Source organism: Sphingobium sp. SJ10-10 (assembly GCF_036038995.2).
Taxonomy (GTDB): domain Bacteria; phylum Pseudomonadota; class Alphaproteobacteria; order Sphingomonadales; family Sphingomonadaceae; genus Sphingobium.
In genome coordinates, this window is the sequence record NZ_CP158133.1 from 440001 (window position 1) to 497671 (window position 57671).

Genomic DNA, 57671 nt, shown 5'->3' on the forward strand with positions numbered 1-57671 from the left:
CGCCCTACCCTGATATTTGACCTCGACCCTGATGTCGCCGGGCTTGCTATCGGCCAGCGGCAGGGAGAGCGTCAGCGCGTCGGTGCCCTGCACTTTCCACGGCAAAGATTGCGGCGCCCCGTCGCCCTGTCGCAGCATCACGCCTTCGACGCAGGCGGGTGCTTCCCCGGTCAGGGTCAGCGCATTGTCGCGCCCGACGACCAGCGTCGGCGCTTCACCAGCGACTTTCCAAGACGCATCGCCGGGCAATTGCAGCGCGAAATCGGGCCCATCGAACCGCTCGAAGCCCCAATAGCCGGAGAGATGCCCCTTCACCGTGCCCTGGAAGGCGGCGGGTAGCGGGTCATTGCTCCTGACGACATAGCCGCCGCGATCCGCCCGCGCCTCGACGGGCAAGTCGATCGTCTCGCCGCTTGCCGCCGTCAGCTTCACCGTCATATTGCGTGCATAGGCGGTCGAATAGATAAGCGGCGCGCCCTCGACCGGCAACACCACGCCCGGCCGCGCCGCGCAGATCGGGCCATTGGCGGCGCTGCGCAGGCGCGGCGGGCTGTCCGCCTCGATCGCGGGCATGCCGACGACCAGCACTGATTTGGGCTTCTGGAAGGAGGGCGCCTTGTTGAGCAGCAGGGAGGCGCTTGCGTCACGCCGGATGCTGAGCGTCGGCAGATAGTCGAATTCCGGATTGCTGAACGCGCCGAATATCTTCGCCACGTCGCGCACCACGCCGATATAGGGGCTGTAGAAGCCATAGCCCGCCTCCCGGGTGGAACTGAGTTGCAGCGCCAGGTCGGTCGGCGTGCCGGTCAGCGTCTCCGCGATCGAGCTGCTGTGGACGTCCGCCAGCACCAGATGCTCGCGGTTTTCGAGCAGACAGCTCGCCTGAAGCTCGACCACCTTGGACAGGCATTCGTCATTGAGCTTCATCGACAGGCTGCGCGCCAAGGCCGGGGCGACCGAGCGCAGATATTCGGGATGGCTGTTTTCCTGCGCCCGGATCGCCGTCATGAAGGCGTCCAGCCGCGAGCGGTCGAGCGAGGCCTGGTTCAATTCCTGCGTCGCCCGAATGAACTCGCCCGGCTTGCCGCGTACGGCGTCGACGATCGCGCCTTCCGCCCCGCCCGTGTCAGGCACCATGAACAGCGTCATCTGCCGCGCGCCCTTGGGCACGGTCAGCGTCAGGCTGTTGTCCTTGTCTTTCTTCTTCCAGGTTTCGGCGGCCCTGATCCAGTCCTTGGGCGGCGGATTGGTCGCGCCGCGCAGGAACGTCGACAGCAGCAGGAAGCGCGCGCCCTGATCCTCCGGCAAGTCGGCCTTGATCGACAGCTTGTCGCCTTCGGCCAGGCTGGGCACCTGCGCGATCGGCAGCACGTCCCTGTCCCGCGTGACCGTGATGCGCAGCCCCGGCCCGCCAAGCTCGAACGGAGCGGGATCGGCGGCCAGCGCCGATGCGCCCGGCAAGGCGATGCTTGCCACGCCGCAAGCCCAAGGCAAGATCCTCAATCGGCTCGGCAGCGGCATAACGTCCCGGTATCTTCCTGTCAGCGATCCAGATCCCGCTGTCCCACATCGGCTCCCCAATTCCAAGAGCAGGGCAGACGCAACAGGCTTTGCGACGAAGGGCGGATGCGGCGGGACGAACGGCCCGGATCAGGGCAGGATCAGGGCGGCAAAGTCATGCAGGCTGGGCAGCACCGCCGCGACCAATGCCCGTTCCGCCTCGGTCGGCGGCAGCAGGTCGGGCACCATCACCGTCGCCATGCCCGCTCCTGCGGCGGAACGGACGCCGGCATAGCTGTCCTCCACCGCGACCGCTTCGGTCACGGCGACGCCCAAGCGCTTTGCCGCGAGCAGATAGGGTTCGGGATGCGGCTTGGGACGCTCGACATCATCGCGGGTCACGACCACATCGAAATAATCCGACAATCCCGCCTTTTCGAGCCGCCGACAGGCATAGGACGCCTCAGTCGAGGTCGCCACCGCCATGGGGATGCCCGCAGAAGCGAGCCGCGCCAGCAGCGCTTCGACGCCGGGCCGCATCGGAATGGCCGCTTCCAGCGCCGCCTCGAACAGCAGATCGCTGTCGGCATAGAATTGCTCCATCGGAAAGGCCGCGCCGAAACGCTCCGCCAGCATCACCCGGTTCGCGTCCCGGTGAATGCCGACCATGGCGAGCTGCAACTCCTCCGAAAAGGGCCAGCCCAGGGCGGCGGCGGCCTCGGCCATGGTGCGGCGATGCTCCGCTTCGGTATCGAGCAGCGTGCCGTCCATGTCGAATATGACGGCCCGCACCGGATCGGGGAGGCGACGGTTCAGGATTTCGGGTTCGGCGCTGGCGAAGGTCGAGACTTTCATGCCCCCCAATGTGGAGCTTTGCGGCGCGTTTGACGAGTGCATAGAGCGCATGGGCGGATGCAGCCGCTGCGTCCCCGATCTTCTGAATATAGTTGATGCCGGTCAGGCCACCCGGACCGCCCGCTCGGCTTCGTCCTGACGCCCGCCAAGGCTCTGGCCCTTTGTCCACGAAACCTAAAATATCGCCGGCTCAGGGCTCGATCATTATGTGAATGGCCGTTTCTCCGGGAATCTTGCCTGCCAGCAATTGGAGCGCATATTCGGTGCGTTCCAGCGGGATGGTGTGCGTGTGCATCTTCTCCAGCGGAAACCGACGGGATTCGATCAGTTGTACAGCGATTTCGGTGGTCCGGAATGGCACGGCCGCCATGCCGATGATCTTCAGATTGTTCCGAACGATGAGATCGGATTTGAGGCCCGAGACCAGATCCGATCCGTGCGTGCCCGCCAAGCCGATGGTTCCGTTGGGAGCGACCATCGCCACTGCATGATTGATCGACTTCGAAAAATTCGGGGTCGTGTCCAGAACGACGTCCGCTCCTTTGGGGAGAATCTTGCGGACCTCCTCGACCGGATCGGTTTCATCAGCGATGATGATATGATCCGCGCCAAATTCCTTGGCGAGCGCGAGCTTGGCGGCGTCCCGCTTCAGCCCGGTGATGATAATGCACGAAACGCCGACAGTTTTTGCCGCGATGACGGAGCATAATCCCCTTTGGCCGCAACCGAGAATGACGATCGTGTCGCCCATCGATGTGCCGGGGCGTTGAACAGCCCAGGAAATTCCCGAACCCAAAGGATTGTACAGGGACGCGAGTTCGGCCGGTATCGAAGAGCTTATCTTGTGAACGAGGCTATGAGGGTCGAGATACATATAGTCCGCATAGCCCCCCCACAGCTCGGTGTTCGCGACCCCGACCGGTACATGCCCCAGATATGGGATGTGATCGCGACCGTCGCACACATTATAATCGCCATGAAGGCAATTTCTGCAATATCCGCAGGGAACCGCCGGATCGACGACGACCCGGTCGCCTTCCTTGACACCCCACCGCTTCGACGCTTTGCTTCCGATTTCCGCGATGATCCCCACGGGTTCATGACCGGGGACAACGGGATAGCGAATATATCCCTCCGATTCACCGACATATTGCGACCAGTCGCTCCCGCAGATTCCGCAACCTTCCAACTTCAGCAGCGCGTCGTCATCACCGATCTGGGGCAACGGATATTCGCGCATCTCGATCGCCCGCGGACCCGTTTGGACAATTGCCCGGCTCGTTTTCGCTGACTGCACTGTAAGCATCCCTTCCAATCATATCCAAGAAAATAACCGCGCTGGTACCATGCTACAAGGGTTCAGTATCGCGCCTGCCTGGCGATTTCCGCCGCCCGTTCGATCGCCTGGATCGTCGCAGCGGAAATCGTCAGGAGATATAAATGCCCGGTCCCGCTATGGGACCGGGACGTCATCAGAACTTATACCCGGCCTCGATACGGACTTCGCGTGTCCGAAGCGGAATGGCCTGATATTCACCGATACCGCCGGCGGACTTATCCAGCGAATAGCTTGACACGTGCCTGTTGGTCAGGTTGCGGCCTTGCAGCGAGAGCGACCAGCCACTTTGGTCCTGGTACAGGCGAACGCCCGCGTTGAACAACCAGTAGGCCTTTTGCCGCGCGTTGGGATCCAGCGTTTCCTGCTGAATCGACGAGCTCGTATATTTGAAGTCGGCATTGAAACCGAGCATCAAACCATCCGACAACGCCAGATCATAGTCGGCTCCGCCGGTAGCCGAAACCTTCGGCGCTCTCGGCAATTGGCGACCACTCAAATCCTGAACGCATCCCACTGGCGTGACGGCGCTCTGAGCGCGCGTGCAGGGAGCATTGGCGTAAGTGATATATTTTGCATCGATATAGCCAAATGCCCCGCGCAAAGTCAGTTCCTGAGTGGCGCGCCACTCTGCCGACGCTTCAAACCCCTGCGTACGCGCTTTGCCGGCATTGTTAATGGAATATGCAAAATCGCGCGGGTCGAAGGACGTGATCTGCAGACCCGTGACATTGTAGCGGAAGGCAGCCAGTTCGATCCTCAGCGATCGATCGATCAGCGAACCCTTATAGCCGATCTCGCCACCCTTGGTTTTTTCCGGTCCGTATTGCAGCGTGCCTGCCGATCCGATCGGCCCCATGTTGTTGAGCACGGACAATGTGGTCGGAGCGGCAAAACCGCCGGAGTGATAGCCATGCTTGTAGCTGGCATAGATTAGCTGCCGTTCTTCGGGTTTCCAGCTCAACGTCACTTCAGGCGAAAGATCATCGTCCTTGTACTTGCCCTTGAGCGCCGTTCCAGAAGGCGCGAAGCGGCCGGCAAATGCGGCATGAAGATAGGGTGCGTTCCGCTCCGAATCCTTGACCTCCTTGGTATAGCGCGCGCCCGCCGACAGTTCCAACTGTTCTGCAAAGGCCCATTTGAGCAGCCCAAATCCGGAATAGGCGTCGGTTCGGTCGAAGGATAGATTGGCGAGCGAATAATGAAGCCCCGTGACCGGATCAAGCCCGACGGAACGGAGAATGGCGATGCTGTCCTGCGAACGCTTCCCATATTCATAGAATGCGCCGACAACGAAGTTCAAAGGGCTGGAGAAGTCGCTGCTCAGGCGCAGTTCCTGGGTAACGCTCGTGTTGCTGGCATTGTTTCGCCCGCTTACGACCGGCACGGAAGTGAGATTGGCGTTATCGATGCCCCGGTACTTGTAATGATAATAGCCCGTCGTCGAAGTCAGCGTCACATTGCCGAAGGAATAATTGCTGATAAGCGTGGCCAGCGTATTCGTGCCCGCACCGAAGGCTCTCCTGTGCTTGCCGTCGGTCATCTCCAGGGCGATATCGCGATTTAGCCCCCCCACAGAAACGCGGCCGTCCAGTTTGCAATCGCTGGTCGGATCGACAACGCCATAATCGGTGATGCGCGTCACGCCCGGAGCGCAAAAAAGCTCGCGCGAGCCCGCATCGCCATCATTATGGCTATCCGCGACTAGCACCTTGAGGGTCGTGTTGAAGGCGGATGACGGAGTCCATGTCGCCGTCAGACGCGCGGCCACGTTCCGGCTGCCAGGGCGCCTATTCATGTAACGGCCCGGAACGTCCGGAAAGAAACGGTCGAGCGGATTGACGAGCGGTCCTTCCGGAGCCACGTTTTTCAGCCAGCCGTCCGTTCTGTCGGCCCGAACCGCCAGACGAAGGCCGAACGTGTCGGACAATGGGCCGCCCAAGGCGCCTTCGACATAGCGTTCCCGCGCGTTGAACTCATATCCTGCGCGAATATAGCCGTTGAATTCTTCACCGGGACCGCGCGATTTGATGGAAATGACGCCTTGCGGGCTGTTCTTGCCAAAAAAGAGCGATTGCGGCCCCTTCATGACTTCGACCTGCTGAAGATCGAACATGGCCAATCCGGTCACGCGGCCGCGGCCCAATTGCATTCCGTCAATGTCCATCAGCACGCTCTGCTCAATGAACTGGTCATTGGAGGCTGCTCCAATGCCACGGATCGAAACGAAGGAAGCGACCGCGGTCGAGCTGTTCACGACCTGGATCTGCGGCGAGATCTGCGCGATGCGCGTGAGGTCGGACGCGTTCGTGCGCTCAATCGTCGCGGGTCCGATGGCGGTGACGGCGACCGGCACCTTGAGCGACGATTCTTCCTTGCGGCGAGCCGTCACGACGATTTCTTCCAGCGCCCGCCCTTCGTTCGCCTGAGGGGAATTGCCGGTCGCATCTTGCGCAAATGCGGGACTATCGCCCAACACCATGGCCAAGACAAGAATAGACCCACCCCACGAAAATCTAGTCATTAATTCCTCCCCTTATCCTTTAATACTGTTATGTCGATAGACAGTTTGGATGCAGGCGCCGTCAATCCTTCGCCTGCACGCTCTCCTGCTCATGATCGCGGAATTCAGTTTCCGGTCACGACTGGAGTGATAACTTCATAAAGGTTAGCCACAGCATCGGTCACTTCTACGGCATCGGTGACGTACATTTCGCCTGAAGCCACCAATTGATGCATATGCTCCAGCGCGGCCTGCGGGTCGTCAGTGCGCATCGTATAAGTAGACAGATAGATTCTTTCCGGGGATTTCGGATCGGCGGGATCGGCTATGCGAAAACGCTGCGCCGCCACGAAGCCCGGAAGGGCAACGACATCTGCGAGATGCTGATCGGAATACCATTTATTGAAATCATCCTCTCGTCCCGGCAGGGGTCTTGTGTGGACGACGTACACATATTCTTTCATAATCATCTCCGAAGGTCGTTTTATTCTCGCTATCCTTGAATGCTTCATTCGCCTGGCCACGGAAGCTATCATGCGCGCATAGCTCAAGCAGAGCTTGCATGATGTCGATCGAATGGCTGCTAGAGCATCGAACGCCTTCATCCCTTCCAGTCAGCAACCGATATTCCTGTCCGCTGACAGTGAGCGGTCAAGCAGGTTATAAATATGTTAGTCGATCAATTAAGTAAGTCAAGCGAGAAGTTGATGGTTGCCCTTCTCGGTTTGGGTAATCCGCCCCACTCAGCCTCGACTGATCGTGCTGATGCTCACGAAATTAACGGAGTTGGATGGCCTTGTCGTTCCAGTCAGTCGAACATGCCAGTTCACGTTGCGCTTCAAGCTGGCCAAGGCGGGTAGCGAGCATCTGGGCCATGTGCGAATAAGTGTCGCTTCCCAAGGCAAGGCGCAGGGGCGCCGGATTCTGCTCCACGCTGTCGATCATGGCGTCGACCATTTTGGCCGGGTCGCCCGGCGAAAGGACCGACCCGTCCTCGATGAGGCGATTGACCTTGCGGGAAGGCGAGGCGTCATAGGCCTGGATGCGGGGTCCGCTGATCGCGCCCTGACCGCGGAAACTCGTGCGCGCGCTACCTGGTTCGACGATCGTGCAGCCGATCCCGAACACCGCCACCTCCTGCGCGACGGCCTCCATAAAGCCTTCGATCCCCCATTTGGTTGCGTGATAAAGCGATCCCCCGGCGATCGCCACCTGCCCGCCGAGACTGGATATCTGGAGGATGCGACCGCCGCCCTGAGCGCGCATATGCGGGAGGGCGGCGCGCACAAGCTGAATCGATCCGAGGAGATTGGTATCAATCTGGTGATGAATTTGAGCGTCAGTCACCTCTTCGGCGGCACCAAACAGCCCATAGGCCGCATTGCTGACGACCACATCGATGCGGCCCAAATCCTGCCACGCGGCGTTTACCGTCGTTCTGATCGCGCTTCCGTCCGTCAAGTCGAGCGGAGCGAGCCAAAGGCGATCACTGAACTGCGCCTTCAGGTCATCGACTGCATGAAGGTTGCGGACTGTAGCGGCGACGAGATTGCCTGTGGAAAGCAGCTTTTCGGCCATTAAGCGGCCAAACCCCCGGCTTATGCCGGTAATGAACCATGTTCTCATCAACGAACCTCTTCTTGCGGGCTCAATGCACCGGGAGCCGGCGGCTGAGGTGAGGTGGCAGCGCCACCTTTGATCACCCCCTGCTACGCAGCCGTGCTGCCTCCATCGACAGGTAAATTCGCCCCGGTGATGTAGCTCGCTTCATCGGAAGCCAGAAACAAGGCGGCGGCAGCGATTTCATCGACTGTGCCCATGCGCCGCATCGGAAAGCGGTGGTCCAGCAAGGTGTCGATCGCCTCTTCCAGCCTTTGCCGTTGCCCGAGCGCAGCGCGCACCATCGGCGTATCAATCAATCCAGGCAATACCGAATTGCAGCGAATGGGGTAGCGCTTCTCCGCACAATGCAGGGCCACCACTCGCGTGATGTTGAGCCCAGCCCCCTTGGAGGCGCTATATGCGGCCGTCTGAGGATTGGGTCGGACGGAGGAAGCCGACAGGATATTCACGATGGCGGCCGATTTGCTCGTCTCCTTCATGATTGCCACGGCGAATTTGCATGCCAGAAAGACAGACCCCGCATTTACCGACTGAAGATATTCGAAATCCTCTATACTATTGTCTTCGATCGTGCCCATTCTTATGGCGCCCGCCGAATTCACCAGAATATCAAGCCGCCCTTCGGCTTCCCTGATGTCCTTATCAACATTCGCCCAACCATCAGGATCGGAAACATCCAAAGGGACGAAGCGAGCCGCGGAACCGATATCGGCGGCCACCGCCGCGCCGCGCCGCTCATCCAGGTCCGCGACAAGAACGCGTGCGCCTTCCAGCGCGAATCTTTTGGCGATGGCTGCCCCCATTCCCGAAGCGCCGCCAGTAACAAGCGCGACCTTTTCGACGAGCCTTTCCATGAGCGCTCCTGCAAACAAGGCATGACGGAAGGAACCTAGCGGGGCTCCGGGCGGCTAGAGCAGAATCCGATCCGATTCAATCAGATCGAAAGCCGCTCTAGCCCAGAGACGCCTATCGAAGCTCAGTGATCTTCGACAAGATCGTTGCGGGCGCCGATCATGACCGACGACATTTGGCATTCGGTATCGAAGGGGTTGCTCCAGGCGTGGATCGTTCCATTCTGGATGAGCGTGTCCCCTTCATTGAGCTGAACCTTGACCCCGTCATCAAGCTCGCAGATGCAACTCCCCTTCACGATGCTGATGACATCGATGGTCGCAGACCGATGGAAGCCCCGATCGGACATGGAGCCTTGCATATCCTCCGCCGCAGACTCCGCGGAAGCCCGTTCGAATCCCGATTCGGTCTTTGGCGCAATGGTCGCATGACCAAAACGCATAGCGCCGAGAGGCGGGAACATCCATGAAACCGGCTTACGCGCGCCATCATCCGGAAAATGCGGATTGTCCGCCGCCCAGACATCAAGCCAGCCCCAACCCGCCATGCCGGGCATTTGAACGAAGGTCAGCTCATCATCGCTCGCGACGATGGCACGGCCATTTTCGTTGTGCGCGGTTACGATACGCCTGACCTTTGTCATCACAATTGACCTCTCTAATATGATTTGTCTTTGCCGATTTCACCCGGCGCGGTCAGATGATCGCCCGCGCATCCCGTTCCAGTTCGCGCAGGGCCGCGCCAAGGATCATGACGTCGAGCCCCACCATCATGAAGCTCATGCCGCGCGCCTTCCATTTGGCGAAGATCGCCAGATCGGTGGCCATCATGCCCACCGTGCGGCCGACCCCCTGGCAGGCATCGACCACGCGTCCGATGGCCCCGTCCACGTCGAAATCGGCATCTGCGCTATGCGCGATGGACAGGCCCAGATCGCCGGTTCCGATGAAGAGAACATCGACCCCCGGCACCGACGCGATCTCTTCCGCGTTCCGCACGCCTTCCACGGACTCGATCATCAGCACCACGAGGATGCCGTCATTGGCTCCCTGGAGATAGGGGCCGATATTCATGCCATAGCGGCTTGCGCGCCCCGCGCCGACGCCGCGATCACCGATCGGCGGGAAACGGGCAGCCTGCACGATCGCGCGGGCCTGGTCGGCATTCTCCACATGGGGAATCATGATTCCGCCCGCGCCGGCATCCAGGGCGGTGCTGATCCAGTTTCCTTCCATCGGCACTCTTACGATCGCGGGAATCCCCGCCGCATCCGCTGCTCGAACCAAGTCCTCGATCTGGCTTCGTCCGAAGGCGGCATGCTCGCCCTCTATCGTGATGAAGTCGTATCCGGCATCACCCACAAGCTCCACGATCGCCGGCGCCGGCAAACTCACCCAGGTTCCGATCAGCAGCTCGCCGTCGATAGCAGGCTGACGAATATATGCCGGTCTCTCCATGAACTTATCCTTTTGGTTCAATCGCTCCGCCGACAAAGAACGCGGCATGGATCATACCATATGCCTGGCCATAGCTCGCCTGGTCGAAATGTCGCCCGGAAAAGAAGGAAATCAGATCCACCTCCGCACCCACGGCCAGCCCGACGATCAAAGCCCCGGCAAGGGCAACGCTTGCTCCTCCGATCGCCATCATGGCGATCCCGGCGGTCCCCGCCAGAGCATCGAGTGGGGCCACCGCTGCACGAACTCACCCCTGTTCGCTTCATCCAACCCAGTTCGGCAAATGGAGGGGATATTCAAGGGACTTAACCGCCGTAAGCGCTGCGCCGACCGTCTCATCTCCCCTCCCGCATTATCGAGGTACAAGGCCTCTGCCGTTAAGCCGGATCGAAAACCACCTGCATGGAATCAAGACCGTGCACGAAAGCATGGGACATGTACTTGGGAGCAGGGTGGTGCGGTGACAGCCGCATGCTCGGCAACCGCTCGATGATCTGCTCAAGGGCGATCCGCATCTCGGCTTTCGCCAGCAACGCGCCCGGACAGAAATGAAGGCCGCGTCCGAACGTCAGGTGATTGCGGCCGCCCTTGCGGCCCATCTCGAATTCCTCGGGTTCCTGCCATCTGAGTGGATCGTGATTGGCCGCGATGTTGGAGATCATAACCAGGCTGCCCTTCGGAATCTCCACGTCACCCATCACCGTATCACGCGTGGTCCGACGGTACATCAGCGGCACCGGCGAATGCGAGCGCATGGTCTCTTCGACAAATGCGGTCACGGCATCCGGATTGTTCCGCAGATGCTCCATCATCCCGTCGTGGGTCAGCAGGATATTGACGGCCGACAATATCGCATTGGTCGAGGTTTCATTGCCGCCCACCATCGTCAGATAAGCAAGAGACACGGCTTCCTCATCCCGAAGGGGGGCTCCGTCGACCTCGATCGTGGCGTATTTCGTAAGCAGGTTGTTCTGGGGTTCGGCACGATATTTCTGCAGGAAACCAAAGCAATAGTTCTGCATTTCGATGATCTCGTCGACAAGCTGCAATTCTCTCTCCGGTTCGATAACCGGATCGATGCGCTCGACCATGACGTCAGACCACCGCTTGATGCGCCGCCAGTCCTCCCGCGGTACGCCCAACTGATCGCAGATCACATACATCGGGAACAGGACGGCAAATTCCTGGAAGAAATCCGCCTGTCCCCTGGCGATGAAATTATCGATCAATCCATTGGCGATCGCGCGAATTTCCGGCTCGATCTCCTTGACATAGCTTGGCGAGAAAACCTTATCGACAAGCCCACGATACCGGCTGTGTACCGGCGGATCGGACGTCGCGACGGTGTGAACCTCGGGAAAGCCGCGCTGGGCAAAGCGACAGCGCGCCTCTTCGGCGACCGGGGATTTTGCACGGCCCGTCAACACATCGGCCTGATTGCTGAAAATCTCCCAATTATCATAAACATATGCGCAATCCGCATAGCGCGTGACGACGTAACCGCCGGCCACTGCATCGTAATAGACGGGCTGCTCCGCAAGTAGTTTCTTGAAAAAAGGAAGCGGGCAAGCCCTGGCTTCGGGCGAAGTCAGCGTCCCAAGATCCTTTTGTTGCACCGCTTCCATATAAACTCCGATATAAATTCAAATCGATGCTCGTGGCGAGCAGAGAAAACTTAATTTAGCAAGGCTGCAACTGATCGCCCGGCGGCGATCAGTCGGGAAGCAGCCACTTTCCATTGTCGACGAAGAACTTCTTGACGACCCGTTCCCCGAGGGGAGCGATCTCCTCGTACATTTTTACCAGAGGCTTTTCGCCACCTTCGACATGCGGATAATCCGATGCGAAACACAGCACATCTTCAAGGTCGTAATTTTTGAGGTAGCGCCCGAACGGCTCGAAATCGAACCCGGTCACGCGGACATTCCGCTTCACATAGAAGGACGGCGGATGCGGCAATCCGGCGCCATTCTTATTCACGCGCGCAATATCCAGTCCGTACCACATGTCGAGCCGCTCGCAGAGCGGTCCGATCCAGCCGGCGCCCAGTTCGATGCATCCGAAACGCAACATCGGATGGCGCTCGAAGACGCCGCCCAGAACCATCGTCAGCAGGAAATTTTCGGACAAGGTGTGGAAATGCGCCGTGGACCACGGATCGACGTCGAACTCGCCAAGGAAGGTGAAGCCCTTGAATGCCGGAGCATCGGCCCAGTCTTCGACAAATACGCGCCCACGAGACGAGACATGCAGGCAGACCGCGACATTATTGTCTTCCATCAGCGACCAGAATGGGTCGAGGTCGGGATGGGCAGGCGATTTTCCACCCGGCATTTCGCCGCTCAACAACCAGATCGCACGGATGCCGTTATCGATCAGCCGGCGCGCTTCAGCCATCATGCCTTCGATGGAATCGCTGTAGACCGGAAGCACGGGCCGAACACGGTCGCTGAACTTCGCGACACGAATTCCCCAGTCATTATAAGCCTTGAGCAGTTCACGGCCATAGGCGCGGCGTTCCTCATAGCTGTTCCGGATCTTCTTGCCGAAGCGGTGCTCAGGCGGAAGATAGACCATCGCCGCGCACTGAATCCCCATCGTCGGAAACAATAATTGCCGCTTGATGCCCATAAGGTCCATCACTTCGGGCCGTCGTGAGATATCAGCAGCAGCAGGAGCCGGCGGCCCTTTGAGTTTCCAGATCGTTTCGGGGCTGATCGGAACCTCGTCCTTGACATATCCTGGGACGTTCGGATGATGACGATCGCGCCCGTCATCCTCCATGCCAAGCCAGTAATTTGCCAGGTCCTTCATTGCCGGGCCCATTTCCTGCTCCCATAGTTGGGCCGGCAGTTGCTCATGAGCGTCGATATCCATCAACTCGCCCCAATATGGCTTCAGTGCATCCGGGTAGGCATTCAGATCTGCCATAACATCATCTCCTGCAATAATTCGATGCGCATATCCCAAGCCCGTCCATGGATCGGGCCGAACACGCGTCGCAAACTTACCTGTTCAACCAACCATATTCTTTACCGCCCCAAGGCCCGCCTCGCCGGAATGCGAGGCAAGCTCGGCGTCAAGCAGCGCGTCGCTCAGGACGCCTTTCTCCACGAACGGAGTTCAGGCATGACCTTGTCAGCGAACAGCCGTACGCTTCGCTCGGCATTAGCCCGCGAGAGTCCACCGAAACTCGGCTGGATCAAATAATCATAATCCCCGATCAACGCCCGGCGCGCTTCCAAGCGCTCGAGCACCTGCTGCGGCGTCCCGAAGGTGTTGATATCCGCAAAGGCGCGCGCCGTCTCCTCCAGCGCCACGGACTTGAGTTGCTCTGCAGCCTCTTCGGCGGCTTCCGCATAAGCGCCATAGCCCTTCATCGTCTTGAAGTGGCTGCCCATTATCTCATAATGCTCCATGACGGAGTGATATGTATTTGCCATGTGGGTACGAGCCAAATCCTCGGCTTCATCCGCACTTTCGCCGCAGAGCATGAAGTCGGCGATCATCGGGCGAGGAGCCGGTTGCCCGTGATGCTCTTGGTAAAGCGTCCTGTAGGTATCGAAATGCGGCACCATTTCAGCCCACGGCTTTTGCGAGAAGCAGACCATCTGCGCACCCAACTCCGCACAGGACGGAATGGAATCGGACGACATCGCCACGGCCGATAGCCGATCCCGGAAGCCCGCCCGCGGCTGGGGGCGAACTTCGGTACGGGGGATCTTATAGAAGTTGCCGTCCGCTTCCATATATCCTGAGTCGAGAGCGTCCAGGATGACCCGAGCCGACTCATCGAACCGCTCCCTCGATTCACCCATGTCGATACCGAAGACATCATATTCGCGACGGGCAAGTCCCCGGCCAATTCCGAACAAGGCACGCCCACCACTCAGATGATCCAGAACCGACATCTGCTCGATAACGCGCCTGGGATCATTCCACGGCAGGATGACAACGCCTGTAAGCAGCTTGATCTGCTTCGTTCGAGCAGCCCAATAAGTCAGGAGCTGGATGTTGGAACTCGACGTGGAATAGTCGAAAAAGTGATGTTCAACGCAACTCAGAATCTCATAACCAAGGGGTTCAGCAAGATCGGCAAGCGCCAAATCACGACGCCATGCCTCCGCGTCCGATAGCTGTTTTCCATAATTTTGGAAAATCAAGAGCATACCTATCTGCATTACCTGTCCTCGATTCGGTCACTGATATTATTTACTCAACTAACTAGCACGCAAGGCCTGGGTTCGCAATAGGCCAGCTCATCCCGGAAAGCTTGGATATCTCTCGTCTTCTGAGCCGTTTTCGCCTTCATTCCAGGAATTTGGTCTTCTCCCAAACCACCGGAAGCGTCATGGCAACTGCATGTTCGGCACGGCGTGAAGTGGCGATTTCCCGTCGAATCAAGCGCGAACCGAATGGCCCCGCCCTTCTCACGCCGCAGTACTGCCTCCGTCCACCGGCAGACTCGCCCCGGTAATGTAACTCGCTTCGTCCGAAGCCAGGAAGAGCGCCGCCGACGCCACCTCTTCGGCTGTTCCTGCGCGCCGCATCGGGAAACGGCGATCCAGCAATTCCCGAAGAACCGCTTCCGGATCGGGAACCTGCGCAAACGCCTGGCGTGACATCGGCGTATCGATCAATCCGGGCAGTATCGAATTGCAGCGAATAGGATAGCGTTTCTCCGCGCAATGCAAGGCCACCACACGCGTGATGTTGAGCGCGGACCCCTTGGATATGCCATAGGCGGCGGCGTGATGGTTGGGACGAACCGCCGAGTCCGAAAGGATATTGACGATAGCGGCGGCTTTACTCGTCTCCTTCATGATCCTGACGGCAAATTGGCATGCCATGAACACAGCGTTGGAATTCACGGATTGCGCGAATTTCAGATCTTCCAGGGAACTGTCTTCGATGGAAGCCAGTTTCACGACCCCTGCGGAGTTCACCAGAATGTCGAGACGTCCGTAAATGCCTCTGATATTGGCGTCGAGGTTCAACCAACCCGCAGGATCGGTGACGTCCACGCAAAGGAAGCGCGCTGCGGAACCAATCTCGCGCGCAACCGCCTGTCCGCGCTCATCATTCCGGTCTACTATGATCACATGAGCGCCCTCCGCCGCAAATCGCCGGACGGTAGCCTCGCCAATGCCAGATGCGCCACCAGTGACGAGCGCTATTTTTCCGGAAACCCTTCCCGTCATCGAGCCTTCCCTCCTACAGTGCGCGTCATCGCTGCCGCCCCATCCCGGATAGTGGATAAAGGGCCGCTCACCCGTGGCGGCCGCTCGGATCAACTCCGTGGCTATCCAGAGTTTGGCGACCCAAGTCGTTCAATTCCAGCCCACCGCTGCCATACTCAGCGATCTTTGAAGCGATATCCGGATCAGCGGCGACAAGCTCACGCATGAAGAGTTCCGCCGTGGACGTGACCGGGCGAACGTCCGCCCCGGCGAACAGGGCTTGCGATTGCCCCGCCCAGGCTTCAGGCGTGCTTTCTTCGACCTTCACCGTCGGGTGCACCGCCATCGTCAGACGGGCGGCCCGTCCGCCACTGACCTGAAACGCTTCATTGGTCACAAGGGTGTTCTGATGCGCCAGCCACGCCACGAGCGCAGAGACATGTTCCGGCTGAAAATATGTCTGCACCGCCGCGAGAATGACGGGATCCTTGACGATATCGGCCATCCGCGTCCATGCGCTGGGCAAAATCGCATTGGCGGTGATCCCCACCCTTTCGCCTTCCATCGCGAGACAGCGGGTCAACCCGAATATGGCAGCCTTGGCGGAGCCATAGGCACTGAAACCTTCGTTGCCGAGCATGCCGCTGGACGAGGTGTTGATGATTCGACCGGCGCCAGATCTTGCAAGATACGGCCATGCCGCCCGGCAGACGGAGACGGTGCCGCCAAAGTGCACGTCAAAAACCCTGTTCCAATCCGTCCGATCCGCTTCCGCAAAGTTCACGCTGCTCACAACGCCGGCATTGTTGATGATTATGTCGAGCTGTCCAAAGCTATCGATCGCCGTTGCCACCAGCGCCTCGGCATTTTCGATGACGCTATGGTGGTCGGCAATCGCGATCCCGCCCCGATCCCGAATATATCCGACAACCTCGGCAGCCGCGCTTTCGGCGCCTTCTTCGGGCGCCAGGTCGTTGACCACGACACGGGCGCCCCGCTCAGCCAACATGAGGGCGTGGGACCGTCCCAGGCCTCGTCCGGAACCGGTCACAATTGCCACCCTACCGGCAAAATCCATTAGGGCCATCTCTATCTCCTCAATCCCCTGAAAGGCCGCCGGCGAAGCGCGATGTCACATTCGAACGAGAGCCGCTATCCCACCGCCATGGACCTGCAATCTGCTCCCTCGTACCGATATTAAAGGCAGGTCGAGAGCCGGAGTCTGGCAAGGAAATGCCACTAATTGACTGAACAACTAATTACAAGTAGAACTGGATTGTTCACTGCGCAAATCGCCGGCTATTTGCGCCAGCCAATCACATATCGGGAAGATCATGCCACAACTCATCATCACAAGACGAAATGGGGAGACCCTTCGTATCAACACCGAAACCGATGGATCGCTTATGGAAATGATTCGTGGCGGCGGGCTGGATGATCTCCCCGCAATTTGCGGAGGGAACTGCGCTTGCGCCACTTGCCATGTCCATATCGATCCCGCGTTCGCCCACCTGTTCGATCCCATGAGCAGTGACGAGAGGGAACTCCTTGAAACCTCAGCTCACCGTACGGATCATTCGCGACTGTCATGCCAATTATGGTTCAGGCCCGATGTCGCAGAGGTCGCACTCGAAATAGCCGAGGAAGATTAGAAGTTCGCCGCCGGGCCGATATTGCATTTGCGGTGTAGGTCCGGCGCATCGGTGTGAGCTCTTGCAGATAATCCTCATCGGCGGTCCGGCACGCCCGGAGAGGGACAAAGGCCTTCTTCGGCTAAGTGTTTGCGAGCATCCATCCATGCCCCCCCGATCGACCGGCGAGGGCATTCATCTCAGCCTCCGACGAGAATAGCTTCGATATTGCGGCGTGCCCAACCATCCAGCGTCAGAGGTTCAATACCAAAAGCCTTCAGCATCTCAGGTCGCGCAGGATAGCCGACATCGGTCAGCCATAAATGAGAATGGGCCACCCTTGGCAACAGGCCAAGCTTTATTGCCTCATCAACGTCCACCGAGGTGACAGTGACGGCCTTGCCGCTGACGCTTTCGAGGGCAGCCCCGAGTTGAGCGTAGGAGGCATAGGCGTCTGCAAGCTCAATCTCCGCCCCGTCGAAACGATCTGGATCTGCCAGCGCCTCCGCCGCGACGCGACCGATCGTATCGTAGGAAATGAACGAAACGGGTTGATCTGGCGGCATGGCGATCAACAGGTCGCCCTCCGTTGCCAGGCGCGGATACATGAAGGGGGCGCGCAACACCAGATTATCCAAAACAAGGGATGGTCGCAGGATGGTGCGATGGCGAAAAACAGCCTCACGAACCATATGTTCCTGCGCTATTTTAGTCGGCCAATATTCCCCCTTGATCGCATCGACGGCATTGCCGGAGACAGCCTCTTGCTCGCGTACACCTGATACAGTGGAATGGACATACTGCTCCACGCCAGCCGCCACCGCCGCATCGAGCAGCTTCCGGAATTCCGCCAACGGTGCGCCATCCTGCTGCATCGAAAAAACGCCGCGTACACCTTTCATAGCTGCGGCCAACGCCGTCTCATCGTCGAACGCGCCCTGAGCGATTTCGGCGCCTGCCTTCACCAAGGCAAGAGCCGCCTCACTGGCTGGATCGCGAACCAAGGCACGCACAGGCAGACCCTTCTGCAGCGCATGACGCGCGACACTGCCGCCCTGTCCCCCAGTAGCGCCGGTAACAAGAATGGGCCTTGGATCAACTTGCGGCATATTTCGTCTTTCATCTGATATCGACGCCATCCGCAGATGACATCAAGCCAGGTCGAGGGAAAAGAATTCTCTCTAATGGCGTGCCCTGCCAATGGATAGGACCGGATAACGCCCGTCAAGCAGGGCGACGCGGTTGGACTTCAGGATTCCAAGCCCAAATCAACCAAGTCGAAATGCTGGCTGAGCACGTGCCTGGCCAACTCGCCTATGTGCGCGAGAACCCGCGAGGCATTGGCGGCTTCGAACCGCCGATGATGTTCGAGGCTGTCCCATTCGATCAACACGTAGTAAATATCGGGATTTTCGATGGATCTAAGCAGTTTCACATCTCGACAACCCTCGCCGGCTCGCACCAGGGCAAAGGCGGGTTTCGATGCTTCCTCGAACTCGGCCGCACGCCCTGCAATCAACTCCAGTTGCGAAATTTGTCTTAGCATTCGACTTCCTCGATTTCCCAGACGCCCGCTGGCTCTTTATCGGTGAGCATCCCTAGCCGACCATGCGAACTCGCGTCAATGTCAATTTAATCGATCAACTACATCTTCCGGCACTTGGACCTTGCAGACGGGCTGGGCTGCGGATCAACAGTCGCTGGAATATCCTCCCTACCGACCCCTTGCGCGTGCGATCCTATTGGCGAGGCGGGGAAACCCGCCGATGCCCGTTTATCCCGTACGTTCTTAGTTGATCGAACGACAATTGAGTGTCACTTGAGGGTTGTGTATAGAGACGATACCAGGCAGGTGAAGACCCGAGATGCAGAGGAGTTTCCCAATAGTGCTGTCAGATGTCGAGGCGCCGAAGAATCTTCGGGGAGATACGCGCCTGAAATTTATAGAGAGCACGAGCGCGCTCATGGTGGAGATGGGTTCCACCGACGTCACGTTGCTGCAAATTGCGGCACGTTCCGGCCTGAACAGCGCGCTGATCAAATATCATTTCGGCAACAAGGATGGTCTGCTGACGGCTGTCGCTCTGCATGCCTCAGAGAAAAACATGGAAGCCCTGAGCGAACTGGTCGAGGCAAAGATTTCGCCAAGCAAAAAAATGGAGATTCATCTTACAGGTCTTATGCACCTATACTGGCGCCATCCGTATATAAACGTTCTTTGCCAATATATTCTGCGTCGCGGTGAGGAAAAATATAGGCAAGAGATCGAAAAAAAGATCATGCAGCCGTTCATTCAGTTTCAGAATGTGATAATCCGGCAAGGCATTGAATCCGGCGAATTTCGCAATGTGGATCCTGAAATGACATTCTACATCATGCGGGGTGCGTGCGACTCCCTGATCGACGCCAGCCAGCAGATGGGCAATGCATATCGAGTGAGAGGCATGTCTCAGACGGAACGGCTTGAGTACACCCACGAGGTGGTGAATATGCTGCTCTACGGAATAAGCAATAATCGGCCGTGACAATCGATCCCTGTTTTATAAAACACAGATAATTAAAGAAATAGAGCGGTCGATCTGATGCAACCAGATCACAAACCGCTCTAAAGGAATATCGGATGGAGAAGCGCAGAACGCCCATCCACTTTAAGCAGCCGCTCCAAGCCTTTTATTTGCCACGATTTTTTTAACCAGCGATCGGTTCCAATCGCTTGAAAATCGCTCTAATCGCTAAAATTAAGCTTTAGGCCCGGCTCCGGCCACCGGCAGTGGAGCAGTTTGCCCGTGCCGGAGAGGGTGATGTAGGCGTCCCGCATATCGCTTCCTCCAAAGGCGATATTGGTGACCACATCGTCCGGCAGATCGACCATCTCGACCTTACCGTCCTCGGTCACCACGGCCATACCGCCAGGGTGAATTGCCGCGACGCAAATATTCCCTGACGCCAGCACCGCCATGCTGTCGATCGCTCCCCCTGTCGGGATGGTCGCATGGAGGTGGCCCGGGTGCCCCGACGGTCCGGGCCGCGGATTGCCCGGCCCCTCCAGTTCAAGGCGCCACACCCGCGCGCTATAGGTGTCGGTCACGTAGAGAATGTCTTCCCGCGATGTCAGGCCAACACCATTGAACGACAAGCCCCTGCCATAGGCCTCGCTGATGGAGGTTCCTTCAATATTGGCATAATATAGGCCGCCATATGTCCGGTCATTGAGAAAGTCCTTGCCCAGATCAGTGAACCACATATTCCCTTCCCGGTCGAATACGATGTCGTCTGGCGCCTGGAGAAGCTTCTCCCCACAAGTCTCATAGAGGCGTTCGACCTTTCCGTTCGACAGGTCGATTCGCTCTATTCTTCCCTCATAGCCGGGGCCTTGCCCGAAACACATGGTCGTCAAATCGAAACCGCCCAGATTGCAGATATAGAGCGCGCCATCGGGTCCTAGCGCGGCCCCGGCCGGCCCACCCCCCGTGTCCGCTACCAATTCGCGTTTGCCGTCGCCCCAGATCCGGGTCACATGTCCAGACACGATTTCGGTGACGATGACCGATCCATCCGGCATCACCACCGGACCTTCCGGGAAAGCAAGACCCGAAGCCAACTCTGTGAATTTCAAATGTCCTCTCCCAAAGCTCTTTGGTCACAGGCCGGCCGTGGCGGACCATATTTAATCGCTTAATGACATGTCGGGATCGATTCCGCAACATGCTCCTTTTCGTTGGAGCAGATGGCAGACGGCACGTCCGCCGAAGATTTTACCGCAGCGGATCCCGTCATGACGCGGAGCGACATATCATAACATTTTAATATGAAAGAGATCATGATCCATTATTGGACATAATGTCTTAAGACGATCATTTCGGTGAGCAGAAATCATCAGCCAATAGAGGGTAATTTCGATGGCTCGACCCAAAGTAATTCTTCAGGTTTATCCCGTCATGCCAACAGATGGCGAAGAAGGTCGAAAAGCTGCAAAGCCGATCGGACGGGACGCCGCTCTATATAACAAAATCATCCACGAATGGACGGACGTTCTCAAAGCCGCGGAAGCGCTCGGCGTTTGGGGCACCGCAACGATCGAACACCACCTGCACTCCGAAGGCTATGAAGTCGGTCCCAATCCAGGCGCGCTGAACGCCTATTGGGCGGCGAAGCTGGAAAAAATGCACGTGGGCGCCATGGGCTATGTGATGGCCACGCAGGACCCGATCCGCGTCGCGGAAGAAACCGCGATCATCGACCATCTGAGTGAGGGTCGTTTCTTCGTCGGCTTTGCCCGCGGCTATCAGTCACGCTGGGCGAATATTCTCGGCCAGTTTACCGAAAGCGTCGCCACCGTTTCGGATGGCAGCTCTGACGATCAGAAGAATCGCGAGATTTTCGAAGAGCGCGTTCAAATGGTCCTGGATTGCTGGACCAAGGATTCGCTGCGGCTTGAAGGCAAATATTATCAGGCGCCCTATCCGCTCGAGACCGGCGTCGAGGGTTATCCGGCGTGGAAAATCGCAAAGGAAGCCGGCGCCGAGGGCGAAATTGACGAGAAAGGCAATGTAGCGGCGATCAGCGTCGTGCCGGCGCCCTATCAGCGGCCTCACCCGCCGGTCTTCGTCGCGACGAGCAAGAGCGAGGAATCCATTCGCTATTGCGCACGCATGGGCTTTTACCCGCTGCATTTCACGAGTTTCGACAAGGTCGTGCGCGGCAACGAGATTTATATCCAGGAAGCCAAAAAGGTCGGCAAACATTATCGGACCGGCGAGCGGCAGAATATCGTCCGCTGGGTTCACATCTGTGAATCCGAGGAGGATTATAACCGCAAACTTCGCGAATATGACCTCGATATCTACAAGAATTTCTACGGCCCGTTCTTCCCGCAGTTTCCGACCGGCGATGTCGACGACGATCAGATGATCGAAAACATCAAAAAGTCCGGAATCTATATCGGCGGTACCGTCGAGCAGGTGCGCGAAGAGTGGATCGACATTTATAATAAAGTACCCTGCGAATATATCACGTTGATCTTCCACTATGCGCAGCAACCGAAGGAGGATTGCATCAACACGATTTCGCGCTTCATGACGGAAGTCTGGCCTCACCTTCACTATGACGATTCGGTGACCCAGGCCCAGGTCAAAGAACTCGCTCCTGCATGAACCATATCGATCTGTTGTCAGGGCGCCCTGATCGGGGAATGTCGTGGGAGCGCCCTGCCCTCCCTTATGCTCAGGCGTTGATTTTCGCGGAGGGTATCGGAAATGACGAAGCATCTCAGTGATCTGACCGGCCATCGGATCCTCGTCACCGGCGGAGCCAGCGGCTTGGGCTTGGCCGCTGCCAGGGTGTTTCGCGAGCTTGGCGCCGAACTGTTCCTTGGGGATCTCAATGCACAAGCGCTGATCCCGATCGCTGGGGAGATCGATGCCCGCGGTCATTGCGCGGGCGATGTCGCAGTCGAGTCCGACTGCGAACATATGGTCGAGCAAGCAGTCTCCCGCCTCGGCGGCCTTGATGGCGTTTTTCATTGCGCCGGGATCAGCGACCGGGTCGAGCGGGCGCTCGACCTGGATATGGCGGCCTGGCAGCGCGGTATCGATGTCAATGTCCGGGGGACGATGATGATCTGCCGAGCTGCCGGGCGCGTCATGGTGAAAGCCGGGCGCGGCGCTATCGTCAATGTCAGCTCGGTCAACGGACTAGGCGGCATCCCGCGGCGGCATTCCTATGCGCCGGCGAAAGCGGCCGTCGCCATGATCACCCGTACACTCGCCTGCGAATGGGGCAGCGCGGGTGTGCGCGTCAACGCCGTGGCGCCGGGCTACATCGCCACCCCGATGATCGAGAGCCTGGCTGCCGAAGGCAAGGTGGACGTCAAGCGGCTGGAAGATCGAACGCCGCTGGCGCGGCTCGGCCAACCTTCCGAAGTCGGCCATGTGGCGGCGTTTCTGCTGTCCGAAGCCGCTTCCTACGTCAGCGGCGCCATTGTCCCCGTCGATGGCGGTTGGACCGCCTATGGAGGCCCGGGGCCGGTACAGACCGCCTGATGCGAGCATAGATAGCGGGCAAGTCGCGATGGACTTCGCCCGATTTCAGGAATGAGGAATTAGGTTCGTGACAAAGAAAGTCATCATCACATGCGCCATCACGGGTTCGATTCATACCCCGTCGATGTCGCCCCATTTGCCCAAGACGCCAGACGAGATTGCAACGGCGGCCATCGAAGCCGCAGAGGCGGGAGCGGCGATCGTGCACTTGCACGCGCGCGATCCCGAAACGGGCCGCCCGACCCAGGATCCGGATATCTACGCACAATTCCTTCCGATCATCCACGAGAAATCGGACGTTGTGATCAACCTGACCACCGGCGGCTCGCCGGTGCTGACGCTGGAGGAACGGCTCGCACCCGCAGCGCGCTTCCAGCCCGAAATCGCGTCGCTCAACATGGGGTCCATGAACTTCGGCCTTTACGAACTCACCGGCCGGTTCAAGGAATTTCAATATGACTGGGAACGTCCCTATCTGGAAAACAGCGACGACTTCGTTTTCCGGAACACATTCCGGGATATCGCCCATATCCTGAAGTCCTGCGGCGATGCCGGCACGAAGTTCGAGATCGAATGCTATGACATCGGTCATCTCTACACCGCCGCTCATTTTCTGGACAGGGGCTTCATCAAGGCGCCGCTGTTCATCCAGTCGGTGTTCGGGATTCGTGGCGGCATAGGCATTCATTATGCCGACGTGGCGCACATGAAGGCCACCGCCGACCGTCTGTTCGGCCAGGATTATATGTGGTCCGTCATCGGCACTGGCCGCTTCCAGATGGGGATCGGAACGATGGCGGCGGCGATGGGCGGCAACGTCCGCGTCGGGCTGGAGGATTCCCTGTGGGATTCGCCCGGCAAGCTGGCGACCAGCAATGCCGCTCAGGTCCGTCGCATGCGCACGATTCTGGAAGCGCTGTCGCTAGAAGTGGCGACCCCGAACGAAGCCCGCGAACTGCTGCAGCTCAAGGGCAAGGCCAATGTGCGGATCTGACCTGTGACCCTCTTGCAATCCCGTCCGGCGCCCAATCCCCTGAAGGGGTGGCAGGTTGATCCCGAAACCATAAAGACGGTCGGAACCGATCTCGCCCGGCCGGAATGCATCCTGGCCGAGCGGGATGGTTCGCTGTGGACGGCGGACGCGCGCGGCGGCGTGATGCACATCCGGCCCGACGGCAGCCAAAAACTGGTGGTGCAATCGGCCAGCGCCCATTTCGACCTTCAGGCGGATGAAGCCGATAGCCTTTTGCGGGGCACGCTGCCGAACGGGCTCGCCTTTGCCCGCAATGGCGATTTGCTGATCGCGAATTTCGGGACGGACGCGCTGGAAGTGATGACCCGGGGCGGTCGCAGCCGGACATTATATGACAGCATCGACGGCCAGCCACTGGGCAAGGTCAATTTCGTGCTCAGGGACTCACGCGATCGAATCTGGATTACCGTCTCGACCAAGGTCAATCCTTGGAGCGCCGCGATCTGCAGCAGGCTGGCGGACGGTTATATCGCACTCATCGACGAACATGGCTTGCGGATCGTGGCGGACGGATTTTCGTTCACCAATGAGATCAGGCTCGATGCCCATGAGGAATGGCTCTATGTTGCGGAGACGTCAGCGCGCAGGGTGACGCGTTTACGCGTGCTTGCCGATGGCTCGTTGACCGATCGTGAGATTTTCGGCCCCACCTCGCTCGGACCGGGGGCAATCGATGGCATCGCGTTCGATGCATATGGCAATCTTTGGGGCACGATGATCTTTGCCGACCGGCTGATCGCGATCACGCCCGATGGCGAACTTTTAACCTTGCTTGACGACGGAAATCCCGAAGCCACCGCCCGCTTCGATGAGGAACTCGATAGCGGCCAGCCCGTGCGTTTCGAGACAATGTCTGCCGCAGGGGGGAAAATTGCGCCCTGGCTCGCAAGCGTGACCTTTGGGGGATCCGGTCTGCGCACCGCGTATCTGGGTTCTCTAAAGGGCACGCACATCCCGTTTTTCGACACACCAGTTGCGGGACTACCCATGGTTCATTGGCACGACCACTTCTGAACTCCGCCGTGCCTTGTGAATTGCGCCCTTGAACGATCGCGCCGGTTCCTCGCTACCAGGGCGCTTTCTTCGGATGTTCGGTCCCCCCGGCATCTCTCAGCCGGGCGCGGACGCATGACTCCCCGACCCGGCCAGTTCAAACCTCCGAACCTCAAGCGGCTGTGTAGCCCCCGTCTACCGGAATGCCTGCGCCTGTGACGAAAGACGCCGCATCCGACAGCAGCCACGCGGCCGCTTCAGCCACTTCGATCGGCTCGCCATAGCGACCGATAGGATGGCTGGCGGCCATGGCATCCGCAAGATCCTGACGCGTGCCGATATGCTTGCGCATCAATGCGGTGTCGATGGCTGCCGGAAGCACCGCATTGATGCGAATGCCCTTGCGGCTATAGTCGAGCGCACTCGTGCGCGTGAGCCCAAGGACGGCATGCTTCGTGGCATCATAATCGTAATTGCCCGGAAGCCCAATGACGGACGAGATCGAACCCGTGTTCACGATGGCTCCCCGTCCCGATATGAGCATCTGCCGCACCTCATGCTTGATGCACAGGAACATGCCGGTGAGGTTGATGGCCAGCGTATTCTGCCAATCGTTCAGCGGATAATCCGTCAGGGCGCCTCCTCTCGATCCTATGCCGGCATTATTGAAGGCGCCGTCGAGCGTGCCGAAAGTCGAGACCGCGTGCGCCACCATCGCCTCCACATCCGCTTCAACAGAAACGTCGGTTTCGATTGACGTGGCTCGGCCGCCAGCGGCGCTGATTGCGTCAGCAACCTCCTTTGCCGCGGCGCCGTTTTTGTCGGCCACAATGACGGCCGCTCCGCGTTGCGCAAAGAGCTGGGCGGCGCTGCTGCCGATCCCGCCGCCGCCACCTGTAACGACGATCACCCGATCCTGTAGACTTACCGAGCGATAGGCGTCTGGAGCCGTACCCGCGGACATTTCGACCTTCCGGGTTTCAGTTTCGGGGGATACGGCCATTCTTCTGTCCTCTCTCAAACTGGCGGCTACCGCTTCTTAATTGTTCAATCAACTTTGTACAAGGGGAAGGACTCGATCACCCTTATGCAATTCAGGCATCCGGCTTGCCTGGCGCCGATATTCGGAATCGGGAGCTGCCATGCTCCACCAGCGAGAGTTCGGAGGTAATCAGTTCGACGAACTTGCTGCACGCGGCATCGAGAGGTTTGGTCCGCAGATGCGCAACGAAGTAATTGATATAGATATCTTCGCTGATCGGACTAAACCGGATCTTGTTCGCGCCAAAACGGCTGTAAGCCGTTGCTGAAGGCAGCAATCCGACCCAGTCGCTCGATGCGATAAATTCAAGCGCCCCGGCAAGACCGTCAATTTCAATCATTCTTGCCGGCACAATGCGCCCTTCCCTGAGGGGTTCCTCCAGCAAGGCCGACAAGCTACGCCGCAAAACCGAGGGAACCACATATTTAAAGAGAGGCGGTTCGTTCAGCGACACCGGAATTCGTTCGGAAAGTCCCAAATCGTTGTTGGAAGCAAGAATGAACCGATCGGTGAAGACCTTTTCATAGACGATCGCAGGATGATTTGGCAGCGGCGCGACAAGAGCGAAGTCTATCTGCGCGCTTTCGATAAGAGAGATCAGCGTGTCGCTATAAGCCTCGAATATACGGATCTCAACGTCGGGATAGGCATCTACATAAGTGGACAGAACGGACGCCAATATGGCCATGCTGAGCGTCGGCGGAATACCGACAGTGATTTTCCCCGTTATCACCCCGGAGAGGCTTTTCATATCGAGCTCCGTTTTCCGGAGATCATGAATGATCTGCAGGGCGCGTGGGTAGAGCCGTTTCCCGGCAGCCGTGGGAACCACGCCGCGCGCGGTTCTCTCGAAAAGCGAAACGCCCAGTTCCGTTTCCAGAGTCGAAATCTGCACGCTTATGCCAGGCTGGGTGGCGTTCAGCCGCTCTGCCGCGCGGCTGAAATTTCCCTCTTCATAGGCCGCGACAAAAACCGTGAGAACCCGCGCATCCATCCCAAAATCCATAAAATTACAATATAAGTCACATCATATTGCATTATTTGTAATAATGCCAGCCTCGCGATATCCAAGGTTTCAAGCCGCGTCACGCATATCAAGCTGTGAAGCAAAGGTTCTACGCACCATGCCGGCGGGCCTCGCGGAGAGATACCGATTGGTTGAGATGGAGGTCGTCAAGTGAGCGGAATTATTGAATCGTCCAGCCCGGTCGCGGAAGCAGACGCCATGATCCGAGACGCATTCATCCGTCAGATGCGCAAAGTACCAGCCGCGATGGCAGTCATCGCCACCCAGGCAGGAGATGAACGCCGCGGTCTGGTCGCAACGGCGTGGTGTTCTCTTAGTGCGGACCCCCCATCGCTGATGGTAGCGGTGAACAAAAATGCGAGCGCGCACGATTTGATCGCGCAGAGCGGCAAGTTCAGCGTGAACCAGCTTCGCAGCGATCATGGTGAGATCGTCGCGATCTTTTCCAATCAACGCGGACTGCAGGGAAGCGACCGTTTCTCCCAGGTCCACTGGCGTGACGGCAGAAGCGGTGTCCCGGTTCTGCTGGACGCGATCACGGCGTTCGAATGCCATGTCGCCGTACATCACGAGTTCGGAAGCCATACCATCTTCATCGGAGAGGTTACCGATCTGTGGGCAGAAGACTGCGAGTCGGCTCCCGGTGTCTATTGCAACGGGTCGATCCATTCCGTGATCGACGCCAAACGACAAATAAATCAAATATTAGGTGAGGTAAGCGATGTTGGCGAAAACACTCAACCATAATCCGGCGGATCACGATACCGCCTATGGCATTTTCGATACTGTTGCCGAACTGATCCATGAAATACGTAACGGACAGATAGTAATCGTTCACGACCAGAGCGCGGATCGTGGTTTTTTGGTGGGAGCAGCGCAAATGGCGTCTCCCACAATGATAAACTTCATGGCGCATCACGGCAGAGGTCTGATATGCTTGGCATTGACCCGGCAAAGGATCGACGAACTCGCGCTGCCCATGATGAATGACGGCGCTGCGCAACGGGATGGACGTGCCTTCACCGTGTCCATTGAGGCGAGGCATGGCGTCACGACCGGGATTTCGGCTGCCGATCGCGCCAGAACCATCGCGACGGCCGTTTATACGACGGACGCTTCGGTGGAAATCGTGACGCCTGGACATGTGTTTCCGCTTCGGGCTTCGGACGGAGGCGTCCTGGCGCGGGCCGGCCATGTCGAAGCCGCAACGGATCTCCCCCGACTGGCGGGCATGAACCCCTCGGGCGTCATTTGCGGCATAATCAACGATAAGGGTGAAGACGCCGGCCTCAACGATCTCATGATACTCGCCCGCCACCTCGATCTGAAGATCGGCAATATTCAGGACATGGTCGTTTTTCGTCAGAAACAGGACCGGTTCGTCCACTGCTCCGCGAACTCATCCTTTGAAAGCAGTCACGCTGGCGAGTGGAGGATAAAAATATTCACTTCCGAAATCGATCCATCGGAGACTATTGTGTTGCAGAAGGGCGAAGTCGGCCTTGGACGCGGAGTTCCGCTGGAACTGCGCGCCTGTTCACCACTGACCGGGCTTTTCCCGGACGCGGGCGGAGATGACAGCCTGTCCCGTACCATGGACAGGATTGGCGAGCATGGTTCGGGAATCGTTATTCTCACTCCGGAAACGGCGTCGGGTTCTCTTATGAAAGCCTTACGCAAGCAACGGACGGAGAACAGGTTATACCAGCATGATTTCGGCAAGATCGCTCAGATATTGACCGAACTGGACGTACAAAGCACCAAACTGCTCAACCATTGCGATCTCACAGCGGCAAAGCTTAGATCGGCCGGCGTCAGCGTCGTTATCTAGGCTTAGGCTTTTGATTTCACAAATTTTCCGAGTCAGCAGATGATTCCATCTGCTTAGAAAATGCTGTGAAGTCATTGTGTTTGCAGGACCGGAGAGGCCAGAGCATCATGCCGTCCTAGTGACAGGATCATCATGGCCGCAAGGGCGAAGCAAGGAAGCGCCGAAATCAGGAAGCTTCGATAGGAACCGGTTAGATCAAAGACCTGACTTACTACAACGCCCTCATTTGAGTTCACGGCGCAAAATCTTCCCCGATGGCGTTTTGGGCAATTCGGCAATGACTTCTATCAAGCGCGGACATTTGTACGCGGCCAATCGTTCCCGGCAATAGGCGCGCAACTCCGCATCCGTAGCGTGAGAACCATCTTTCAGGCTGACAACCGCCTTGACGGTTTCGCCGCGATAACTGTCGGGTACGCCCACGACAGCGGCTTCCCTGACCGCAGGATGACCATATAACACATCTTCCACTTCTCGCGGCCAGACCTTGAAGCCGCTGGCGCTGATCATGTCCTTTTTTCGATCGATGATGTAGTACCAACCGTCATCATCCACTCTACCGATATCGCCCGTATGGAAACCCGTGGATCGGAACGCTGCCGCGGTTTCGTCGGCCTTTTGCCAGTAACCCGCTGCTACGGTCGGGCCGGCGACCACAATTTCGCCTGGTTCCCCTGCCGCAACCGGATGTCCTTCTTCGTCGACGACCAGGGATTCGAAGCCGATATTGGGCCGGCCGACCGAGATCGCGCCCGAGCTTTCGTCCACCGGAATGTCGAATCCGCGGGGCGTCAAGTGACTGGCGATCCCGGTTTCGGTCAGGCCATAGGCGTTCATCGGCTTGGTGCCGAAAAACATTTCTATCTGCTTCAGCACGGCGGGCGCGGTAGGCGCCCCTCCCGTGACGATCGTGCTCACGCTGCGGACATCCTTGCCGCTTGCGCCCGGCACGTTCATCATGGCGATGAATGCGGTCGATGCGCCGCTGACATGCGTGATGCCGTGCTGCCTGATCGCCTCGACCGCGAGACTGGGCTCGAACCGGTGCAGGAGGACAAGCGACGCGCCCGAACACATCGCAATGCCCAGATGCTGCATGAGGCCGCTGACATGGAAGAGCGGCGCCATCGCCAGGATGACACTGTCGGGCGTCACGTCGAATGTCGCTATGCTTGTTTCGACCCCCGCCAGGATGTTCCTGTGCAACAATCGGACACCCTTGGGCGCTCCCGATGTCCCGGACGTATATACGATATAGGCCAGATCATCGGGTCCGGGATCTGCGCGAACAGGCAAATCGTCCTGGGGCAAATCGGCAAGACCTCCCCGTGGAAGGCTCAATATACGGTCGGAAAAGGCGCGGGGATCATTCACCGATTGGAATTCCAGCGCATCGATGAACAAAGTGAATTCCGGCACTTTGTCCGCCGCTATTTTGGAGAGCACATCCTCATGAAAATCACGCGTCGTCACGGCGATTTTAGGGGTGCAATCGCCAAAGATGAGTTCAACCTCGCGGGTGCGATACATGGGGTTGGCGGGAACGACCGTGCCGCCGGCTTTCCAGACACCCAGCACCGCGACAATGAAGCCCGGAACATTCTGCAAGATCAACGCGACGCGGTCGCCCGGGGCAAGGCCGTGCCGCAGCAGCGACGCGGCAAATCCGTCACTCAGCCTGTCAAGCTCATCGTAGGTCAGCGCGCCGTCGAAATAGCGCAAAGCGACCGACGCTTCCCTTGCGGATACAGCCCCCCTGAAAAGCGTCAGGCAACTGGGGTGAACGTCTGTCGGCACTTATCATCTCCACTCAAACGATTGCTTCACGCCGGGGCCGCCGCACGCAGACTCGGCTTCTTTGGCCCATGCTACTCGAACCATGCGGCCTTGCGCGTCAGGAATGCGGAATGAGGTTGAAGGATATATTCTTGTCCACGCGAATGTCGGGCGGCAGGTTGAGTACACGATCCGCGATGATCCCCCGCATGATCTCGTCCGTGCCGCCTTCGATCCGCCTGCCCGCTGACCTCAGCAGCATCATTTGGAAAAGCTCGCCATCCTCGTTCACATCGCCGCCCATCGCGGCGCCCGCCAACCCCTGAAGGTCCATGCCCAGCATTGCCACTTCCTGGCTGGTGGCTCCAGCCACCAGCTTCATGACGGAATTCTCAGGTCCGGGATCACCCGTTTCGGAAATGGCCGTCATCACCCGGTAATTTGTGAACTTGAGGCCATTGTCCCGCACCGCGATACTGGCGAGGCGTGAGATGAGGCCGGTGTCGGCCAAACCGCAACCCGATCTGCAATTCCGTGTGACGAAAGGCAGCAGTTCCTCGAAGCCCGTCTGCATTTCGGCACCAACCGACGCTCGCTCGTTCATGAGCGCGGTCAACGTCACTTTCCAACCCGCACCAACCGGACCGAGCCGCTGACTATCCGGAATCCAGGCGTCGGTGAAGAATACTTCGTTGAAGTGCGAATGCCCATTGATTTGCTTGATCGGCCTGATGTCCACGCCCGGCGTGTCGGTATCTATGCAAAACATCGTAAGGCCGGCATGCTTGGGAAGGTCGGCGTCCGTGCGGGCAATCAGCAGCCCCTTCTGAGAATCCCGTGCGCCGCTGGACCAGATTTTGCTGCCGTTTATGATCCAGCCGTCCCCACTGCGTTGGGCTCTGGTCCGTATGCCGGCCAGATCGGAACCGGCTCCCGGTTCAGAAAATAACTGACACCAGATTTCATCGCCAAAGATCATCGGAGGCAGCAATTCGGCCTTTTGCTCCGGCGTCCCCCAAACCAGGATCGCCGGGCCGCACACACCAAGACCGACGATGAACGGCATGCCGAGTGGCTTGAAAACGCCTTCTTCCTGCTGCCAGATCAGGGTCTCAATGGGCGATGCGCCAGCCCCGCCATATTCCTTGGGCCAACTCAGGCACGCCCAACCGCCTTTCGCCTTCTTCCGCTGCCAGTCTTTGGCCGCCTTCAGGCTGTCGATGCTCTTGAGGCCCAATTGCCCGAAGGGTGTCTGCTCCAGCTCTCTCTTGAGCTCCATGGGCGCATTTTCGGCGATCCACGTCCGTGCCCGCCTGCGAAAGGCGGCTTCTTCCGCCGAATCCTCAAAGTCCATCGTCTTTTCCACATGCTAGAGGCGACATTCGAATTATTGCTATGATTGCTCCACTATCGCTCTGGAGGAATCCTCTTCCAAAGGCCGCTTCCGCTCCTCGCAGTGAAAAAGGCCGAGATCCGCAGCTTTAGTTTTATTCCAGAATTCGAATGTCGAAAACGGCGTCGTAATAATGACCCTGCCCTTGGAATTTCGATAATAATTATCCACGCCGGGATGAGTCCAAACCAGTTTCTCATGCATGTCGTCGATGGTCTCGATGAAGCTGTCCAAAACTTCCTGTTTTATTTCGAGCACACCAATGTCCTTGTCTACCATCTGCTCTATGGCACTGGCGATGAAATTCATCTGATGTTCGACCAGCGCGATAAGGCTTCCGCCATGGCCTGTCTGCGTATTGGGCCCGTAGATGCAGAAGAAGTTGGGAAAATCCGGGACCGCAGCGCCAAGAAAGGCCGCGCCATCATCGTCGCCCCACAACTCCCGCAAGGTCGTGCCGGACCGCCCCACGACATTGAGGGTCGAAAGAAAGCGCTGCACATCGTAACCCGTGGCGAAGAGGACCGCATCGGCGGTGATCTCCCGTCCTGAGGTCGTGACCACGCGATCTTCGCGCAGTTCAGCAATGCCCTCATTCACGACCGTCACATTAGGTTTGATCAAAGCGGGAACCCAACCATGATCGACCAACAGCCGCTTGCTGAACGGCGGATAGGTCGGAATCAGTTTCTCTATAAGGTCGGTACGATCGCCTAACTGGGAGAGCGTGTGCTGGGTGAGCTGTTCCCTGATCGCATCATTTTCACTGTTGAGCGAGCGTTCGGGATGCGGCCATTCGGCATCCTTGTGGATCTGGCTGTAGAAACGGTCGTTGACCATCCAGCCGATACGCATGCGATAAAGCGTGGTGTAGAGCGGCACATCCTGGAACAGACGCCGCAACGGCTCTGCGATCGGGCCGCGAAACTTCTCGTCCATCGGTGCCGACCATTGCGGCGTGCGCTGAATGAGGGTCAGCGATTTGACCTTGTCCACGATCGCGGGCACCAGTTGCATGGCACTCGCGCCGCTGCCTACGACCACGACATCCTTGCCGTCCAGCCGAAGATTTTCAGGCCATTCGGCCGTGTGCGCAGTAACGCCCTTGAAAGCGTCGAGTCCCTTGATCGCCGGCATCTTCGCCGGACTGAAGATGCCGACGGCACTGATGACGACATTGGCGCGGAGGGTTTCGACCTCGCCGGACCCGGCGCGCCGAACCTGAACTTCCCATTGCTGGGCATCGTCCTGCCATTGCAGCGACGAGACTTCGGTATTGAACTCTATCTGGCTCTCGACATTGAAATCCCGCGCAACTTGCTGAAGATAGTCGCGCAGCTCTGCTCCGTGACAAAAATAGCGTGTCCAGTCATGGTTGGAAAAGCTGAAGGAATAATGATGGTTGGGCGTATCCACGCCGACACCGGGATAACGGTTGGCCACCCATGTGCCGCCCACCTGCCCAGTCTTCTCCAGCACCGTATAAGGAATGCCAAGATCCTGAAGCCGGATGGCCGCGCAAAGGCCGGAGACGCCCGCACCGATGATGATCGCCCGAAAGCCATCGCTGCGTTCCGGCGGGTTCTTGGCCCCCGCGACGCGCGAAGCGAGGCGGATCGTATCCTCGACCATTTCCGAATAGACTCCGGGAATGGACTCGCCTGTCGATACGCTCAGCATATGATTGAGCGTTTCCGCCGACGGAGCGGGCTGTGCGATCGGCTTCCCAGCCTTCCACGCCAGAATGGCCTCCAGCGCGGCCTCGCGTACCTCAGCCTGGATTTTTTCCGAGAGCCCACCAGTATCATGGTCGGTGAAGCCAACCATTGGAGTAGGCAGGTAGGGAGCTTCTAACCAGCGCGCATCGCCTGTTATTTGAAAGAGGAGAAGCAGTAACGTTGGCACGTTGGCGTAATTAAGCGCTTCACGAAGTTCGCTATTGTTCATGAGCGGTACTCCGACGTTGCTGTGACGACCTGTTTCATGAGCGTCCTATCCTAATGTTCTGGTAGTTGTGGGCATTCCAATGCCGGATGATCATTTCCTGTCGGATCGCGCCGCATAATCCCCATAACCGGCGTCGCGCCACCGGACGGCTTCCCGTACCCCCAGTTCGTCCAGCTTAGACCACCATTCATAGGCAGACTCGCTGTTGGCCAGGGCCGCGTCGGTTAAGGTACAGGTGGAGACCGATGATTGAATGCCCATATTTTCGTAGAAGGCGTTCGCCGCAGTCTTCAATCCTGCCAGAAAATCCGCACTGAGGTTGGCGATCCGGTCGGCCAGGGCGATGGTGCGATCCTCCAGCTCAGCTTCGGGCCAGGCATAGTTGATCATGCCCATTTTCTCGGCGGTGACGCCATCGATCGCGTCGCCGGTATAGAAAAGCTCCTTGGCCTTGCGCATGCCCACCACGAGCGGGAGGATGTTGCCGTTGCGCGCGACGCCGATCGCCCGATGGCCCGGATGTCCAAATAGGCAATCTTCCGAAGCCGTGATGAGGTCCGCCATCATCGCAAATTCCATGCCGCCGGCCAGGCAAAAGCCATGCGCCTGGACGATTGTAACCTTCGCCATGCGCCACATATACATTTGAATGTCGGTGCCGGCATGGAGCATCGTTCGATAATTGATCGTCAGAGGCCGGCCGTCCTCCGTGAGCTTCGTACCGCTCATCGCGGGATTGCGAGGAGAAGACGCATTCTGCCCCGGGCCTGAAATATCATGCCCCGTGCTGAAGCAACGCCCCGCCCCCCTCAGGATGATGACGCGTGCCGTCCGATCCAGTTCGAGGTCGTGCAAGGCGGCATCCAACTCTCCCATCATGAACGGCGAAATCGCATTCAGCTTTTCGGGCCGGTTCAATGTGATGCGGGCGACACGGCCATCCGTTCCGACGCGATCGATGTACAGGGTCTCATATTCTGTCTTCACCTTACGCTCTCCCTGAGCGCAGATTTTGCGACGGCGCAGCGCTCACCCGTCAAGTTGGTGATCAGTTTGCTCTCCCATTCACTCGTGCCACCGAGCATCAGCGCAAGCAGATTGGAACGACGATAATGGAGATGGCAATCGGCTTCCCAGGTGAACCCCATGCCGCCGTGCACCTGAATATTGTCCTTCGCGCATTGCTGGTAGGACCAGGTTGCGCCGACGCGGGCGAAGGCGGCCGCTTCCGGCAGCACCGGCGCGTCGGCCGAGAGCGCCCAGGCGCCATAATAGGCGTTGGAGCGAGCCAGCACCGTGCTCACATACATATCGGCCATCATATGCTTCAGAGCCTGGAAGGAGCCGATCGGACGGCCAAAGGCAAAGCGCATTTTCGCGTAATCGCACGCCATCTCCAGGGCTCGCTCAGCGCCGCCAACCTGCTCGAATGCTACCAGAACGGCAGCCTTGTCGAAGACGTCCGATAACAGGCGCATGCCGTCGCCACGCTGGCCCAGCCGCTCCGCAGGCGCATGCTCAAATGTCACCGCCGCCAGCCCTCGAGTCGGATCGATGCACTCCAGCGCCGTCCTGGAGACGTTGGGATGATCCAGCGCCACCGTGAAGAGGGACAGTTGGGCGGGATCATCCTGCTCTCGGGCGATCACGACCGCAACATCTGCGATCGGGCCGTCCAGAACCGGCTTCTTCGATCCGGTCAATTGTCCGCCGAAAGCCGTGGTCGCGATGCTATCCGGATACAGGGGGCCGGCCCCTTCCGCCCACGCGACGGTGCCGACAATCTCCGCCGACGCCACGCGCGGCAACCATTCCCGTTTTTGCCGCTCGCTTCCCGCCGCCTTGATCAGCTCCGCGAATAAATAGACGGTCGAGCTGAACGGCACGGCGGCTACAGTTCGCCCCAGCTCCTGAGCCAGGACGCATAGCTCGAGATAGCCAAAGCCGCTGCCGCCATATTCTTCCGGAATGGCGGCCCCCGTAAAGCCCATTTGGCCCAATTCCGACCAAAGCTCGGCGTGATAAGGACGCTCACCGTCCAGAACGCGGCGCACTTCCATGGATTGCGACTGCGAAACCAGAAACCTTCGCGCTTCCTCTCCCAACTGTCGCTGCGTGGCGTCAAAATCGAAATTCATCAATCCCATCCGAGCATACCGGCCCGACCAAATTGCCGGCTTCCACATAACTAATCGTTCAACTAACTAAAATCAACATAAACATTCCCTCTCCCCCGTCAACGGCGGCCGGGCGCCAGGCTGCGAGGAAAAGAGCCCATTGGAGGCTTGCTTAGATGATAAGCACAGGGCTCCGATCGCAGCCTTTCGCCTATTGGTTGTCCTCGGCAGGCAGGCAGCATGCTCCCTAGAGAGGAAAATCTTTATTTCTGTGCGAAATTGCACAGAAACAGCGCAAAGTCTCCCGTTTGTGTGAAGAGATGTTGATGCTAGGCGCGAGTCAATTACTCAAAACTATTCCGAAAGAGGATGTCGATGGCCGCTATCTTTCTTCCGCGCGCGATGCGTATCGGCGCAGGCGCACTGAAGGAACTGCCTGCCGCGCTTGCCCAACTGGGCCTGGGTGCACCGGTGATTCTGACGGATACTTTCATGGCCGGCAACGGCGCGCTCAATGCGCTGCTCTCCATTCTCTCTGAAGCGGGAATAGAAGCGCGCGCCTACAGCAATGTGATCCCTGATCCTACCGTCGCATCGGTCGACGCCGCGGTTGCTTTCGTGGCGGAGGGGCAACATGATTGCGTCATAGGTTTCGGCGGCGGCAGCCCGATCGATACGGCAAAGGCGGTCGCAATCCTTGCCGCGCATGGCGGCACTATGCGCGAACGCAAGGCGCCGCATCAGGAAAATGTGCCCGGTCTTCCTATCATCGCCATTCCCACCACTGCGGGCACGGGATCGGAAGCGACCCGGTTCACCATCATCACCGATGGCGAAAGCGACGAGAAAATGCTTTGCGCAGGCCTCGCCTATCTGCCGACATTGGCGATCGTCGATTATGAACTGACGCTCACCAAGCCGGCACGGCTCACGGCCGATACGGGCATCGACGCACTGACCCATGCGATCGAGGCCTATGTTTCCAAGCTTGCCAATCCATTCTCGGATGGCATGGCGATCGCCGCCATGCGGTCGATCTGGCCGAACCTGCGCCGTGTCTGCGAAGATCCCGGCAACCGGGCCGCGCGCGAGGCGATGATGGTTGGATCGCTCCAGGCGGGCATCGCGTTTTCCAATGCCTCAGTCGCTCTGGTCCATGGCATGAGCCGGCCGATCGGCGCGCATTTCCATGTCGCGCATGGCCTCTCCAATGCCATGCTGCTTCCGACGGTGACGGCCTGGTCTGCACCGGCCGCTCTGGGCCGCTATGCCGATTGCGCCCACGCGATGGGCGTGGCCGAAGCCAGTGAAGGCGAGCAGTCGGCGGTCGCCCGGCTGATTGAGGCGTTGCATGCCGTGAACAAGGATCTCTCCGTGCCCAGTCCCAAAAGCTATGGCATCGACGAGGCGCGCTGGACCGAATTGTTGCCGGTAATGGCTCAGCAGGCGCTGGCTTCCGGCTCACCCGGCAATAATCCGCGCATTCCCGACGCCGAAACCATCCAGTCGCTTTATCGGCAGGCCTGGGCCTGAATCCCTTTTTCCATTTTTCAGGAGTTCTCCGTGTCCGGACCAGCGTTTGTAGACCATGTGATCCACGGCCGCGTGCCGACCTCTCCACGCAGCCGGTCCGATGTCTTCAATCCGGCGACCGGCGAAGTTACCGGCCGCCTGGCGCTGGGTGGGCCGGCGGAAGTCGATATGGCGGTGGCGGCGGCGGCCGCCGCCTTCCCCGGCTGGGCGGCAACCCCGCCGCATGTGCGGGCGCGCGTGCTGTTCCGCTTTCGCGATCTCGTCGAGCGCAATATCGACCATCATATGGTGGTCGCCGAACAGCGAACGCTTCCACCCGCCGAAGGAACCCGCCTCAAAACCTCGACGCTGCGCTGGCCCAAAGGCATCAGGACCGGGGCCGAATTCATCATGCCGACGTTGAAATAAGGCCCGGCGGATGACCGACGCCTTGCCCACTGAAGAGGTTCTGGCCACCGTTCGGGGACGGTTGGGAGTGATTACTCTCAATCGCCCCAAGGCGCTCAATGCTCTCAATCTTGCTATGGTCGACCAGCTCGACAGCATATTGTCCGCATGGGCGGTCGAGCCGGCGATCGACGCCGTGCTGATCCGTAGCGCCAGCGAGCGCGCCTTTTGCGCGGGTGGCGATATGCGGGCGGTGGGCGTTCTTCCCGATCCTGTCGAACGAAGTGCAATGGGACGCGCTTTCTTCGGCACCGAGTATCGCGTCAACTATCGGATCAACAGTTTTCCGAAGCCCTTCATCGCGCTGATCAACGGAATCGCCATGGGCGGCGGCCTCGGGCTTTCCATCCATGGCTCACACCGCGTGGTGAGCGAAGATCTGCGCATGGCCATGCCGGAAACCGTTCTCGGCCTCTTCCCGGACGTCGGCGGAACCTGGTTCCTGAACCGCTGTCCCGGCATGATCGGTCGGTATCTGGCGTTGGTGGGCCCCCAGATAGGCGCCGCCGACGCGCTGACCGCCGGGCTCGCCACCCATCATGTGCCCTATGTCGCGTTTGAGCAGCTTGTGGCCGATCTCGCGAGCACGGACCGGCTGGATGCCGCGGAGGTTGATGCGATCATCGGCGCGCATGCCGCTTCACCCGAAGGCGGCAAGCTTGCAAATCAACAAACCGAAATCGCGCGCCTTTTCGAAAATGACGATCTCGATACAGTCGTCGCGGCGATCGACGCATCGGCCCCCAATGCCGACTGGATCGCGGAGGCGCGATCCGTGTTGAAGCGCGCCTCCCCCACCAGCCTGCGCGCGACATGGCGGCGGCTGGTGGACGGCAAGGATCAGTCGATCGAACGCATCCTGTCCGACGATTTCCGCATGGCGGTGCGCATTGTCGCCGGGCATGATTTCGCCGAAGGGGTGCGCGCCATTCTGGTGGACAAGGATCAATCGCCGCACTGGACGCCGCCCACATTGGAAGGGGTGACGGACGCGGAGATTGACCGGCTGCTTGCGCCGCTTGCGGACGGCGATCTGGATTTGTCAAAGGGATTGGCATGAGCGGATCACGGGTGGATATCGGGCTGCGGCGACATCGCGCTCCACACATATAGCCGAAAATCGATGTTCATATATTGAGAGGAGTTCAACAATGAAAACCTGGTTCATTACCGGCATCAGTTCCGGTTTCGGCCGCGTGATGGCTGAAAAACTGCTGGCGGCGGGGGATCGCGTTGCCGGAACCCTGCGCAATCTCTCTGCGGTGGAAGATCTGAAATCGCAATATGGCGATCAGCTATATCTGTCTGCGCTCGACCTGACGGACACTGCCGCGATCCGGCCGACGATCGACGCCGCCTGGGCTGCGCTGGGGCACATCGACGTGGTCGTCAGCAATGCCGGCTATGGGCTGATGGGCGCCGCCGAAGAGGTCACCGACGAGCAAATCCAGCATCAGCTCGCGACCAACCTGATCGGATCGATCCAGGTTGTCCGCGCGGCCCTTCCTCACATGCGGGCGCAGGGCGGCGGCCGCATTCTTCAGATTTCGAGCACCGGCGGTCAGGTGGCGATCCCCGGCGGCTCGCTTTACATTGCCTCTAAGTGGGGCATCGAAGGCTTCATGGAAACCGTCGCGCAGGAGGTGGCCGTGTTCGGCATCGGCTGCACGATCGTCGAACCGGGCAGCGCACGCACCAGCTTCCGCCATGGCGGCGCGATCGTCGCGCCTCGCATCCCGGCCTATGACATTTCTCCTTCCCGCAGAACCAACAATGCGATTGAGGACAAGACAGCGATCTCTCTGGGCGATCCGTCCAAAATGGTCGACGCCATGATTGCCAGCGTCGATCAGAATCCGGCGCCGCTGCGCCTCCCTCTGGGCAGCGACTGCCACACGCTGATCGCAAGGTCGCTTGCTGCTCGGCTGGCCCATCACGAAACGCTCCGTGACTTGGCCTTTTCGACCGACAGTTCTGATGGTCAGGGTGGCAGCCCGGTTGTGCATGATGATTGACGGGGTTCCGGACAGAATGGAAATTCCGCATCGAGCGTCATGACCAAACGACAGGTCAGGCGGCAACTCGATCGGATCGTCGATGAAAAAGTGAAGGCCAACCTACAGGTGACATAGCGGCGGCAGCATTTCGATGCACTGCCGCTCACCGCTACGCTGGCTGGCCGCCCACCACAGTCGAAAAAATTCCTTTCAGGCGGCATTTTCCGGCAGTCATGACCTCTTTCGCCGATCGAATGTCGCGCGGTTTTCGCCTTCAAACTAAGGTATCGGGCTGGTGAATTTTGTATCTGCCCGTCACACGTCAAACGTTCGACGATGCATTCTGCATCGGATCGATTGAGCCACAAACTCCCTTGAGACGATGCAAATTATAAACTGCCTAAACAAACAATATTAGGGAGGGGAAGATGAAGATGCGCACCTGTTTAATCGGGGTATCGCTCGGTGCTCTTGCTGCACCAATGGCACATGCACAGACACAACCCGATGGTTCGCCTGATGCGGCCAGTGTGGTTTCCCCCGATGAAATTGCCGACATCGTTGTTACCGCCCAAAAGCGGGCCGAACGTCTGCAAGATGTGCCCATCGCGGTCAGCGTCGCCAGCGCCACACAGCTCGAAAGTTCCGGCGTCAAGGATCTGCCGCAGCTTCAGGCGATCGTTCCCGGCCTTAACGTCAGCGTTGCCAACGGCTCTTTCCAGCCGTCGATCCGCGGCGTCGCGACCAACAGCAATATCGTCGAGCAGCCGGTTTCCCTGTATATTGACGGTGTCTATCTGCCGCAGCCGCAGGAAGGTTTGCGCGACATAGCCGATGCATCGCAAATCACCACACTCAAGGGGCCGCAGGGCACGCTGTTCGGACGTAACGCGACGGCTGGCGTCATCCAGATCACAACGATGGGGCCGGATTTCGATACGCACGGCCAGTTCAATATCAGCTACGGCAGCTATCAGACGGTGCACGCCAACGCCTTCGTGACGGACGGCCTTTCCAAGGATATCGCCGTCAGTCTCTCGACTTCCTATCAGACTCAGAACAGAGGTTGGGGCAAGAGCCTTACCACCGGCAAGGAGGAGGGCAAGCTCGACCACTCCTATTCAACCAGGGGGAAAATATTGTTCAACCTGAGCGACGCGACGTCGCTCCAGATCGTCGGCGATTATCTCAATCGCGAGGATACCGGTTCGACTTTCCAGGCTTATCCCGGGACGCAGATGATCTATCAGGGCTTCACTCCTGGCATCAATCGCTATGACAGCTTTTCTGGCTCGGATGGGTATACCCGGTTCAAGGGCGGCGGTGTTGCCGCCACGTTCAAGAGCGGTCTCGGTTTTGCAAATCTGGTTTCGATCAGCGCCTATCGCAAGTCCCATTTCGCTTTCAAGTTCGATCTGGGCGGCGTCGCACCGCCGATCCTGAATACCACAGCCGCCGGACAGGGCCGGATGTATTCTCAGGAACTGCAACTGATTTCGGACGACGATGGGCCACTGAAATGGGTTCTGGGCGCTTATTATTTCAATTATCGCCAGGGCTATAACTTCTTTTACCGTGACTTCGGCACCGGCGTCCTGCTGAACGGATCTGGTCCCTACCGGGCCAACCCGAACAGGCAAAGCGCCACGTTGACGAGCTTCGAGAAGTCTGAATCCTTTGCGCCATTTGCCCAGGCGGACTTCAAGATCACGCCCACCACGACCCTCACCGGCGGTTTGCGCTATACCTATGAAAAGCGCTCTCTCGATGGTTATGGACGGATCACGAATGGTGCAGGCGTCGCATTGACCCCAACCCATTCGACGCCGGCACCCCTGACAGCAAAAAAGGTGACGTGGCGGTTTGCGCTGGAACAGAAGATTTTCGGGGATGCCATGGTTTTCGCATCCTACAGCCGCGGCTTCAAGAGCGGCGGCTTCAACATCGCCACACCCGCGGCGCCGGCCTATCTGCCTGAACAGCTCGACGATTGGGAAGTCGGTCTGAAAAGCCAATTCCTGGACCGCAGGGTCACGTTCAACGTCACCGGCTTTTATTACAAATACCAGAACATCCAGGTGGCGCAGTTCGTCAACAATTCCCAGACCGTGAGGAATGGTGCACGGGCAGAACTCTACGGCGTGGACGTGGATTTGACCGCGAAACTCGCAACCGGGCTGACCGTGTCGAGCGGATTGGAACTACTGCATCCCTATTTCACACAATATAACGGTGCGCAGTTCGGTACTGACAATCTTGTTTCCGGCGGTGTAGGCATTACCGCCTTTAACGCAAAAGGCCAGCGCCTCGCTTATGCGCGGAAAGCCGTGCTGACGGGCGCTGTCGATTATGTGACGCAGGCTTTTGGCGGAAAGGTCGCGTTCAATGTCACAGCCACACGCAGCGGCAGTTATTTCTTCGAGCCGGACAATGTGGTGCGCCAGCCCGCCTACACCATGCTGAACGCGAGCGTGAAGGTGTCGGATGCTTCGGATCGCCTTAGCCTGCGCTTCGGTGTCAGCAATGCACTGGATGAATCGATCATCTCGCGCAACGTTACGATCGGTTTCGGACGGTTGGTTTCCTATAATTCACCGCCGAGGGAATATTCGCTGGCGCTCGGCATGAAATTCTAGAGCGATTTCCAGTCAGATGGCATCATCTGACGGTTAAGAAATCGCGGTAAAACAAAGAAATAGAGCGGCCGATCTGATTCAATCAGATCGGAAACCGCTCTAAGCGTCAGGCTAAAAACCTAATGGGTTGGCTTATGGCATAATACCATAAGCCGATTGGATCTCATCGACCCCAGGGGCGGGACTTCTCATCGAGAAGCCCCGCCTTTTATTGCAGCAGATCGGGTATGAAACTGCTCGTAAGACCGCGCGGTCCACGAAGAGGATTTTGTGGCGGCCGGGCTTCAAGCATGCCCCACCGAACACAATAAACAAAGCTCTGTACAGGCAGCAGGCAATGCCCGCGCATTCATTGCCGCGAACGGTTTCCCGGAGACCAACTTTCCCCGTCTGTTCCGCTATGCCCGGTTACGCGCTTCAGCAAATCGGCGGGCGCCTCGCTTCCCCGCCAGGCCACATGTTGATCCGGCCGGATCAGCGCGAGCGGCGCTTCGTAGAGTTTTCGCACCTCGGGGTCGGCAATTTCAATGACGCCCAACGGAACGCCCAGCGCACCGGCTTCGGCCGCCACCCGGTCCGCTTCCGGCCGGCTTTGCGGATCGAGCACCAGCATCGTGAAGCACATTCCGAACCTGTCATAGAGCGAACTGCCGTCGCCAAGCCAGCGATGGGGCGCAAGGCTACCCGCGCGGGCGGAGGGATTGTAGTCCTTGGCAGGCACCCACTCGGTGGGATCCCCCTGCTCCGCAACGATGATCGGCGAGCCGCTGTAACTATAGCCGAGCACGATATTCAGGCTGTAGAATTCCCTCGGCTTCGTTTGCCGGATGAATTCCGCAACCTCCTTGCGCACCCTGTCTCCTTCCGGGGAAGGATCTTCAACACCTTCGCGAAACAGCTTGTTGGCGGCCGTGCTGTGGTTGATCGCGGTCTCCTTCAGCACCTGCTCATGAACCGGCCTGCGCTCTGTCTCATAGCTGTCCAGTAGCGAGGGATCGCCCCAGCCTTGCAGCACGGCGGCAAGCTTCCAACCGAGATCGACCGAATCCCCAACGCCCATGTTCATCCCATAGCCGCCAAAGGGCGGATGGAGGTGACAGGCGTCGCCGATCAGAAAGGCGCGACCATCCCGATAGCGATCAGCCAGCAACTGGCTTGCAATCCAGGAATCCGAACTCAGGATGCGGAAAGGCAGATCAAGCCCTGTGGCGCGGCGTAGGATATCCGGCATTTCTTCGTCAGAAAATCGCTCACCGGCGGGCAAGCCCATCGGAATGAAATACCACCGGTCGCCGACATCCATCGGCCCGATCGTGCTCGGCACCTCGCCGTTGAGCTGCCAGTAATGGATGCCCGGGCCATGGCTGTGGGCCTCGGCAATCCCCGGCGCTTCGAAAATCGTGTTGTAATTGTAGGAAAGTCCGAAGGTTCCCTCCATCTTGATGCCGGCCAGATCGCGCACAGTACTACGCGCGCCATCAGCGCCGATCAGGAAGGCAGCGGATATCGTCTGGACAGTGCCGCTGGCGACATCGCGAATCTGGACACTCACCTGATCCTCATCCTGTTCATAACCGACCAGCTCATGCGCCATCGCGACCTGAACGCACGGCATCGTCGCAACATGGTCGAGCAACGCCGCTTCCAGCTTATATTGCGGGATCCACTGCGCATGTTCGGAATAGCGGTGATCCTGCACTGGCTCGCAGGAAAACGCATTTTCGATGCGGGTGATCAAGGGACCGCCCAGGCGCGTCACGAAGACGATGTGCGAAGGATAATCGACGCCGAGCGGAGCGGCATCGGCAAGCTGTTTGGCGATGCCCCATCGCCGCAGATGTTCACGGGTGCGGACATTGGTCAGCTTCGCTCGGGGAGCCACGCCGGTACGGTCATTCTTCTCGATCAGAAGGCATGGAACGGACCGCATGCCAAGCTCGATCGCCAGGGCCAACCCAACCGGTCCGGACCCCACGATAATCACCTGTGGGGTCAAACCCTGAAGCTCAATCGTCACTGCATCATCTCCTCTACAAGTGGGGAAAGACTAGAGCAGAATCCGACCCGATTGCATCGGATCGGCTGCTCTAGACCTTTGTTTTGACGCGTTTTCCGAGTCAGCAGATGATTCTATCTGCTTAGAAAACGCTCTAGCAAAAGCGGCGGGCGCGGGCAGGATATGGGAAATGGCCGGGTGATACATGACGGGGATCACTTTGGTCCGGCATACCGACCCCGGAAGTGGCGCCCCCGTCTCTCGCGCCTTTTCACCCGCAGGATCGTCGCGCAATCAACAGACCCATCATGGTCATGGCGATGGTCGCCAGTGCGAAGGCCAACGCGGCCGCATTCATCGCCATATGGTAGGTGCCGTACAGATCGACTATCCTGGAAGACAGAACCCCGCCCGCGGCAATGGCGAGAGCAATGAATGTCGCCAATATGCTGAACGTCGCCGAAAAGCGCGCCTCACCAAAAAACCGCAGCGCAAAAAAGGCCGCCAGGTCGGCTTCGGCTCCATAGGCCAAGGCAATCAGGACAACAGACAAGCCGGTAATGATCACATAACCGGCAGCGAAGTGGGTAATGATCACCGCACCCATGGTTGCCATCAGCAGGCAGGAGGCCGCAACGATCTGCGGGAATCCCCGATCGAGCAGGAAGCCGATGCACATGCGGCCGAAAAATGTGGTAAACGCGAAGATGCTGCCAAGCACGGACGCCGTCTGGATATCGAACCCGAGCCGGATCAGGATCGGGCTCAGATGATTTAAATAAATGCCAATGGCGAAGCCCGAAAAGATCACAGTTGCCGAGAGCAGCCAGAAGCGGGCGTCCGCCCACCATCTGGCACCCTTGTCTTCTTTTTTTGGACCGGCGCTTTCATCCGCAGACGACACCCCTCGGGCGCCGGTGGGGTTCAGCGCGAGAAAGCTCCATACGACGGGGATCGCCACAACGGTGATGATTGCGGCTATGCCCAGATAGGCTGCTCTCCATCCATAATGGGCAATCAGGTAGGATGTGAGCGGAATTCCCACCACCCCGCCAAGGGTAGCGCCGCTTCCCGAAATACCGAGAGCAAATCCCGGATTATCGCGAAACCAGCTTACGACTGCCCGGCCAAAAGGCACGGTTCCGGCAGCTGCACTGCTCACCCCCAGACATAATGCTATCAGGCGGAGGCGCGGCACCGTCAGCGGCAGCGTCGCCAGCAGCACAAAGCATATCACGAAGCCGATCAAACCCGATACGCTCAGCAGTCTCGGCCCATAGGCATTTGTGAAACGACCTGTCACGGGATAGAGGAATGCCAGCACCAGGAGGCTGATCGGAAGAAAGGCCGCCTCTCCTGCGGTCCACCCAAATTCCTGCCGCATGGGATCGATGAACTGGCTTGAGCTGAAGACGAAACTGCCAAAACCCGCCCCATATCCAAGGACCGCGGCGGCCAGGCAGCCGCGCCCCAAACGCCATTCCGACGGATTGATCCTAACCAATGGCCCCTCTCCTCAGATTTTTTATGTGCCCCACTATGTGTTCGATCGCTGCTGCCTTTTGCCCTCACCGCAAAAGCAGCCCGATACCGCCCAGGCCCAACTTCGCCTGGACCAGTGAATCATCTCGGCGCGGCGGACTTGATGCGGGACGTCTTCAACGCGAAGAAGGGTGCCAACACGCACAAAGCCAGATATTTGGAACAGGAATGGGGGAAGATGGTCGTGATCCGTCCGTTCTCGTCCCGGCTATAGGTGTTGCACCCGCCGACGGTCATCGGATGGCCCTCAAAGCCGCTCTGGACCCATGCGTCGTAGCGCAGGGCAATGTCGCGCCGAACCTCGACGGCGCGCCGCTTCGCCCTTCCGATGCGCTTTATGGCGCGCAGGATGAAACGGGCCTGCTTCTCCTGGATCAACATCAACGATGTCGGTATGATCGTGTTGGGTCCCAAGATCATGAAGAAGTTCGGGAAGCTCGGCACCGCCATTCCCAGATAGGCATAGGCTCCGCCATGCTCGCGCCATGCGGCATGGAGGTCGGCGCCACCAGAACCGGTGACTGTGATCTGCGACAGAAGATTGCTCGACGAGAAGCCGGTCGAGAAGACAACGACATCCACCTCTATTTCCTGCCCGTCCTGCAGCACCACCGAATTTTCGGTGAGGCCTTTGATCGGCGCGGTCACCAGTTCGACGTTCGGCCGGTTGAAGGTGGGCAGATAGACGTTCGAGAAAACCGGGCGCTTGCACATGATCGGATATTTGGGGGTCAGTTTTTCCCGCACCTCCGGATCGGTGACCTGCCGTTCCAGTTCCCGCAAGCAATTGTCGCGGGTCGCGGTCCACAGGTCGCTCCCTATGGTCCGCACGCTGTGCAGGCTTTCGAAGAGCCTGTAGAGCTTTAAGCGCTCGAGGCGGATGCGCCACGGCTGACGCCTGAACTTTTCCCGCTCCTGATCGCTGACCGGCATTTCCTGTTTCGGCAGAATCCAGCCCGGCTCGCGTTGAAAGACGTAGAGGCGGGACGCGACTTTCGCCAATTCGGGAACCGTCTGTGCAGCGGTGGATCCCGTACCGATATGAGCTATCCGTTTGCCGCTCAAATCATGATCATGCTCCCAGCGAGCAGAGTGGAACTTGGGACCCTTGAACCGTTCGATGCCGGGCAGATTCGGAAACTTGGGAATATTGAACTGGCCGATCGCCGATACGACCACGTCATAACGCTCATCCTCTCCGGATTCGCAGAGAACCTGCCATACGCCCTCGTCTTCCAGCCACTTGCACTCCTTCACCGTCCGCCCGAAGCGGATCGCAGGCCGCAGATCATATGCGTCGATGATGTCCTCGATATAGGCGCGGATTTCGGCCGCCGTTCCGTGAGAGGATGACCAGTTCGGATTGAGTTTGAAGGAAAAGGAATAGAGGTGTGACGGAATGTCGCATGCCGCGCCCGGATAATGATTATGATACCAGGTGCCGCCCGCGGCCTGTTCGCTCTCCAAAATTGTGAAGTTGTCGAAGCCGGCGCGTTTGAGGGTGACCGCCATCGCTATGCCGCCAGACCCTCCGCCAATGATAGCGATATGAGGTGAACTCATGTTCTGTCTCACTCTGAAGTCGGCGAGGCTGGCCCAGGTATATTACATTGCAACGCGATCCTGCTGAGGTGTGGACCGGGCTGGAAGCCTCCAGCGCCGGTCGCGCACGATCCACCACGTTGGCCCTCGGGCTGCGCCTGCTCGAATGGCTTAGGCGGCCGGGCGCTCTTCGAGCGGGCGGCGGCGCGCCCGGGCCTGCGCCCTGAGCAATTCCGGCGACGGGGCGACGCGCTCGAGGGGCGCGATATCGATGCCGGGGGGCACGATTTCGTCGATCCGGTCGAGCAGTTCATCGGTCAGCACCGTTTCCGCGCCGGCCAGGATGCCATCCAGCTGTTCCATGGTGCGCGGGCCGATAATCGCGGAGGTCATTCCGGGATGCGCGATGACAAAGGCGAGCGCCATGTGGATCAGCGACATGCCCGCTTCCTCGGCGAGCGGGATGAGCTTCTCGACCGCGTCGAGGCTGGGCACGTCCGTCATCGCCTTTTCGAACATTTTCACGCGCAGCGAGTCAGGCACCTGCCCGCCCTTGCGATAGCGGCCCGTGAGCATGCCCTTCGCGAGCGGGCTCCACGCCATTGTACCCATGCCGTAGCGCTCGCAGGCGGGCAGTATCTCGCGCTCGATCGCGCGGTTCAGGATCGAATATGGCGGCTGCTCTGTGCGGAAGCGGGCAAGGCCGCGGCGTTCCGCAATCCACTGGGCCTCGACGATGCTGGAGGCGGGAGACGTCGTGGCGCCAATCAAGCGCACCTTGCCTTCGCGCATCAGGTCGGTAAAGGTTGACAGCGTCTCCTCGACGTCGGTGTCGGACGACAGGCGATGCGCCTGATAGAGATCAATATAATCGGTCTGAAGGCGACGGAGCGAATCCTCCACGGCCTTGATGATCCAGCGCCGCGAGGTTCCCTGCTGGTTCGGATCCTTGCCCATCGGACGAAAGACCTTGGAGGCAAGCACGACATGTTCGCGCCGGCCCTTCAACGCCTTGCCAACGATTTCCTCGGATTCCCCGACGCTGTAGATATCGGCCGTGTCGATGAAATTGATACCGAAGTCCAGAGCCTTGTGGATGATCCGGATACAATCGTCATGATCGGAATTGAAGTTGCCGCCGAGCATCATTGTGCCGAGGCAAAAGGGGCTGACCTTGACGCCGGATCGGCCGAGGGTGCGGTACTGCATAAATCTCTCCCGTATATGACTGCCTTGCCTCATCCCCATGAACGCGGTATCGAGTGCAAGCGGAACATATTCCGCTTGCTAAATGGAACATGTTCCGGTTGTCAAGAAGATTTGTAATGCTTGAGAAGTCGACCCATTCCCCGGAGGAAGAAACCCTGTTGGCGGGCGGCCGCCGTGTTCGCGCGGATGCCCAGCGCAACTTGGTGACCCTGCTCGAAGCGGCAAAGGCGGTGTTCGCCGAAGCCGGCGTCGATGCGCCCGTGCGCGACATCGCGGAGCGCGCCGGTGTGGGGATAGGCACGGTTTATCGTCACTTTCCCCGGCGCGCCGACCTGATCGCCGCCGTCTTCCGGCAGGAACTGGACAATTGTGCCGATGCGGCAGACGCCTTTGCCCTCACCCATCCGCCTTTCGAGGCGCTGGCATTGTGGATGCGGCGTTTCGTCAAGCTGCTTGTTACGAAACAGGGGCTCGCCCAGGCGATCCATTCCGGCGATCCGGCTTATGATGCGCTGCCGGCCCGCCGCGAGGAACGGCTCAGGCCTGCTTTCCATGCGCTGTTCAACGCGGCGCTCGCCGCGGGCGAGATCCGGACCGATGTCGGCGCCGACGAGTTCCTTGCCGCTGCCGTCAGTGTCTGCAATTCGGGCAGCGCATCCGGGCTGGAGCAGGCGCAGCGGCTCGTCGACCTGCTGGTGGACGGCTTGCACGCCCCCAGGAGCGCGTAACGACCGTTCCTTCCCTGTGATGGGGCGACAAGCGCTTGAGCGGATATTTCCTCGTTCCCGCACGTCACAGCGCCAGACGATAGATGCGCACTGCGCTACCGCTCATCAGCGCCCCCTGCTCGGCGGGCGTGTAGCGGCTGGCGACCCGCTTGAAGGCGTTCCACATCGTTCCATAGGGGAAGGACATCCTGTCGACCGGGAAATTGCTGCCGAACATGCAGCGATAGGGTGAAAAGGCATCCACCGCCGCCACGATATAGGGCTCGATCGCTGCCCCGATCGCCTCCGAACCGGGCATGACCCCTGTTCTGAACCAGCCGAAGCCGGGCACCTCGGCGCCGACGCCGCTAAGCTTGATCGAGACATTCTCGCATTGGGCAAGAGCCTCGATCTTGGCTCGCCAATCCGTGAACACCTCCGCGCGTTTGTCGCGAAAACGCCCCACGCCGATCGGCCCCGCGAGGTGGTTGAGGATGATCGATGTTTCGGGAAACGCCCGCGCCAGATCGACTATGTCGTCCAGCATCGTATGAACGCACAAAATGTCGAGGCTAAGACCCCGGCGCGTAAGTTGCGCCAGACCCGCCCGGAAATCCGGCCGGCGCGATTTGCCAGGAGGAACGTTCAGCGTCTGGAAGACATCGGGATCATAGGGGAGCAATTCGCGGATGCCGCGAAATCGCGTCGGCGAGGCTTCGATATGCGCATCGAGCACCGCGCCGACCGCATCGCCGAGAGTGAGGTCGGCACGACTGACGATACCCGCGGCAACCTTGCCCAACGGGCCGGAACCCGCGGCGAATGTCTCCGCCACCTGCTCGACAAACTCCGTTTCGCCGACGCAGCGCAATTCTTCCGGTCCAGTGTCGCGGAACCCTGAACCGCAATCGGCATAAACCGAAGCGATCAATTTGTGGCCGCTCTCGACGACTTGCGCCTCAAAGTCCAAGGGCAGAAAACGGCCGAAGGTTTTTGCAAACCCCAAGGTCTCGTCCCAGAAATGATGATGGACATCAATGATGGGAAGATCCGGGGCAATCGCCTTTTCCGTCTCCACCGGCTTTGCCTCCGTCATTCACTTCCCTCCCCGCTCCACTAATATTTATCTGGCGGCCGCTCTATTTCTTTGTTTTACCGCGATTTCTTAACCGTCAGATGATGCCATCTGACTGGAAATCGCTCTAGAAGCGCACCATCGTTTCCGTATGTTGCAGCCGGGGTGCGTCCGCGAAATATTCGCCGACATTGGCGCGCCATTGGGTATATTGAGGAGAGTTGCGAAACATCTCCATATGGTGCTCCACCGTTTCCCATTGAATGAGGAGCATGATTGTCGAAGGATGCTCGATGACGCGATGGGCCTCGAACGCGATGAATCCGGGCGATCCCACGAACAACGACTTCGATTTTTCGGCCGCCGCCATGAACTGGTCGACCATGCCTTCCTTTAGCGGAATTTCGACGACTTCTGTAATCACGATAACTCTCCTTTCTGGTTAGAGATGAAGCTTGGCCCTTCCAATCGTCCGGACCGACAAAACACCGAACAGGCGGCACATGCCGCTAATTTGATCATCTGCCGCTGGTTTCCGGCCCCGCAACGCCGTCGATGCCACCGGAGGCCGGAGTGCGGCCCGCAAGGCCCGACCATCTTTCCGCCATGGCTGCCAGAAACACCGCCGAGCCTGCCAACATGCCCATCATCACCACAGCCGACCAGCCGCCGCTGAAATAGATCGACACGCCCAGCATCGATCCGACCGCGCCGGAGAAGTATACGGTGGTCATGTAAAGCGCGTTGATCCTGCCCCGAATGGCGGGCGCCACATCGAGCACGATGATCCTGCTGAGCATTTGCGAAATCTGAATGGCGCCATCGATGATCAGCGAGGCCACAGCAAGCGCTATGGGCGCAGCCCAGTAAAGCGACAGTCCCGAACACAGGAAAGCGGCCACAACAACCACGCTGGAAAGGACGGTGCCGATCCATACCGCCCCTCGATCCGCGATCCGGCCCGCGACCGGCGCTGCCATGACGCCCCCGGCTCCTACCAGCGCGAAGAGCCCGATCTCCGGCTTGCTGAAGCCGAACCGTTCAGCCAGCAGGATGGGAATCGCCGCCCAGAACATGGTGAAGCACGCAAAGAGTATCGCCTGATACATTGTGCGGCGGCGGACACGCCTCTCTGAACCAAACAGGACGAACATCGATATGATCGTTCGCTTATAGGCAATATGCTCATGCGGTTGCCGGGGGGGCATCGTCCGCCACAAGGCAATTCCGAGCATCGCCGTAGCGAAAGCGGACAGAAAATAGACTGAACGCCACCCCCATGCCGCTGCGACGAAGAGCGCGAACGGTCGGGCAAGCATGATGGTCGTAAGGATGCCCGCCATGACGTTGCCGAGGATGCGGCCACGGCGAGCCTCGGGAATTATATGCGAAAGATAGGGGATCAGAACCTGGGCGCCGCTCGAGAATATCCCGATCATGAGCGCGAAGAACAGAAAGGTCATGGCGGAATGCGAACAGGCCACGCCGATAATGCCGATCAGCGTCAAAACACTGCAGGTCAGCACCAGCCTCCGATTCTCTATGATGTCCGACAATGGCACCAAAAAGAACAACCCCAGACCATAACCCATCTGGCTTGCGCTCACGACGCTCCCGGCGAAACGAGGGGGCAGACCCAGGTCGCGGGCGATCGTCGTCAGAAGCGGCTGCGCGTAATAAAGATTGGCGGCGAAAAGAGCGGCGGTGGCGCCTGCCACAAACAAAAGCGACCGTGAAGCGGTTTGATCTGGTCGGTCAATCGCGGTGTCTGTCATACATATTCCCGGCCCGCTCAATCGGGCGAATGATCACCTCCCATATTTGCAAGGACGGCGTTGCGGGCGATCCTAAAATCTTGCGGGAGATACCCGGGACGCCGCCCATGCCGTGCGGTTCCACGCATTTCTCCTCGATAGGGATAGCCACAAGCAAAGATTGTGAAGGGCATCGCTAAATACGATTACCTGTTTGGAGTTGTTCGCCCTAGGCCGCGGTTCTTAAGCGGTTTAGGTGAGAGGGTGCATGGTTCGAGCGCTGGCATTAACCTGCGGAGCAAGACCCGATATGCGTCGGAGACACGCCGATGCCGTCCGCTTGATTACGCCCTACGGTCCCAGAACAAAATGTTCGTAACATCCCCCCACACGAACCCGTCGGCGGCGCGGACGGCACGCATTGAGACAGCTCGATCTGGAGTAATATGATGGCTTATGAACCCGCAGTGACATCCACAGCCGCCATCGGCAATCCCGCAACCTATGATCTCGTCATCAGCCGCGCGCATGTTTTCGACGGCCACAAGGCATATGCCGGTCTCCACAATGTGGCCATCAATGGTGGAGAGGTTGCCGCCATCTCGGCGGACCCGCTTCAGGGCCGGCAACAGGTCGACGCGGCTGGAGGCTGGGTGATGCCGGGCCTGATCGACACGCACATCCACTTTTACGATGTTTTCGGCATGACCGACCCGGAGGCGATGGAAGCGTTTGAAGAAAACAAGCTTCCCGGGCAGCTCGATCTGTTCCTCCAGCATGGGATCACGACGGTCAAGTCGCTGGGCGACCCGACCGGAGGGATTACGGAAACCCGGGCGCGGATCGCTTCGGGCGCGCTGCGGGGGCCGCGCCTGCTGGCGACGGGCGTCGGCATTACCGGGCGCGACGGCCATCCCGCGACCACGATTTTCGGCGGCAATCCCTGGGCGCGGGCGCGGTGGACCGGCGAACCGGCCAACGTGCAGCAGATGCGCGATGTGGTTCATTATATGGCCGACCGAAAGGTCGACGGGATTAAAATCCTTTCGGAGGGGGCATGTGCGCACGCCCCTTCGGCAAAATATGTCTGGGAAATTCCCGGTTTCATGGGACCGGTCGAACTTGTGCGGCTGCCGCTCGACATGTTGCGGGCGGGCATCGAAACCGCCCATGAGCGCGGCCTTCGCGCGACCGTCCACACCACGCAGCAGATAGTGGCACGCGAAGCGGTCGAAGCCGGTGCCGATGGGCTGGAACATGGCGTGACCATGGAGCCGATTACCGATCTCAAGCTGATCGATCTGATGCTGGAACGTGATATCAGCTATGTTCCGACGCTGTGGGCCAATGCGGCGCACCACCCGGATTCGAGCGCCAACACCAAGATCGTTTCCGACGCCGGCGTGAGCATCGCACTGGGCAGTGACACCTTCTCGGGCAGAGGCGTGTTCGGCGAAAATTCGCTTGAAGAGGCCGAGCTGATGGTCGCGGCGGGGATGACGCCCCTACAAGTGCTGGTTGCCGGCACGAGTGCGGCCGCCAAGCATTGCGCGCGGTCCGATCTGGGCTTGGTGGTGCCGGGCAAACGTGCCGACCTGATCGTGCTGACTGCCGATCCCACGCAGGACATCGGCAATCTGCGCAAACTCAGCATGACCATTCTGAATGGCGAAATCGTCGTGGACAAACGCTGATCATGGCCGCCCTCCGCCTTCCCGTCACGGTCCTCACCGGATATCTCGGCGCCGGCAAGACCACCTTGCTGAACCGCATCCTTTCCGAGAATCACGGGGGGCGTTACGCCGTGATCGTGAACGAGTTCGGCGAACTCGGAATCGACGGGGATCTTGTCGTAGACAGCGACGATCAGATTCTGACGATGAACAATGGATGTCTGTGCTGCACGGTTCGCGGTGATTTGATCCGCATCATCAATGATGTTCTCGATCGGACGCAGGAGCTTGACGGCATATTGATCGAGACCACCGGCCTCGCCCATCCCGCGCCGATCGCACAGACCTTCTTCATGGATCCCCACATCAACAGCCGCACGCGGCTCGATGCGTTCGTGGCTGTCGCGGATGCAAGAAATCTGGAGCAGCAGCTTTCGCACAGCATGGAGGCGGAAGCACAGCTGGCTTCCGCCGATCTCGTCCTGCTGAACAAGATCGATCTGGTGGAGCCGGACCAGCTTGCCGCATGCGAACAGCGCATCCGCACGATCAATCCGGACGCGGAAATCAGGCACACCATCCGATCGCAAGTCCCCATTTCCGAGGTGCTGGATCGTAATGCGTTCGACCTTTCCCGCGTCATCAAAGAGAAGCCGGCCGTGGCCGATGATGGACACCATCATCATCACAGCGAAGGCGTCGGCAGTTTCAGCATGGAAGTCGATCGTCCGATCCGGATGGAGCGGTTCCTGCCCTGGATAGACAATCTGCTCGCGATCGACGGTGATAATCTGTTCCGTGTGAAGGGCATATTGGAGGTGGAGGGCTATGACCGCCGCTTCCTGTTCCAGGCCGTTCATCGAATATCGGATGGTGACTTTCTGGATCACTGGCCGGACGGCGCGCGCCGGTCGAAGCTAGTGTTCATCGGCCGCGGTCTGGACCGCGACCGCCTGCGCAGGAACTTCGAGGCGTGCCAGATAAAGCCGAGAGCCCCCGCTTCGACCCAATCGGTTCAAGCCGAAAAGCCAATAGACGCGTCGCCCAAGGATAGCGAAGCCTTCCTCCCCTCCTCGCACGCGCCAACGGCGGCATCGGCATAGCGGCCTTGATCGAAATGAGACGGTAAACCGGCAGCGTATGTGTCGCCAAACACAGCGCCGCCGTGCAACAGGAGAGTATTTTGACGACCCTTGAAAACACTGTCGCGCTGATCACCGGCGCGCAACGCGGCATCGGCGCCGCGACCGTGGCGGCGCTCCGAGAGGCCGGCGCGCATGTCATCGCTACCGATCTTACCGCCCCTACCGGCGGCGATGAAAACTATGTGCAGGACGTAACCGACGAAGCGGCTTGGGCTGCGCTCGCCGCCGACATATCGCAAAAGCACGGCCGTCTGGACATCCTGGTCAATAATGCCGGAATTGCGTTGATAGCGTCCATAGAGGATGAAACGCTGGAAAGCTGGCGCAAGTTGCAGGCCGTCAATGTCGACAGCTTGCTGCTTAGTCACAAGGCTATGTTGCCCCTTCTCAGAAAGGGTGGCGAGGCGAGAGAGGGCGGCGCCTCAATAATCAACCTCTCGTCGGTCGGCGGCCTGATCGGCTTTCCGTTCACCGCGAGCTATTGCGCGAGCAAGGGCGCGGTAAAGCTGTTCACCAAGGCCGTCGCGTGCGAGTTCGGGATGCTGCGGTACAATATTCGGGTGAATTCGATCCATCCGGGCGGTATTGATACGTCGATGCTGCAGACGATCGCGCGCCGCAATGTCGAATATGGCGTGGCCACCGATGAAGCCTCAGCCCGTACGGACATCGAGGCGCAGCATCCACTGGGTCGCTGGGGCAGGCCGGAAGAGATTGCCAGCGGAATAGTGTATCTCGCCTCACCAGCCGCCAGCTTCATGACCGGCAGCGAGCTTGTGATCGACGGCGGCTTCACCGCACGTTGAAGCGGAACGCGTGCGCGGACCTGATATGCGGCAACCACGAACAGAAGCATGTAACCCGCTGACAAGGAACAACCTCACGCTATCGTTGACCGATTACAGAAACCGTCCAGGTTTGTGGGTAAAAAATCAGTCAAGTGATCCGTTTGACCTGAAGTGGTCTGCAAGGTGGTCGATGAAAGCCTTGAACCGCACCGGGACGGTCGGCGTTGGCGCGTGAACCGCGTAAATGCCGACCTCCTGCGAACCCTGATATTGCCGAAGCACACGGCGTAAGGCACCGTGCCGCAGCGCCTCGGTTACGTCCCACAATGAACGTAAGGCTATACCACAACCTCCCAAGGCAAGCTCGCGCACCACTTCACTGGAATTGGTTGTTACACGGCTCGACCCGCCATAGGTGATCGTACCTTCGGGACCATCTAGCTGCCAGGGCAACTGCGTGGCCGTGCCAAGCAGGCAATGGCTGCCTAGATCCTCAAGAGTCATTGGTTCGCCAGTGAGCGCCAAATATGACGGCGCGGCACAGAGCACGCGAAGGCTGCCGCCAAGCCGATGCCCAACCAGGCCATTACCGATCCGGGCGCCTATGCGAATGGCAAGGTCGTAGCTGCCGTTCAAGAGGTCGGTGAACTCATCGGACAGGTCGATTGACAAATGGATCTCGGGGTAGCGCGCCAAAAAGTCTGGAAGCGCCGGAACAACGTGCATACGCCCAAAGGACGTCGGTGCCGACACACGCAGCGGACCGCGGATCAGTGTATGACGACCGCTGATGCGCTCCTCTGCGGCCTTGAGGGATGTACGCAGAGGAAGCAGCGCTGCGTAAAGATCCGTGCCCGCTGGCGTAAGTGCCAGCCGACGCGTGGTGCGGTTGATGAGCCGCGCCGAAAGGCGCTCCTCCAGTCGAACGAGGCGCTTGGAAAGAGCCGCCGTAGACATGCCTCTTGAGCGCGCAGCCGCCGAGATTGATCCTGCTTCCATGATGGCAAGAAAGAGGTCGTAGTCGGGATCGAACATTGTTAACCTGAAGCATAAGATGCGTTGAATTAATTCCTTCTACCGAAAGTCCGGACAACGGAATAATAGATTTTGTGAATCAATTCGAGAGTCATGAAATGACCGTCTACCAGGACAGGGAAGGGCTGCCATGTCCATTACCATGCCTACACCCGACGAGGCGACGCTCGCCAAGCGTGAATATATCGTTGCGGCCATGCGGGAGATCGTCCCCGGCGAAGGGGTGATCGACGATCCCGACGGACTGCGTCCGTGGGAGTCCGATGGCCTCACCGCCTATCGCCAGCCGCCGATGCTGGTCGTTCTGCCCGAAACGGTGGAGCAGGTCTCGACCATATTGCGCTGGTGCCATGCCGAAGGCGTGCGGGTGGTGCCGCGCGGTTCGGGCACTTCACTTTCGGGCGGCGCGTTGCCGTTGGCAGATGCGGTGCTGCTGGGCATGGGCAAGTTCAAAC

At 59.0% G+C, this 57671-nt stretch carries 51 protein-coding genes (2 of these 51 cut by a window edge); 18 read left to right on the plus strand and 33 right to left on the minus strand.

Annotated elements, in window-relative coordinates; translation table 11 throughout:
- The 15 genes from VVT58_RS17660 to VVT58_RS17730 all read right to left on the minus strand — a co-directional run.
- A protein-coding gene (locus VVT58_RS17660) for a hypothetical protein (protein ID WP_405053753.1) crosses the window boundary here: on the minus strand, nucleotides 1-1521 show its 5' portion. The gene continues 882 nt to the left of window position 1, outside the view; only the first 1521 of its 2403 coding nucleotides appear in the window; the start codon lies at nucleotides 1519-1521; the stop codon falls past the left edge of the window.
- A gap of 129 nt (nucleotides 1522-1650) precedes the next feature.
- A complete protein-coding gene (locus VVT58_RS17665; RefSeq protein ID WP_327752222.1) occupies nucleotides 1651-2355 on the minus strand; it encodes an HAD family phosphatase in 705 nt (234 codons plus the stop codon).
- A 190-nt stretch (nucleotides 2356-2545) separates the two neighbouring features.
- Nucleotides 2546-3595: a zinc-binding dehydrogenase gene (locus tag VVT58_RS17670; RefSeq protein WP_327752223.1), complete on the minus strand. Its 1050-nt coding sequence runs from the start codon at nucleotides 3593-3595 to the stop codon at nucleotides 2546-2548.
- A gap of 232 nt (nucleotides 3596-3827) precedes the next feature.
- Nucleotides 3828-6215, minus strand: a complete 2388-nt coding sequence (locus VVT58_RS17675; protein WP_327752224.1) for a TonB-dependent receptor domain-containing protein — start codon at nucleotides 6213-6215, stop codon at nucleotides 3828-3830.
- Between the two features lie 104 nt (nucleotides 6216-6319).
- Nucleotides 6320-6658: a hypothetical protein gene (locus VVT58_RS17680; RefSeq protein WP_327752226.1), complete on the minus strand. Its 339-nt coding sequence runs from the start codon at nucleotides 6656-6658 to the stop codon at nucleotides 6320-6322.
- A 313-nt stretch (nucleotides 6659-6971) separates the two neighbouring features.
- Nucleotides 6972-7823: an SDR family oxidoreductase gene (locus tag VVT58_RS17685; protein WP_352000128.1), complete on the minus strand. Its 852-nt coding sequence runs from the start codon at nucleotides 7821-7823 to the stop codon at nucleotides 6972-6974.
- An 80-nt stretch (nucleotides 7824-7903) separates the two neighbouring features.
- A complete protein-coding gene (locus VVT58_RS17690) occupies nucleotides 7904-8671 on the minus strand; it encodes an SDR family oxidoreductase (protein WP_327752230.1) in 768 nt (255 codons plus the stop codon).
- Nucleotides 8672-8793: 122 nt separating this feature from the next.
- Entirely contained in the window at nucleotides 8794-9312 is a 519-nt protein-coding gene (locus tag VVT58_RS17695) for a hypothetical protein (RefSeq protein WP_327752231.1), read from the minus strand.
- A 52-nt stretch (nucleotides 9313-9364) separates the two neighbouring features.
- The gene (locus VVT58_RS17700; protein ID WP_327752232.1) at nucleotides 9365-10126 is read right to left on the minus strand and encodes an aldolase/citrate lyase family protein; all 762 of its coding nucleotides are present in this window, start codon (nucleotides 10124-10126) and stop codon (nucleotides 9365-9367) included.
- A gap of 4 nt (nucleotides 10127-10130) precedes the next feature.
- Nucleotides 10131-10319: a hypothetical protein gene (locus tag VVT58_RS17705; RefSeq protein WP_327752233.1), complete on the minus strand. Its 189-nt coding sequence runs from the start codon at nucleotides 10317-10319 to the stop codon at nucleotides 10131-10133.
- 184 nt (nucleotides 10320-10503) lie between these two features.
- A complete protein-coding gene (locus VVT58_RS17710) occupies nucleotides 10504-11751 on the minus strand; it encodes a cytochrome P450 (protein ID WP_327752234.1) in 1248 nt (415 codons plus the stop codon).
- An 88-nt stretch (nucleotides 11752-11839) separates the two neighbouring features.
- On the minus strand, nucleotides 11840-13096 hold the full coding sequence (locus VVT58_RS17715) for an amidohydrolase family protein (protein ID WP_327752235.1): 1257 nt from the start codon (nucleotides 13094-13096) through the stop codon (nucleotides 11840-11842).
- Nucleotides 13097-13221: 125 nt separating this feature from the next.
- Nucleotides 13222-14307 (minus strand): LLM class flavin-dependent oxidoreductase, encoded by a 1086-nt coding sequence (locus VVT58_RS17720; RefSeq protein ID WP_327752236.1) that lies wholly within the window; start codon nucleotides 14305-14307, stop codon nucleotides 13222-13224.
- A 249-nt stretch (nucleotides 14308-14556) separates the two neighbouring features.
- Nucleotides 14557-15327, minus strand: coding sequence for an SDR family oxidoreductase (locus VVT58_RS17725; RefSeq protein ID WP_327752237.1), 771 nt, complete (start codon nucleotides 15325-15327; stop codon nucleotides 14557-14559).
- Between the two features lie 67 nt (nucleotides 15328-15394).
- Nucleotides 15395-16393: an SDR family NAD(P)-dependent oxidoreductase gene (locus VVT58_RS17730; RefSeq protein WP_327752238.1), complete on the minus strand. Its 999-nt coding sequence runs from the start codon at nucleotides 16391-16393 to the stop codon at nucleotides 15395-15397.
- A gap of 247 nt (nucleotides 16394-16640) precedes the next feature.
- Between VVT58_RS17730 and VVT58_RS17735 the strand changes: the two genes are divergently transcribed.
- A complete protein-coding gene (locus tag VVT58_RS17735; RefSeq protein WP_327752239.1) occupies nucleotides 16641-16958 on the plus strand; it encodes a 2Fe-2S iron-sulfur cluster-binding protein in 318 nt (105 codons plus the stop codon).
- Nucleotides 16959-17137: 179 nt separating this feature from the next.
- Here the strand turns inward: VVT58_RS17735 and VVT58_RS17740 are convergent, their stop codons facing one another.
- Both VVT58_RS17740 and VVT58_RS17745 read right to left on the minus strand, forming a co-directional pair.
- The gene (locus VVT58_RS17740) at nucleotides 17138-18046 is read right to left on the minus strand and encodes an NmrA family NAD(P)-binding protein (RefSeq protein WP_327752240.1); all 909 of its coding nucleotides are present in this window, start codon (nucleotides 18044-18046) and stop codon (nucleotides 17138-17140) included.
- Between the two features lie 140 nt (nucleotides 18047-18186).
- The gene (locus VVT58_RS17745) at nucleotides 18187-18483 is read right to left on the minus strand and encodes an antibiotic biosynthesis monooxygenase family protein (RefSeq protein ID WP_327752241.1); all 297 of its coding nucleotides are present in this window, start codon (nucleotides 18481-18483) and stop codon (nucleotides 18187-18189) included.
- Nucleotides 18484-18823: 340 nt separating this feature from the next.
- On the opposite strand from VVT58_RS17745, the gene VVT58_RS17750 reads away from it, so the two are divergent.
- Nucleotides 18824-19462 (plus strand): TetR family transcriptional regulator, encoded by a 639-nt coding sequence (locus tag VVT58_RS17750; protein WP_327752242.1) that lies wholly within the window; start codon nucleotides 18824-18826, stop codon nucleotides 19460-19462.
- Between the two features lie 200 nt (nucleotides 19463-19662).
- On the opposite strand, the gene VVT58_RS17755 is transcribed toward VVT58_RS17750, so the two are convergent.
- Entirely contained in the window at nucleotides 19663-20553 is an 891-nt protein-coding gene (locus VVT58_RS17755) for an SMP-30/gluconolactonase/LRE family protein (RefSeq protein ID WP_327752243.1), read from the minus strand.
- 283 nt (nucleotides 20554-20836) lie between these two features.
- Here VVT58_RS17755 and VVT58_RS17760 point away from each other — a divergent pair, with 283 nt between their 5' ends.
- The 4 genes from VVT58_RS17760 (at nucleotide 20837) to VVT58_RS17775 (ending at nucleotide 25025) form a co-directional block, all read left to right on the plus strand.
- The gene (locus VVT58_RS17760) at nucleotides 20837-22090 is read left to right on the plus strand and encodes an LLM class flavin-dependent oxidoreductase (RefSeq protein ID WP_327752244.1); all 1254 of its coding nucleotides are present in this window, start codon (nucleotides 20837-20839) and stop codon (nucleotides 22088-22090) included.
- A 102-nt stretch (nucleotides 22091-22192) separates the two neighbouring features.
- Complete coding sequence (locus VVT58_RS17765) at nucleotides 22193-22978, plus strand: SDR family NAD(P)-dependent oxidoreductase (protein WP_327752245.1); 786 nt, start codon at nucleotides 22193-22195, stop codon at nucleotides 22976-22978.
- Between the two features lie 67 nt (nucleotides 22979-23045).
- On the plus strand, nucleotides 23046-23972 hold the full coding sequence (locus tag VVT58_RS17770) for a 3-keto-5-aminohexanoate cleavage protein (protein WP_327752246.1): 927 nt from the start codon (nucleotides 23046-23048) through the stop codon (nucleotides 23970-23972).
- Nucleotides 23973-23975: 3 nt separating this feature from the next.
- Nucleotides 23976-25025, plus strand: a complete 1050-nt coding sequence (locus VVT58_RS17775; protein WP_327752248.1) for an SMP-30/gluconolactonase/LRE family protein — start codon at nucleotides 23976-23978, stop codon at nucleotides 25023-25025.
- Between the two features lie 151 nt (nucleotides 25026-25176).
- On the opposite strand, the gene VVT58_RS17780 is transcribed toward VVT58_RS17775, so the two are convergent.
- The gene (locus VVT58_RS17780; protein WP_327752249.1) at nucleotides 25177-26007 is read right to left on the minus strand and encodes a glucose 1-dehydrogenase; all 831 of its coding nucleotides are present in this window, start codon (nucleotides 26005-26007) and stop codon (nucleotides 25177-25179) included.
- A 91-nt stretch (nucleotides 26008-26098) separates the two neighbouring features.
- The gene (locus VVT58_RS17785; RefSeq protein WP_327752250.1) at nucleotides 26099-27040 is read right to left on the minus strand and encodes a LysR family transcriptional regulator; all 942 of its coding nucleotides are present in this window, start codon (nucleotides 27038-27040) and stop codon (nucleotides 26099-26101) included.
- Nucleotides 27041-27223: 183 nt separating this feature from the next.
- Here VVT58_RS17785 and VVT58_RS17790 point away from each other — a divergent pair, with 183 nt between their 5' ends.
- Nucleotides 27224-27820, plus strand: coding sequence for a flavin reductase family protein (locus VVT58_RS17790; protein ID WP_327752251.1), 597 nt, complete (start codon nucleotides 27224-27226; stop codon nucleotides 27818-27820).
- Nucleotides 27795-28904, plus strand: a complete 1110-nt coding sequence (locus VVT58_RS17795; RefSeq protein WP_327752252.1) for a 3,4-dihydroxy-2-butanone-4-phosphate synthase — start codon at nucleotides 27795-27797, stop codon at nucleotides 28902-28904. Before VVT58_RS17790 ends, VVT58_RS17795 begins: the two co-directional genes overlap by 26 nt.
- A 222-nt stretch (nucleotides 28905-29126) precedes the next feature.
- Here VVT58_RS17795 and VVT58_RS17800 read toward each other — a convergent pair whose 3' ends face one another.
- The 5 genes from VVT58_RS17800 to VVT58_RS17820 all read right to left on the minus strand — a co-directional run bounded on the left by VVT58_RS17800 (nucleotide 29127) and on the right by VVT58_RS17820 (nucleotide 36158).
- Nucleotides 29127-30701 (minus strand): AMP-binding protein, encoded by a 1575-nt coding sequence (locus VVT58_RS17800; RefSeq protein ID WP_327752253.1) that lies wholly within the window; start codon nucleotides 30699-30701, stop codon nucleotides 29127-29129.
- Between the two features lie 97 nt (nucleotides 30702-30798).
- Complete coding sequence (locus tag VVT58_RS17805) at nucleotides 30799-32034, minus strand: acyl-CoA dehydrogenase family protein (protein WP_327752254.1); 1236 nt, start codon at nucleotides 32032-32034, stop codon at nucleotides 30799-30801.
- A gap of 39 nt (nucleotides 32035-32073) precedes the next feature.
- On the minus strand, nucleotides 32074-34020 hold the full coding sequence (locus VVT58_RS17810; RefSeq protein ID WP_327752255.1) for an NAD(P)/FAD-dependent oxidoreductase: 1947 nt from the start codon (nucleotides 34018-34020) through the stop codon (nucleotides 32074-32076).
- Nucleotides 34021-34110: 90 nt separating this feature from the next.
- On the minus strand, nucleotides 34111-35007 hold the full coding sequence (locus tag VVT58_RS17815) for an enoyl-CoA hydratase-related protein (protein ID WP_327752256.1): 897 nt from the start codon (nucleotides 35005-35007) through the stop codon (nucleotides 34111-34113).
- Nucleotides 35004-36158 carry an acyl-CoA dehydrogenase family protein gene (locus VVT58_RS17820; RefSeq protein WP_327752257.1) on the minus strand — a complete coding sequence of 385 codons (1155 nt, stop codon included), beginning with the start codon at nucleotides 36156-36158 and terminating at the stop codon, nucleotides 35004-35006. The genes VVT58_RS17815 and VVT58_RS17820 overlap by 4 nt, the downstream gene beginning before the upstream one ends.
- Before the next feature lie 354 nt (nucleotides 36159-36512).
- Between VVT58_RS17820 and VVT58_RS17825 the strand changes: the two genes are divergently transcribed.
- The 5 genes from VVT58_RS17825 to VVT58_RS17845 all read left to right on the plus strand — a co-directional run bounded on the left by VVT58_RS17825 (nucleotide 36513) and on the right by VVT58_RS17845 (nucleotide 42750).
- On the plus strand, nucleotides 36513-37670 hold the full coding sequence (locus VVT58_RS17825; protein ID WP_327752258.1) for an iron-containing alcohol dehydrogenase: 1158 nt from the start codon (nucleotides 36513-36515) through the stop codon (nucleotides 37668-37670).
- A gap of 30 nt (nucleotides 37671-37700) precedes the next feature.
- Nucleotides 37701-38078 carry an aldehyde dehydrogenase family protein gene (locus VVT58_RS17830; RefSeq protein WP_327752259.1) on the plus strand — a complete coding sequence of 126 codons (378 nt, stop codon included), beginning with the start codon at nucleotides 37701-37703 and terminating at the stop codon, nucleotides 38076-38078.
- A gap of 10 nt (nucleotides 38079-38088) precedes the next feature.
- Entirely contained in the window at nucleotides 38089-39177 is a 1089-nt protein-coding gene (locus VVT58_RS17835; protein WP_327752260.1) for an enoyl-CoA hydratase/isomerase family protein, read from the plus strand.
- A gap of 91 nt (nucleotides 39178-39268) precedes the next feature.
- Complete coding sequence (locus VVT58_RS17840) at nucleotides 39269-40132, plus strand: SDR family oxidoreductase (RefSeq protein ID WP_327752262.1); 864 nt, start codon at nucleotides 39269-39271, stop codon at nucleotides 40130-40132.
- Between the two features lie 410 nt (nucleotides 40133-40542).
- Nucleotides 40543-42750, plus strand: a complete 2208-nt coding sequence (locus VVT58_RS17845) for a TonB-dependent receptor domain-containing protein (RefSeq protein ID WP_327752263.1) — start codon at nucleotides 40543-40545, stop codon at nucleotides 42748-42750.
- 349 nt (nucleotides 42751-43099) lie between these two features.
- Here the strand turns inward: VVT58_RS17845 and VVT58_RS17850 are convergent, their stop codons facing one another.
- The 4 genes from VVT58_RS17850 to VVT58_RS17865 form a co-directional block, all read right to left on the minus strand.
- Nucleotides 43100-44767 carry an FAD-dependent monooxygenase gene (locus tag VVT58_RS17850; RefSeq protein WP_327752264.1) on the minus strand — a complete coding sequence of 556 codons (1668 nt, stop codon included), beginning with the start codon at nucleotides 44765-44767 and terminating at the stop codon, nucleotides 43100-43102.
- Nucleotides 44768-45017: 250 nt separating this feature from the next.
- The gene (locus VVT58_RS17855) at nucleotides 45018-46250 is read right to left on the minus strand and encodes an MFS transporter (protein ID WP_327752265.1); all 1233 of its coding nucleotides are present in this window, start codon (nucleotides 46248-46250) and stop codon (nucleotides 45018-45020) included.
- A gap of 119 nt (nucleotides 46251-46369) precedes the next feature.
- The gene (locus VVT58_RS17860) at nucleotides 46370-47851 is read right to left on the minus strand and encodes an NAD(P)/FAD-dependent oxidoreductase (RefSeq protein WP_327752266.1); all 1482 of its coding nucleotides are present in this window, start codon (nucleotides 47849-47851) and stop codon (nucleotides 46370-46372) included.
- A 150-nt stretch (nucleotides 47852-48001) separates the two neighbouring features.
- Nucleotides 48002-49039, minus strand: coding sequence for an aldo/keto reductase (locus tag VVT58_RS17865; protein ID WP_352000130.1), 1038 nt, complete (start codon nucleotides 49037-49039; stop codon nucleotides 48002-48004).
- A gap of 116 nt (nucleotides 49040-49155) precedes the next feature.
- Between VVT58_RS17865 and VVT58_RS17870 the strand changes: the two genes are divergently transcribed.
- A complete protein-coding gene (locus VVT58_RS17870; protein WP_327752267.1) occupies nucleotides 49156-49767 on the plus strand; it encodes a helix-turn-helix domain-containing protein in 612 nt (203 codons plus the stop codon).
- A 64-nt stretch (nucleotides 49768-49831) separates the two neighbouring features.
- Here the strand turns inward: VVT58_RS17870 and VVT58_RS17875 are convergent, their stop codons facing one another.
- The 3 genes from VVT58_RS17875 to VVT58_RS17885 all read right to left on the minus strand — a co-directional run bounded on the left by VVT58_RS17875 (nucleotide 49832) and on the right by VVT58_RS17885 (nucleotide 52539).
- Complete coding sequence (locus VVT58_RS17875; protein ID WP_327752268.1) at nucleotides 49832-50842, minus strand: amidohydrolase family protein; 1011 nt, start codon at nucleotides 50840-50842, stop codon at nucleotides 49832-49834.
- 106 nt (nucleotides 50843-50948) lie between these two features.
- Nucleotides 50949-51245 (minus strand): antibiotic biosynthesis monooxygenase family protein, encoded by a 297-nt coding sequence (locus VVT58_RS17880; RefSeq protein ID WP_327752269.1) that lies wholly within the window; start codon nucleotides 51243-51245, stop codon nucleotides 50949-50951.
- 94 nt (nucleotides 51246-51339) lie between these two features.
- Complete coding sequence (locus tag VVT58_RS17885) at nucleotides 51340-52539, minus strand: MFS transporter (protein ID WP_327752270.1); 1200 nt, start codon at nucleotides 52537-52539, stop codon at nucleotides 51340-51342.
- Nucleotides 52540-53024: 485 nt separating this feature from the next.
- On the opposite strand from VVT58_RS17885, the gene VVT58_RS17890 reads away from it, so the two are divergent.
- The 3 genes from VVT58_RS17890 to VVT58_RS17900 all read left to right on the plus strand — a co-directional run bounded on the left by VVT58_RS17890 (nucleotide 53025) and on the right by VVT58_RS17900 (nucleotide 56199).
- Nucleotides 53025-54269 carry an amidohydrolase family protein gene (locus tag VVT58_RS17890; protein ID WP_352000141.1) on the plus strand — a complete coding sequence of 415 codons (1245 nt, stop codon included), beginning with the start codon at nucleotides 53025-53027 and terminating at the stop codon, nucleotides 54267-54269.
- Nucleotides 54270-54271: 2 nt separating this feature from the next.
- Nucleotides 54272-55351, plus strand: a complete 1080-nt coding sequence (locus VVT58_RS17895) for a GTP-binding protein (RefSeq protein ID WP_327752273.1) — start codon at nucleotides 54272-54274, stop codon at nucleotides 55349-55351.
- An 80-nt stretch (nucleotides 55352-55431) separates the two neighbouring features.
- Nucleotides 55432-56199 (plus strand): SDR family oxidoreductase, encoded by a 768-nt coding sequence (locus VVT58_RS17900; protein ID WP_327752275.1) that lies wholly within the window; start codon nucleotides 55432-55434, stop codon nucleotides 56197-56199.
- Between the two features lie 126 nt (nucleotides 56200-56325).
- Here the strand turns inward: VVT58_RS17900 and VVT58_RS17905 are convergent, their stop codons facing one another.
- Nucleotides 56326-57216, minus strand: a complete 891-nt coding sequence (locus VVT58_RS17905) for a LysR family transcriptional regulator (protein ID WP_327752277.1) — start codon at nucleotides 57214-57216, stop codon at nucleotides 56326-56328.
- Nucleotides 57217-57346: 130 nt separating this feature from the next.
- Here VVT58_RS17905 and VVT58_RS17910 point away from each other — a divergent pair, with 130 nt between their 5' ends.
- Nucleotides 57347-57671: the 5' portion of an FAD-linked oxidase C-terminal domain-containing protein gene (locus VVT58_RS17910; RefSeq protein ID WP_327752279.1), read on the plus strand. It continues 1169 nt past the right edge of the window; 325 of the gene's 1494 nt are visible here — the first part of the coding sequence; its start codon is at nucleotides 57347-57349; its stop codon lies beyond the right edge, outside the window.

What these genes read in the sequence shown, in the direction of transcription:
- VVT58_RS17665 (WP_327752222.1), bottom strand. Translation starts at nt 2,355, where the DNA reads ATGAAAGTCTCGACCTTCGCCAGCGCCGAACCCGAAATCCTGAACCGT.
- VVT58_RS17670 (WP_327752223.1), bottom strand. Translation starts at nt 3,595, where the DNA reads ATGCGCGAATATCCGTTGCCCCAGATCGGTGATGACGACGCGCTGCTG.
- VVT58_RS17675 (WP_327752224.1), bottom strand. Translation starts at nt 6,215, where the DNA reads ATGACTAGATTTTCGTGGGGTGGGTCTATTCTTGTCTTGGCCATGGTG.
- VVT58_RS17680 (WP_327752226.1), bottom strand. Translation starts at nt 6,658, where the DNA reads ATGAAAGAATATGTGTACGTCGTCCACACAAGACCCCTGCCGGGACGA.
- VVT58_RS17690 (WP_327752230.1), bottom strand. Translation starts at nt 8,671, where the DNA reads ATGGAAAGGCTCGTCGAAAAGGTCGCGCTTGTTACTGGCGGCGCTTCG.
- VVT58_RS17695 (WP_327752231.1), bottom strand. Translation starts at nt 9,312, where the DNA reads ATGACAAAGGTCAGGCGTATCGTAACCGCGCACAACGAAAATGGCCGT.
- VVT58_RS17700 (WP_327752232.1), bottom strand. Translation starts at nt 10,126, where the DNA reads ATGGAGAGACCGGCATATATTCGTCAGCCTGCTATCGACGGCGAGCTG.
- VVT58_RS17705 (WP_327752233.1), bottom strand. Translation starts at nt 10,319, where the DNA reads ATGATGGCGATCGGAGGAGCAAGCGTTGCCCTTGCCGGGGCTTTGATC.
- VVT58_RS17710 (WP_327752234.1), bottom strand. Translation starts at nt 11,751, where the DNA reads ATGGAAGCGGTGCAACAAAAGGATCTTGGGACGCTGACTTCGCCCGAA.
- VVT58_RS17720 (WP_327752236.1), bottom strand. Translation starts at nt 14,307, where the DNA reads ATGCAGATAGGTATGCTCTTGATTTTCCAAAATTATGGAAAACAGCTA.
- VVT58_RS17725 (WP_327752237.1), bottom strand. Translation starts at nt 15,327, where the DNA reads ATGACGGGAAGGGTTTCCGGAAAAATAGCGCTCGTCACTGGTGGCGCA.
- VVT58_RS17730 (WP_327752238.1), bottom strand. Translation starts at nt 16,393, where the DNA reads ATGGCCCTAATGGATTTTGCCGGTAGGGTGGCAATTGTGACCGGTTCC.
- VVT58_RS17735 (WP_327752239.1), top strand. Translation starts at nt 16,641, where the DNA reads ATGCCACAACTCATCATCACAAGACGAAATGGGGAGACCCTTCGTATC.
- VVT58_RS17740 (WP_327752240.1), bottom strand. Translation starts at nt 18,046, where the DNA reads ATGCCGCAAGTTGATCCAAGGCCCATTCTTGTTACCGGCGCTACTGGG.
- VVT58_RS17745 (WP_327752241.1), bottom strand. Translation starts at nt 18,483, where the DNA reads ATGCTAAGACAAATTTCGCAACTGGAGTTGATTGCAGGGCGTGCGGCC.
- VVT58_RS17760 (WP_327752244.1), top strand. Translation starts at nt 20,837, where the DNA reads ATGGCTCGACCCAAAGTAATTCTTCAGGTTTATCCCGTCATGCCAACA.
- VVT58_RS17765 (WP_327752245.1), top strand. Translation starts at nt 22,193, where the DNA reads ATGACGAAGCATCTCAGTGATCTGACCGGCCATCGGATCCTCGTCACC.
- VVT58_RS17780 (WP_327752249.1), bottom strand. Translation starts at nt 26,007, where the DNA reads ATGGCCGTATCCCCCGAAACTGAAACCCGGAAGGTCGAAATGTCCGCG.
- VVT58_RS17785 (WP_327752250.1), bottom strand. Translation starts at nt 27,040, where the DNA reads ATGGATGCGCGGGTTCTCACGGTTTTTGTCGCGGCCTATGAAGAGGGA.
- VVT58_RS17795 (WP_327752252.1), top strand. Translation starts at nt 27,795, where the DNA reads ATGTTGGCGAAAACACTCAACCATAATCCGGCGGATCACGATACCGCC.
- VVT58_RS17805 (WP_327752254.1), bottom strand. Translation starts at nt 32,034, where the DNA reads ATGGACTTTGAGGATTCGGCGGAAGAAGCCGCCTTTCGCAGGCGGGCA.
- VVT58_RS17810 (WP_327752255.1), bottom strand. Translation starts at nt 34,020, where the DNA reads ATGAACAATAGCGAACTTCGTGAAGCGCTTAATTACGCCAACGTGCCA.
- VVT58_RS17820 (WP_327752257.1), bottom strand. Translation starts at nt 36,158, where the DNA reads ATGAATTTCGATTTTGACGCCACGCAGCGACAGTTGGGAGAGGAAGCG.
- VVT58_RS17825 (WP_327752258.1), top strand. Translation starts at nt 36,513, where the DNA reads ATGGCCGCTATCTTTCTTCCGCGCGCGATGCGTATCGGCGCAGGCGCA.
- VVT58_RS17835 (WP_327752260.1), top strand. Translation starts at nt 38,089, where the DNA reads ATGACCGACGCCTTGCCCACTGAAGAGGTTCTGGCCACCGTTCGGGGA.
- VVT58_RS17840 (WP_327752262.1), top strand. Translation starts at nt 39,269, where the DNA reads ATGAAAACCTGGTTCATTACCGGCATCAGTTCCGGTTTCGGCCGCGTG.
- VVT58_RS17845 (WP_327752263.1), top strand. Translation starts at nt 40,543, where the DNA reads ATGAAGATGCGCACCTGTTTAATCGGGGTATCGCTCGGTGCTCTTGCT.
- VVT58_RS17860 (WP_327752266.1), bottom strand. Translation starts at nt 47,851, where the DNA reads ATGAGTTCACCTCATATCGCTATCATTGGCGGAGGGTCTGGCGGCATA.
- VVT58_RS17865 (WP_352000130.1), bottom strand. Translation starts at nt 49,039, where the DNA reads ATGCAGTACCGCACCCTCGGCCGATCCGGCGTCAAGGTCAGCCCCTTT.
- VVT58_RS17870 (WP_327752267.1), top strand. Translation starts at nt 49,156, where the DNA reads ATGCTTGAGAAGTCGACCCATTCCCCGGAGGAAGAAACCCTGTTGGCG.
- VVT58_RS17875 (WP_327752268.1), bottom strand. Translation starts at nt 50,842, where the DNA reads ATGACGGAGGCAAAGCCGGTGGAGACGGAAAAGGCGATTGCCCCGGAT.
- VVT58_RS17890 (WP_352000141.1), top strand. Translation starts at nt 53,025, where the DNA reads ATGGCTTATGAACCCGCAGTGACATCCACAGCCGCCATCGGCAATCCC.
- VVT58_RS17895 (WP_327752273.1), top strand. Translation starts at nt 54,272, where the DNA reads ATGGCCGCCCTCCGCCTTCCCGTCACGGTCCTCACCGGATATCTCGGC.
- VVT58_RS17905 (WP_327752277.1), bottom strand. Translation starts at nt 57,216, where the DNA reads ATGTTCGATCCCGACTACGACCTCTTTCTTGCCATCATGGAAGCAGGA.